A 57,011-nucleotide genomic window follows, 5' to 3' on the forward strand; every position below is an offset into this window, starting at 1 on the left:
GTGGCAGGCGCTTCGACGCGATCGTAGACCGGATCGCCAAAGCTGGCCGTCAGCTCACGGTAGTGCTCGGAGGGATCGCGGCCGGTGCGCGCGGTGATTTCCGCCGACAGCAGCGCCGGAACCATGCCGTCCTTGTCCGTCGTCCACGCGCCTCCATCGCGGCGCACGAAGCTGGCGCCCGCGCTCTCCTCACCGCCGAAAGCGAGCGAGCCGTCGAGCAGGCCCTCGACGAACCACTTGAACCCCACCGGCACCTCATGAACCTCGCGTCGGAGGCGCTGGCAGACGCGATCGATCATCGAGCTGCTGACCAGCGTCTTGCCCACGCGCGCATCCGCGCTCCACTGCGGCCGGTTGCGGAAGAGGTAGTCGATGGCCACGGCAAGATAATGGTTGGGCTGCATGAGGCCACCGCTGCGGGTGACGATGCCGTGGCGGTCGGCATCGGCATCGCAGGCGAAGGCAACGTCGTAGCGGTCGCTCAGTCCGATCAGACGCTGCATCGCATGGCTGGAGGAAGGGTCCATGCGAATGCGTCCGTCCCAGTCGAGCGACATGAAGCCGAAGGTGGCATCGACCTGTTCATTGACCACCGTGAGGTCCAGACCGTAGCGCTCGGCGATGGCGTGCCAGTAGGACACGCTTGCGCCGCCGAGAGGATCGGTGCCGATGCGCACGCGTGCGGCGGCGATGGCGTCCATGTCCACCACGGCGGCCAGGTCCTCGATGTATCGCGTGCGATAGTCGTAGCGGTGGGTCGTCGACGCCTCCAGTGCGCGCTCGTAGGGAATGCGCCGGATCTGCTGCACGCCGGAACGGAGCAGCTCGTTGGCTTCTTCCTGAATCGCCCTGGTGACGGCGACGTCGGCCGGACCGCCGTTCGGCGGATTGTACTTGAAGCCGCCATCGACCGGCGGGTTGTGCGACGGCGTGATCAGGATTCCGTCGGCCAGATGCGCGGCGCGGTCGCGGTTGTGCGTCAGGATCGCGTGCGAGACCACCGGCGTCGGCGTGAACCCGTCGTCGTGCGCGATGCGCACCTCCACCTCGTGCGCCGCCAGCACCTCCAGCGCCGAGGCGAACGCGGGTCGCGACAGCGCATGGGTATCGATGCCGAGGTGCAGCGGACCGTCGATTCCGTTGGAGCGGCGCCAGCGACAGATGGCTTCGGTGATGGCCAGGACGTGCGCCTCGTTGAACGTTCCGTCCAGAGCCGAGCCGCGATGGCCCGAGGTCCCGAACGCGACGGCGTGGCCGGCGTCGGCGGGATCGGGTCGGATCGTGTAGTAGGCCGTGAGGAGCGCAGGGATGTCGGCGAGCATGGATGCCGGGGGTTGCGTGCCCGCCAACGGATGCAGTTGCTTGCTCACCCGGCGATGGTGACGCGGCAACCGGCGCGTGCAAATGCGCCGTCGTCGGCAACGCGATCTCGGCACCCCCGGCTTCGACGTTCCTGCGATCGGCTACGTCGCCGATGGAGCTGCTGACCGGAGTCCAGTTCTCGGTTCTCCCATCAAGCCCGAGCTGATCTCGGGTGCCGTCGCCGCAGCGTCCGTCCAACGAGACTGCCGAGCTCGTGCTGCGCGCGCCGTTCGGCGAGGCCGTCACCTGCCGCCGCGCCATCGATGACGACTGCGCGTCCGAACCTGTCGCGCTGGTCTGACGCGCCGCATGAAATCGTTGGCGATCGGGTATTGCGCGATCAGGCTCTGGTCGACGAGCCCGCTTGATGACAACCTGAGAGGTCATGAATGTCTCTCTCGGACAGCGAGCCCGGCCCGAGCCGCCCGCGACGCGCATCCTGCGGCCGCGGATCGGTGCCGGCGCCCCCCACGACGGCGGGTTGCGAGATGCGCTCGCTGCGAATGCCCAGAGCCATGACGGCGCTGGAGCCGCCACCGCCGCAGCCTTGCCCGACGGCGTCCGCACGATGCTGGTCGAAGCCCTGGAGGCCGAACGCCATCACCTCGCCCGCGAGCTGCACGACGAGATCGGGCAGATCCTCATTGCCGCCAAGCTCGGCGTCGAAACGCTCAGGCATGCCGAAGGAACGCCCGAATTCCCGACCCGCGTCTCCGATGCGCTGGCGCTCATCGTCGATGCGGTCCACAGGGTCCGCGCGCTGTCGATCGGCCTGCGCCCGCCGCTGCTGGAGTCAGGTCTCGTATCCGCGCTCACCGCGGCCGTCGGCCGCCTCGCCGTGCTCAACTCCATCGAAATTCGGCTCGACGCCGATCCGAACATTCCGCGGCTGCCGCCGGCCGTCGAGCTGACCGTGTTCCGGGTGGTGCAGGAAGCGGTGATCAATGCCCAGCGGCATTCGCACGCGCGAACCGTGCAGGTCGCCGTGTGGATGGACGGCGTCTGCGTGCATGCCTGCGTGGATGACAACGGCTGCGGATTCGACGTCGACATGGCGCTCGAGCGCGCCAGTTACGGCCAGAGCATGGGCCTGCCCGCCATGCGCGACCGCGTGGAGGGGCTGGGCGGAACGTTCGCGATCGATTCGAACTACGAACGCGGGACGCGCATCGAGGCGTGGATCCCGATAGAGACCTGAATGCAGACGGAAGTCATCCTCGTCGACGATCACATGCTGGTGCGCCGCGGGCTGCGCGGACTGCTCGACCAGTCCGACCAGGTGCGTGTCATCGGAGAGGCGGCCGAGGGCTTCGAGGCGATCGAGCTGGTGCGGGCCAATCAGCCGCGCGTGGTTGTCATGGACATTTCCATGCCGCGCATGAACGGACTGGAGGCGACCAGCCGCGTCGTGCGCGAGAACCCGTCGACGCGCGTGCTGGTCCTGTCGATGCACGCCGACGACGACTACGTGCTGCAGGCCTTCCGCCACGGCGCCTCGGGCTACCTGCACAAGGATGCTCCCACCGCCGAGCTCATCGAGGCCATCGAGGCCATCGCTCGCGGCGAGTTCTACCTGGGGTCGGGAATCTCGCAGGAACTGCTCAAGCACTGCATCCGGGCACGCAACGAAGGGCCGGGCGAGGGCCCGACCGGAGAGATGTATCGCCTGCTCACGCCGCGCCAGCGCGAGGTTCTCCAGCTCATTGCGGAGGGCCAGTCCACGCGTCGAATGGCGGAGACGCTCGGCGTGGGCATCAAGACCATCGAGACGCACCGCGCCCAGCTCATGAAGCGGCTCGGCATCTACGAGATCGCCGGTCTGGTCCGTTTCGCCATCCGGTTGAAGCTGGTGACGTCCGAGCGCCAGAACTGAGCGCGCGCGGCGTAGGCGCGACTTCCGTCTCACACTCCAGCAGGACTTCGGCTGAGGTCCTCGATCAGCCGCACCACCAGTGCCGTCCAGCCCGTCTGATGGCTGGCACCGAGGCCGCGCCCCGTTTCCGCGTGGAAGTATTCATGGAAGAGGCACAGGTCGCGCCAGTGCGGGTCGCGAGCATGGCAGGGATCGTCACCGGAGAAGGGGCGACGGCCGCTTGCATCGCTTCGGAAGATGGCGCGCAGCCGCGAGGCGATTTCGCGCGCGACGTGCGAGAGCCGCTGGCCGCGTCCCGAGCCCGAGGGGCATTCGACGGTCAGATCGTCGCCGTAGAAGTGATCGTAGCGCTCCAGAGCTTCGACCAGCAGGTAGTTGATCGGAAACCAGATCGGCCCTCGCCAGTTCGAGTTGCCGCCGAAGAGACCGGTGGTCGATTCGCCCGGTGTGTAGACGACACGGTGCTGCTCGCCGCCCACCTCGAACACGTACGGTCGCTGCTCGTGAATGCGAGAGAGCGAGCGGATGCCGTAGGGTGAGAGGAACTCGGTCTCGTCGAGCATGTAGCGCAGCACCTTCTGCAGGCGGTCGGCGGAAGCCACGGCCAGAAGACGACGGCCGCGATCGCCGCCGCTGCTGCGGTGCTCGATGTGGCGCGCGAGGTCGGGGCGGTTGGCGAGAAACCACTGCATCCGCTTCCGGAACTGCGGAAGCTTCTCGAGCACCTCGTCGTCGAGGACCTCGACGGCCAGCAGCGGAATCAGGCCCACCAGCGAGCGGATGCGCAGCGGAATGCGCTCCTGGCCCAGGTGCAGCTCGTCGTAGTAGAAGCCGTCGTCCTCGTTCCACAGCCCGTCGCCGCCGAGCGTGTTGATGGCATCCACGATGGCCACGAAATGCTCGAAGAACTTGCTGGCCATGTCCTCGTAGACCGGGTCTTCCTGTGCCAGCTCCAGCGCCATCGCCAGCATGGTCGCGCAGTAGAACGCCATCCATGCGGTTCCGTCCGCCTGTTCGAGATGGCCGCCCGTCGGCAGCGGGCGCGAGCGGTCGAACACTCCGATGTTGTCGAGGCCGAGAAAGCCGCCCGAGAACAGATGGTGGCCCTCGGGATCCTTGCGGTTGACCCACCAGTTGAAGTTGAGCGTGAGCTTGTGGAAGACGCGGCGCAGGAAGTCGCGGTCGCGGTTGCCCGGCGCGCCGGCGATCTTGTACACCCGCCACGCCGCCCACGCGTGCACCGGCGGATTGACGTCGGAGAACGCGAACTCGTAGGCCGGGATCTGCCCGCTCGGATGCAGGTACCACTCGCGCAGGAACAGCTCGATCTGCTGCTTGGCGAAGGACGGGTCGACGCGCGCCATGGGCACCATGTGGAACGCGAGGTCCCAGGCGGCGTACCATGGATATTCCCACTTGTCGGGCATCGAGATGATGTCGCGGTTGTAGAGATGGCGCCAGTCGCTGTTGCGTCCGGCAAGGCGCTGCGGCGGCGGCGCCGGGTGGCCTGGATCGCCCTGCAGCCAATCGCGGACGCAGAAGTGGAAGAACTGCTTGGAGATCAGCAGCCCGGCGTACGCCTGGCGCGCGATGCGCCGATCCTCGGCATCCGCGCCGGCAGGGAGGACGGCGGCGTAGAATTCGTCCGCCTCGCGGCGGCGCCGGTCGAAGACGTCGTCGAAGCCTGCGCCCAATGGAGCGCCCGTGCATTCACGCTCGGCCGTCAGTCGCAGCTGCAGCGTCACCGTGGCCCCGGCCGGCACCAGGAGCCGGTAGTGCGCCCCGGCCTTGGTGCCGCTGCGACCGGGGTTCACCGCCGCCGCATCGTCGTCGACGAGGTAGCGATGAAATGCATCCTTGACGAATGGCGAGGCGTTGGCGCTGCCGAAGAGCCGCTCGTTGTTGGTCTCGTTCTCCGTGAACAGCAGCGCCGGCAGCTGTCCGTCCGGCGACGGTCCGGCGCTCCAGCAGAAACGGCCGAGCTCCTCGTGCTCGGCCGCCACGCAGGCGTCACCGCCGGCGGCGTACAGTCGCGGCCGCGCCGGATAGCCGTCGCCGCTGCGGCCCCACGACCACGTGTTGCGGAACCACAACGTGGGCAGCACGTGCAGCGGAGCCGCGTCATCGCCGCGGTTGGCGATGTGGATGCGGATCAGGATGTCGTCGGGGGAGGCCTTGGCGTACTCGGCGAAGACGTCGAAGTAGCGGCCGTCGTCGAAGACGCCGGTGTCGGTCAGCTCGAGCTCGGGTTGCTCGCGGCCGCGGCTGCGGTTCTCCTCGACCAGGCGAGCGTAGGGAAACTGCGCCTGCGGATACTTGTAGAGCGAGCGTACGTAGGAGTGCGTCGGCGTGGAGTCGAGATAGTAGTAGCACTCCTTGACGTCCTCGCCGTGGTTCCCCTCGGGGCCGGTGAGCCCGAACAGGCGCTCCTTCAGGATCGGATCGCGCTCGTTCCAGAGCGCCAGCGCAAAGCACAGGCGCGCACGGTGGTCGCAAAAGCCGAGCAGGCCGTCCTCGCCCCAGCGGTAGGCGCGGCTGCGTGCATGGTCATGCGGAAAGTAGCTCCAGCAGTCTCCGTGCGCCGAGTAGTCCTCGCGCACCGTCGCCCATTGCCGCTCGGCCAGGTACGGGCCGAAGCGCTTCCAGTGCCGCGCGCGGCGGGCATCGTCGTGGAGACGCGCATGCTCGGCCGTGGTCGCGGCGGCAGCGGCCGTTGCCGATGACGACTGCGTGGCGCCGCGGCCAGCGGCGCGGCGGCGCGAGCGGACGGTGGTGGTGGCGCGAGCGGAAGTCGGCATGCTGCTCTCCTCGATCAGTGTCGCGTGCGGCTGGCGTGTCCGGCCTTTCCGGAGATGGCTTCCGAGGTCGCCGAATCCCTCGTCTCGACGAAGCGCAGGCGGTGCCCGTCGGGATCGGCCGCCAGCGCGGCGCGCGTGAAGCCAAGCGCGCCGTCGGCGGCGACGATCCCCGGCGAGTCCATGGGCGCACGCGAACGGTTCAGCTCGATTGCCGCGGCGTCCAGATCGGTCGGCACCAGATCGACCTGCCAGTGCAGCAGGTCGTTGGCGGCGGCACCGGCCGGCCGCGGCCGGCCGGTGGACGGCGAGATGTACTCGAGCAGCTCGATGCCCGGCCCCTGCGCTGCACGCAGCGCAGTGATGCGCAGCCGTGCGCCGAAGACGCCGTTGAGATGCTCCTGCTCGGTGCCGAAGTTCTCGCTCTCGCCCGCGACGCGCAGACCCAGCACGTCGCGATAGAACGCGAGGCTGGCCGCGGTGTCGGAGATGACGATGGCAGTGTGGTCGATGCCGAGGAACAGCGGCTCCTGCCTCTGCCAGCGCTCGTCGCCCTTGCCGGCGGGAAACGCGAGGATCTCGAGAAAGTGGCCGTCGGGGTCGCGAAAGTAGAACGCCTCGATGCCGGCGGCAGCGGGAATGGTCTGCGGCAGGAGCTGCGGCCCCGAGGATGCGTGCTCGACGCGGTGCTTGCGCAGGTGCTCGTAGGCGCGGGCCATGTCGCTGACGACGATGGCGATGTGCTGGAACCACCGATCGTTGGCTCGCGTGTCGGGCGGCATGGGCAGCCCGCGCGGCGTCAGGTACTGCGTCAGCTCGATGGTCTCGCTGCCGAGCCGCAGCCGCACCACACGCATGCGCAGCGGGAACACGCCCTGCAGCCGCTCGTAGCTCTCGCCGGCAACCTCGACGTCGGAGATTTTTTCGAAGCCGAGCACGTCGGTGAAGAAGGCGGCGGAGCGGTCGGCGTCCGAGACCGTCATGCCGATGGCACCGACCGCAGCGATCGTGCCGGCCGCCAAGGCGGTGCAGGCGACGGCGAAGGTAAGGACGGCCGCAGCCGCGAAGGCGAGCAGGGAGAGGCGTCGCAGGTTGCGCGGAGCCATGGCCGCTTGGATGCCGCAGCGGTCGATGCGTTGCGTCTCCTCGTTCACGCCGCCGCGCGCGCAGCGCCGCTGGTGAAGCGGTAGAAGAAATACCCGTCGCGGAAGTCATGCTCGTCCAGGACGTGTCGCACCAGGCCGGCGGCGACCATGCGGCGGCCGGCGGTCACGGCTTCGCTGCGGGTCAAGCCGGCGTGCTCGGTCATCCACGTGACGGCCTCGGTGCCGACGAAGCTTTGCGGATAGACGCTCAGAAGATGGCGCCGGTCCTCCACGGCAACGCCTGCATCGCCGGCCATTCGAGCCGCCAGCGACGCGATCTCGGCGTCGTCCCATTCCTCGATCCCCGCTTCCGGCGGCGGCTCCGGCATCGGCACTGCGGCGTCGGCCTGCTCGGTATGCGGCTGCGCGCCTGCGAAGATCGCCGCCGCGCGCTCGAGCGTTCGCGCCGCCACGTCCAGGTCGCGCTGCGAGCTGGCGATGGCGATGGCGTAGCCGGCGAACGCGCGCTCGATGCGAAGGCCGAGCTCGCTCACCAGCGCCTGCTGCGTGCGCGGCTCCCGCGTCCACACGAGCAGGTCCAGCTCGATGCCGTCGCTGCCGAAGCGGCGCATCTGCACGCTCGGCCGCGGCTCGCGCAGCACCGAGGGCACGCCTCTCGCGACCTCCATCAACGCGCGCCGCGCGCGGGAGAGATCGGTGCCGTAGGGCACGGTCACCGGCAGGTGAAGGCGCGAGGTCGGGTCGCCGTGGCTCCAGTTGATCACCTCGCTCTCGAGGAAGCGCGAGTTGGGAACCAGGATGGCAACGCTGTCGTTGGTGCGGATCTCGGTGCTGCGCGCGCCCACCCGCACCACCGTGCCTTCCAGAGCGCCCACGGCCACGTAATCGCCGGGCCGGATCGGGCGCTCCATGTTGATGAGGAGACCGCTGACGAAGTTGTTGGCGATGTTCTGCAGCCCGAAGCCGATCCCGACGCCCAGCACGCTGGCCAGGATGGCAAAGGAGCGAAGGTCCACTCCCTGCTCGTTCAGGATCACGATCGCGCCGAGAAACGTCAGCACGTAGCGCAGCAGCACCGAGACCGTTTCCTGGAAGCCCGCCTCGATGCCGGCGGCGGCCAGCACGCGCGTCCGCAGCACGCGCGTCAGCGCGCTGACCGAAAGCCACAGCGCGGCCAGCATGGCCGGGAGCAGGAGCAGGTCGAGGGCGGAGTAGCTTCGAGCGTCGAGCGTGAACAGCGGCGCCGTCAGGCTCATCTGCAGGACGTCGGCGATCATCGCCCGCCACTGGTGCGCCGCCATGACGCGCTCGCTCAGCAGCCACGCCGCGGCGCTCCACACGCCTGCCTGCAGGAGCAGAGCCGAGACGACGGCGGCGTCGCCGAGGCGGCGGCGCAGGCCGCCGCCGCCGCTCGCCGCTGCCAGCCGCCGCTGCAGCCGGCGGCCAGCACGCTGGATGGCGAAGCTGGCAGCGATGCACGCGGCGAACGTTGCGGCGCAGACGAGCAGCGCGTGGATCGTCATCGTTGCCGTTGTGCCGCCGGCACGCGTTCGATCGGGCGCACCAGCTCGGCCCGCCACCACGACGGATGGGGCACGGCTTCGACGACAATGAGGCTCATGCCGCCATCTGCAGGACGTGCTTGATGCCGCCAGGGCGGCCGAGCAGCAGCTCGCGATGGGATTCGATGGAGTGCCGCCCGCTGATCAGCGACGACACCACGCCGGGCCAGCGCTGCGCGAATCCCGCCAGCTCGCGGATCGCAGCCTCGAACGCATCTCGGCCGGCATTGACGGTGCCGAAGACGACCTGGTTGCGCAGCACGAGGTTGCGCATCAGCCGGTCGGTGTCGACTTCCACCGGCTCGCGCCGGCCCGGCACGCCAGTGAAGATGAAGACACTGTTGGGACCCAGCGCCTGCATGACGTCGAAGGCCACGCGCGATGCGCCCGCCGCCTCGTAGACGACGTCAATGGTGCCGACCTGCTCGGCCAGCTCGGCTGCGGTGACGTCCTCCGAAGAGACGTAGGTGGCGCCGATGGCCTGCGTCAGCTCGGCCTTCGGATGCGGCGTGCGGTCTCGGGAGTAGACGATCGTCTCGAAGCCGGCCGCGCACAGCGCCATGGCACCGAGCAGACCGACGGGACCGGCGCCCAGGACCACGGCGCGGCGGCAATGGCCGTGGCTGCGGCCGGGCCGGTGCGGGCATCCCCAGGGAAGACGCTCCTGAATGTCCCAGAGCTGGATGAGCGCTTTCTGTGCGATCGTGAGCGGCTCGACCAGAACCGCGATGTCGCGGAGCGAGCGGGGCACGGGGTTCAAGTAGCGCTCCTCTTCGACGACCAGCTCGGTCATGAAGCCATGCGCGCCCTTGATGCCCCGCTCGCAGAAGTCGCCGGTGTAGCAGAAGTCCTGGCGGCCGGCGCGGCAGGCCGTGCAGTGCGCGTGCGCGCAAGGCCGGCGCACCATCGGAATGACCAGATCGCCGCGGCGCAGCGAAGTGACTGCGGCGCCGACCTCGACGACTTCCGCCACCGACTCGTGCCCGATCACCAGGTGCGAGGAGCCGGCCGGCGGCAGCCCGTATTCGAACGAGCATATCTCGCGGTCCGTGCCGCAGATGCCGACGTCCAGGATTCGCAGCAGCACCTGCGACGGCGAGGCGATGCGCGGCTCGGGCTCCTCGATGATGCGAAGCTCGCGGGTGCTCGGGAAGACGGCGATGGATTTCATGACGGCTCAGATGCCGGAGGACGCCGCGGGAAACGCCGCACCGACGCCGGCGGCAATCGCCGCAATCGCGTCCGCGGAGGCAGCGACGCGCAGCGTACGCGGGCGACGTCGCTTCGCGCCGGCAGCGCACCGAATGTTCCAAGCGACGTCATCTCGCGCCGGCAGCGCACCGCACGGTCCGCCAAGCGACGTCACCTCGCGCCGGCAGCGCACCGCACGGTCCGCCAAGCGACGTCACCTCGCACCGGCAGCGGCATCCGAGCACCCATCCATGAGAGCGGGCCAGGACAGCCGTGCCATCAAGGTGCTGATGCTGGGGTGGGAGCTTCCGCCGTTCTTCGCCGGCGGCGTCGGCGTGGTGTGCGACGCGCTGACGCGCGCGCTGGCGTCGCGCAACGTCGACGTCACCTACCTGATGCCGCGAGGGCCGCAGGAGAGCCGCCACGGCCGCGTGCGCGTCGTGGCGACGTCGCCGCTGGAGCAGCGCATCCGGCTCCAGGCCGTCGCGAGCGCGCTGCACTCGTACGCTGCCGGCGACGGACCCGCGCACGCGGTGGCGTGGTCCCAAGGCAGGCGCGTCGATCGGTTTCATCCGCTCTACGGGCCCGACCTGCTGGGCGAGGTCGTCGAGTTCGCGCGCCGCAGCGTCGAGCTGGTGCGCTCACACGACGTCGCCTTCGACGTCATCCACGCTCACGACTGGACCACCTTTGCCGCCGGCCTCGCGCTGCAGCGCGCCTTCGGGAAGCCGCTGGTGGCGCACGTGCACATCACCGAGTTCGACAAGAGCGGCGGCCACCATGCCGACGCCCTGGTCTACGCGCTGGAGCGCGAGGGCATGCACGGCGCCGACGTGCTGGTCGCGGTGAGCGAGCGCATCAAGCGGACCTGCGTGGAACGGTACGGCGTGACCGCCTCGCGCGTGCGCGTCATCTACAACGGCATCGATCCCGACGAAGAGGAGCGCGAGCCGATCGCGTTCGACGAGCCGGTCGTCCTGTTCCTCGGCCGCATGACGCTGCAGAAAGGGCCCGAATACTTCCTGGAAGCCGCTGCCAGGGTTCACCGTGTGCATCCGGGCGTGCGCTTCGTCATGGCCGGCAGCGGCGACCTGCTGCCGCGCATGATCGAGCGCGCGGCCGAGCTCGGGCTGGGCGCCCACGTCTCCTTTACCGGCTTCGTCGACCGCGAGCAGGCCGGCGTCCTTTATCGCAGCGCCGACGTCTTCGTCATGCCCAGCGTCAGCGAGCCGTTCGGCATCGTGCCGCTGGAGGCGATGGACCAGGCGGTCCCGACGATCGTCTCACGGCAGTCGGGCGTGGCGGAGGTGCTGTGCAACGCGCTCAAGGTCGATTTCTGGGACACCGAGGATCTTGCCGCCAAGATCCTCGCGGCGCTTCGATACCCTGGGCTGCGCTGCGAGCTGGCCCGGCACGGCAGGCGCGAAGTCGGTCGCATGGGCTGGAGCGCCGTCGCGCAGCAGGTCGAAAGCACGTATCGCGAGGTCACGCATGCCTGACGTGTGTTTCTACTTTCAGGTCCACCAGCCCTATCGCCTGCGGCGCTACAGCGTCTTCGAGGTCGGGCGATCGCAGGCCTACTTCGACGACGAGACCAACGAGGCGGTCCTGCGCAAGGTCGCCGAGAAGTGCTACCGGCCGATGAACGCGCTGCTGGCCGAGCTCATCGATCGGCACGAAGGGCGCTTCAAGGTCGCCTTCTCCCTGACCGGCACGGTGCTGGAGCAACTCGAGCGTTGGGCTCCCGACGTGCTGGCCAGCTTCCAGCGCCTGCACGCCAGCGGCTGCGTCGAGCTGCTGGCGGAAACCTACCACCACAGCCTGAGCTTCCTGACCGATGCCGAAGAGTTCGACTATCAGGTCGACCTGCACACGGATCGTATCCAGGACCTGTTCGGCGTGCGGCCGCGCATCTTCCGCAACACCGAGCTGATCTTCAGCAACGTGCTGGCGCTCCACCTGCAGCGCCGCGGCTTCGCCGGCGCCATCGCCGAAGGCGCCGATCACGTGCTCGGCTGGCGCTCTCCGCACTTTCTCTACCATGCCACCGGTGCCCGCGACCTGCCGCTCCTGCTCAAGAGCTACCGCCTCAGCGACGACATCGCGTTCCGCTTCGGCAATTCGGACTGGGACGCGCATCCGCTGTCGGCGCAGCGCTTCGCGAGCTGGCTGCGCGCGGCTGGCGGCGGAGGCGGGATCGTCAACCTGTTCATGGACTACGAGACCTTCGGCGAGCACCAGTGGAAGGAGACCGGCATCTTCGAGTTCATGCGCGAGCTGCCCGGCCACGTGCTCGCGCATCCGGAGGGCCGCTTGGTGACGCCGTCGGAGGCGATTGCCGCGCACCAGCCGGTTGCCGAGATCGATGTGCCAACGTTCATGTCGTGGGCGGACGCCGAGCGGGATCTGTCGGCGTGGACCGGCAACGCCATGCAGCGCTCGGCGCTGGAGGCGGTCTTCGCCCTGCGCGCGAGCGTTCTTTGGAGCGGCGACGCGCGCCTGGCCACGGCATGGCGCCGGCTGACCACCAGCGATCACTTCTACTACATGTGCACCAAGCACTTCGCCGATGGCGACGTGCACAAGTACTTCAGTCCCTACGAGTCGCCCTACGAAGCGTACATCGCGTTCATGAACGCGGTCAGCGATCTGCGAGGCAGGGTGCGGCCGCGGCAGCGGCCATGGTCGGGCGGCGTGGAGACGGACGAGGCAGGCCTGCACCTCCGATCGACCTCGCCAGCCTAGCGGGGCGAGGCGCGTGCGCGGCCGCTGTGCGCTTGGTAGATTCGCGCACCATGGCCGAAGCGCCCGCCGAAGCTGCCGCCCCGCGCCTGCATCGCGCCGCCATCCTGAGCGCCGATGCCGTCGGATACAGTGCGCGCATGGCCGCCGACCCGGCGGCGACGGTGGAGGCGCTGCGCTCGCGCCGCGACCTGTTCAGCGGCCGCATTCGCAAGCATCAGGGACGCTTGGTCGGCACTGCCGGCGACAACGTGCTTGCCGAGTTCGCGAGCGCGGTCGACGCCGTGGCGTGCGGTCTGGAGGTGCAGGCCGAGCTTGCCCGGCTGGAAGCCGCGATGCCGCCGGAGCGGCGGCTGCCGTTTCGCATCGGCGTGCACGTCGGCGACATCCTGCTGGCCGACGGCGAGATCTTCGGCGACGGCATCAACGTGGCCGCGCGCCTGGAAGGCCTTGCGCTGCCGGGGGGCGTTTGCGCGTCCGCCACGGTGGTCGAAGAGGTCCGGGGCAAGGTCGAAGCGGCATTCGAGGATCTCGGCGAGCAGCCGCTCAAGAACATTCCGGCGCCCATTCGCACCTACCGCATCCACTTCGCCGGCGCCGCCGGCGCGCATGCTCCCACCACCATCGCGGGTTTCAGCGGCCGCCCGGTGATCGCCGTGCTGCCATTCGAGGACCGCAGCACCGACGTGGCCTACGGCTATCTCGCTGACGGCATCGCCGAGGATCTGATAGCCCATCTGTCGGCGTTTCGCCTGTTCCCCGTCATCTCGCGAAGCTCCACGTTCACCTACAAGGGCCGGCGCGTGGATGCGCGCCAGGTCAGCCGCGAGCTGCGCGCGCGCTACGTCGTCGAAGGCAGCGTGCAGGCCGCTGCCGGGCGCGTGCGCGTCAAGGTCGATCTGATCGACGGCGTGCAGGGGCACCAGCTCTATTCGGAGCGTTTCGACCGCGACCTCGGCGACGTCTTCGCACTGCAGGACGAAATCGTGGTCGCCATCGTCACCTCGATCGAGCCGGCGGTGGCGCGGGCCGAGCGCCAGCGGATCCATTCCAAGCCGGCGCCGCAGCTCGATTCCTGGGAATGCTTCCAGCGTGCGGCGGCGCTGCTGTTCGGCCTGCGCGCGCGCGAGGACCTCGAGGAGGCGCTGGTGCTGTTCGGCCGCGCGCGCCAGCTCGATCCGTCGTTTTCGACTGCGGCTGCGCTCGAATGCGTCTGCCACGTCGCGCTCATCACGTCGCACTGGTCGCCCGACGTTGCGCGCTCGGTGGCCGAGGCGCGGCAGGCGGCCGAGGCCGCGCTGGCGCTGGACGACAACGATCCGTGGGCGCAGGCCGCCTTCGGCTACGCATGCTCGCTGATCGGAGAGCACGAGCGTGCCATCGCCGCGTTCGATCGCGCCATCGAGCTCAATCCGAGCCTGACGATGGCCTACCAGGGGCTCGCCGTCGCGCTGACCGTCGATCGTCCCGACGAGGCCATCGCGGTGATGGAGAAGGCCATCCGGCTGTCGCCTCGCGACTCGCAGATGCACCTGTTCCTTCACCAGCTCGGCGTGGCGCACATGATGGCGGGCCGCTACGACGATGCGATTCATTGCGAGACCGAAAGCCTGCGGCTGCGACCCGACCAGGGCCACGGCTATCGCATCCTGGCCGCCGCCTGCGGCCATGCCGGACGACACGGCGAAGCTCTGGAAGCGCTCGAGAAGATGGATCGGCTGGCGCCGGGTTTCTCGCTCGAGACGTTCCACACCGTCAACTCCCCCGCGCTGGTCGATGCGTGCATGAGCGGCTGGCGCAAAGCCGGCTGGCAAGGCTAGTCGCTTTCTGCGCGCCGTTTACGACTATCTGCGCGCGCTCGACCCGCGCCTGCCGCGCTCGGTGTGGCTGCTCGAGCTCGGCGGCCTGGTCAGCATGGCCGGAACCGGGCTGATCCTGCCGTTCCTCATCATCTATCTGCACGACGTTCGCGGGATGTCGCTGACGATGGCCGGCGTGGCCACGGCGGCCAACTATCTGGCCTCCCTCCCGGCCGGTGCCATCGGCGGCGCATGGGTGGACCGCCTGGGACCGAAGAAGATCATCGTGCTCTCGCTGCTCGTGCAGGCGGCCGTGATCTCGTGCTTCCCGCTGATCCGCGAGCCCTGGCATGCGATTGCGCTGCAGGTGGCGATGGGCCTCGGCAACGGGATCTTCTGGCCCGCGCAGGCCAGCATGCTCAGCCAGCTGGCGGCGCAGGAACGCCGGCCCGCGGCCTTTGCGCTGCAGCGCATGGGCATGAACCTCGGCATCGGCATCGGCGCGCTTGCAGGCGGTGCCATCGCGGACGTCTCGCAGGCTTCGACGTTCACCACGCTGTTCCTGCTCGACGGGCTTTCCTTCGTCGCGTTCGCTGCCGTGATGGCCGCGCTGCCGTCGCTGCCCGGAAACGCCGATGCCGTCGAAGGTGCATCGTATGGCGCGGTGCTGCGGGATCGTCCGTTCCTCGGCCTGATGGTGCTGAACACGATGTTGATCGCCGCCGGAATCGTGCCGCTGGTGGAGTTCCTGCCGGTCTATGCCAAGCACGGCGCGGCCGTGACCGAGGAGGCGATCGGATGGATCTTCTTCGCCAACACGATGGCGATCGTGGTGGCGCAGCTTCCCATCGCGCACTGGCTCGAGGGCAAGCGGCGCATGCCCGCTCTTGCCGGCATGGCAGCGATGTGGGCGGCGATGTGGCTGGTGGTGCCGCTTGCCGTCGAGAACCTGTCGGCGATGCCGGCAGCGCTCGTGCTGGCGGCGGTGGCGGCGCTGCTCGGCCTCGGCGAGTGCCTGCTCGGGCCCGTGCAGGCGCCGCTGGTCGCGGATCTGGCCGGCCCCTCGCGGCTCGGCCGCTACATGGCGGTCTCGAGCATGACCTGGCAGCTCGGCTTCGTCATCGGGCCGCCCATCGCCGGCTACGTTCTCGACGTGTGGCCGGTGGCGCTGTGGCTGGGCATGGCGGCCGCGTGCGCGCTGTCGGCCGCCGGCGCCATGTGGCTGGAGAGTGCGGTGCCCGAGAGCTACAGGCGATCGCCGGCGTGACATCGAAGCGATGTTCGGAGGAGCGAGATGAGCCAGTGGGACGCGAGGCAGTACCTGAAGTTCGGTGACGAGCGCACGCGTGCAGCCGCCGAGCTGCTCGCGCGCGTGCCTTTGAGCGACGCGGGCGAGGTCGTCGACCTGGGCTGCGGCCCCGGCAATTCGTCGGCGTTGCTGCGGGCGCGCTGGCCGCACGCCCGCATTCGCGGCATCGACAGCTCTCCGCAGATGCTCGAGCAGGCAAGGCGAGAGGTGCCTTCGGTCGAATGGATCCAGGCCGACGCCGCCAACTGGCAGCCGCAAGAGCCGGTCGACGTCCTCTACGCCAACGCGGTCTTCCACTGGCTGCCCGATCACGACCGGCTGCTGCCGCGCCTGATCTCGGCGCTCGCGCCGGGCGGCGTGCTGGCGGTGCAGATGCCGTGCAACTTCGAGGAGCCGAGCCATCGCCTCATGCGCCAGCTGCCCGGTCCCTGGGAGCAGGCGGTTGCGGAAGTGCGGGCGCTGCAGCCGGTGGCGAGGCCCGCGTTCTACTACGACGTGCTGGCGCCGCACTGCTCCTCCATCGACATCTGGCAGACGACCTACGAGCATGTGATGGCCGACGAGCACGCGATCGTGGAGTGGGTGCGCGGCACGGGCCTGCGTCCTTATCTGGACGCGGTAGCGGACGAGCAGCGCCGGTCCTACCTCGACGCCTATACACGTGCGATCGAACAGGCCTACCGGCCGCGCATCGACGGCAAGCGCCTCTTCTCCTTCCCGCGACTGTTCTTTGTCGCAGTTCGCTAGCGGCGGCGTCAGGTCCGAGCGGCCGGTCTGCGATATCCTCCGACCGCGAGCCATGGTGCCGTAACGCCGGTCGGTCCTGTGCATCGAAGGATTGCCGGGCGCGCTGCGCGTGCCCGAGATGTTCGTTCGCAGGAGCAACCCATGCAGTCCTCGTTTCGATGTCTGACCGCACTTGCGGTCGTCGCGCTCGCATCCGTGGCCGCCGAGGCGGCGCAGACCAAGCCCGTGCTCAACATCGCACAGGCCAAGGCGGTTGCGGCGGCTGCCGTGGCCGAGGCCAGGAGGCTAGGGGCGGGCGGAGCGATCTCGATCGTCGATGACGGCGGGCATCTGCTCTATCTGGAGCGGCTCGATGGCACCTTCCCGTCGGCAGCGATCGTGGCCACCGAGAAGGCGAGAAGCGCCGCGATCTTTCGAAAGCCGACTGCCGACTTCGAGAATGCCGTCAGGGGCGGCCGCAATGCGCTGCTGGGCGTGGACGTGCTGACGCCGCTCGAGGGCGGCATTCCCATCCGCATCGACGACCAGGTCGTGGGCGCGATCGGCATTAGCGGCGCCGCCAGCGCTGCGCAGGATGCCGAGATCGCGCGCATTGCCGCAGCCACGCTGCGCTGAGGCGCGCCGGTGGATGAGCCAGGCGGCATGGACGGCGCCGCGCATGGAGCAGGCGGCATGCACTGCGCCGCGCATGGGACGGGCGACATGCACGGCGCCGCATCGGTGGCCGGAACGAGCGCGATGCGTGCCGGCGCGGCAATCGCGAAAGCACCGTCCTTGCCGCGCGCGTGGCCCGAATACCTGATGGAAGCAGCGGGCCTCGGCACGTTCATGCTCAGTGCGTGCGTGTTCGGCGTGCTGCTGGAGCATCCCGACTGGCTCGTGCGTCCGCTCGTTTCGGACGCCGTCGTCCGCCGCGCGCTGATGGGCGTGGCGATGGGCGCGACGGCGATCGGCATCATCTACTCACCGTGGGGCCGCCGCTCGGGCGCGCACATCAATCCGTCGGTGACGCTGGCGTTCCTGCGCCTGGGCAGGATCGAACCGCGCGACGCGTTCTTCTACGTCGCGGCGCAGCTGCTGGGCGCGGTGGTCGGCGTTTGCGTCGCATCGAGCCTTCTCGGCGAAGCTCTCGCGCATCCCGCCGTCCGCTACGTCGCAACCGTTCCGGGAGCGGCAGGACCGCTCGTTGCGCTGGTCGCCGAGGGCGCGATCTCGGCGCTGCTCATGGCGGTGGTCCTTGCGGCATCCGACACCGCGCGCGTGGCGCCATACACGGGCCTGCTGTGCGGCGGCTTGGTGGCGTCCTACATCACGCTGGAGGCGCCGCTGTCGGGCATGAGCATGAACCCGGCGCGCACGCTCGCCTCGGCCGTGTTCGCCGGCGACTACACGGCGCTGTGGATCTATGTCTCGGCGCCGCCGGCGGCGATGATCTTGGCCGCGGATCTCTACGCTCGCATCGCCGGCCCCGTCGCTTGCGCCAAGCTGTGTCACGACCGGCGCGTGCGCTGCATCTTCTGCGAGCATCGACATCCCGAGCCGCGCGTGACGCCGCTCGCGTGGGTGGAGTGAGGCGAATGTCTGCAAGCAATCACTACGACGTCATCATCATCGGCAGCGGCGCCGGCGGCGGCACGCTGGCTCATCGCCTGGCGCCTTCCGGCAAGCGCATCCTGCTGCTGGAGCGCGGCGACTACGTTGCGCGCGAGAAGGAGAACTGGGACTCGGCAGCCGTGGTCGGCCAGGGACGGTATCACACGACCGAAAGCTGGCTCGATGCCGACGGCGAAGAGTTCCATCCCGGCACGCACTACTTCGTCGGCGGCAACACCAAGTTCTACGGGGCGGCGCTGGTGCGGCTGCGCGAGCGCGACTTCGGGGAGCTCCGTCACTTCGGCGGCATCTCCCCCGCGTGGCCGATCTCCTATGCCGAGCTCGAGCCGTACTACACCGAGGCCGAGCATCTCTATCAGGTGCACGGCGAGCGCGGCGTCGATCCGACCGAGCCGCCTGCCAGCGCGCCGTACAGATTTCGCGCTGTCAGCCACGAGCCGCGCATCCAGGAGCTGTCGGACGACCTCCAGCGGCTCGGATGCAGACCCTTCCACCTGCCGGTCGGCGTGATGATGGATGAACGGAACCCGCGGACGAGCGCCTGCATCCGATGCTCGACCTGCGACGGCTACCCGTGCCTGATCAATGCCAAGGCCGACGCGCAGGTGATCTGCGTCGATCCGGCGCTGCGCCATCCCAACGTCACGCTGATGACCGGCGCCTACGTGCCACGCCTGGAGACGGACGCATCGGGACGGCGCGTCCGGACCGTGCACGTCGAGCGCGGCGGCGAGGAGGAGACGTACACGGGAAGCATCGTGGTCGTCTCGTGCGGCGCGATAAACTCGGCGGCCCTGCTGCTGCGCTCGGCCAGCGACAGGCACCCGCGCGGCCTTGCCAACAGCTCCGACCAGGTCGGCCGCAACTACATGTCGCACCTGAACTCGATGATGCTGGCCATCTCGCGCCACCCCAACCCGACGCGCTTCCAGAAGACGCTCGCCGTCAACGACTTCTACTTCGGCGCGCCCGACTGGGATTTCCCGATGGGCCACATCTCGTTCGTCGGCAAGTCGGACGCCAACGTGCTGGCGGCTGGTGCGCCGCGCATCGTGCCGGGGATGACGCTGGATCTGATGGCGCGGCACTCGCTCGATTTCTGGATGACGTCGGAGGACCTTCCCGATCCGAACAACCGCGTCACCGTCGACGCCCGCGGTCGCATCCGGCTCAGCTACCAGGCCAACAACGTCGAGGGGCACGATCGCCTGCAGCGCAAGCTGAGGAGCATGCTCAGCGCCATCGGCTGCGAGGACCATCTGCTTCCGATGAACGTCTACATCGGCAAGCGCATCCCGCTGGCCGGCGTCGGCCACCAGAACGGCACGATCCGCTTCGGACGCGACCGCCGCACCTCGGTGCTCGACGAGAGCTGCAAGGCGCACGATCTCGACAACCTGTACGTCGTCGATGCCAGCTTCTTTCCGTCCTCGGGCGCGGTGAACCCGGCATTGACGATCATGGCCAACGCGTTGCGCGTCGGCGACCGCATTCTGGAGCGGCTCAGGTGAAACGGGGTCCGATCCGCGAGTCGCGGCCGGCGTCGTTGTTGCGCGCAGACGTCTCCGACGGCCGCCCCTGCGCCGTCATCCCGGACGCAGGCCGGCCGGATTTCGCATCCGATCAGACCTTGCGACGGTCTTTGGCCCGTTCCCGCGGCTTCACCGCCGTCAGCTCCTCGGCAAGGCGTGCGCCGCGCGCGCGCACGCGCTCGAGAAACGCAGCCAGCGGAAGGCTCAGCGGGTAGCTCGGGCGCAGCGCCAGCCGCACGGCGATGGGCGGAACGTCGGCGCGCTCGACGATGACACTTTCGGAGGCCGCGTCGTGCAGCGGCAACGCCGGCGCAAGGCCGATGCCTACGCCGGTAGCGGCGTAGGAGACCAGCAGCGAGACGCTCGGCACCTCGATGGTGGAGACGGGCGCGATGTTGTGTCGCTCCAGGTACGCGTCGAGCAGCGCACGGCCGAGGCTGCCCGCCGACAGACGCAGCACGGGCTCGCTGCCGAGCCGCTCGTGCACCGGCTTGTGCTCGGGAAGGCGCGACGCCACCCACAACATCGGCTGCTCGAACAGCAGATGCTCATCGAGCGCAGGATGCGGCGCAGCGGTGCTCACGATGGCGGCGTCCACTTCGCCGCGCTCGAGAAGCCGCACCGAATCCGCCGAATGCGAAGTGACGATCGCGAACCGCAGCGGCGCGCCGCTCTCGTGCATCTCGCGCAGCACCGGCGCGAGCAGCTCCTTTCCCAGATAGTCGCTGACTGCCAGCCGCACCGTCGTCACCGGCGAGCCGCCCATGGAGCCGAGCAGCGCGTAGACGGACTCGGCCTCGTCGAACAGACGCGTGGCCGGACCGAGGAACGCCTCGCCCGCCGCCGTCAGCCCGATGCCGCGACCGGCGCGGGCGAAGAGGGCAACGCCGAAGTGCTCCTCGATGCGGCGTAGTTGCTGACTGACGGCGGACGGAGTCTTGTGGAGGGTGTCGGCGGCGCGGGCGACCGAGCCGTGACGCGCCACGGTGAGGGCGTCGTAGAGGGCGGGAAGAAGGCTGGCGTCGAGCATGTAGCAGTGCTTAGCATACGGCTCAATAAGTTTCATTCGACTACATAGTCGACCTTTGCGATAAACGATCCATGGGAAAGAGCCTGTTTCAGAAGGTATGGGAGCGGCACACGGTCCGGGAGCTGCCCGGCGGACAGGTGCAGCTGTTCATTGGCGCCCACCTCATCCACGAGGTGACCAGCCCGCAAGCCTTCGGAATGCTTCGCGATCTCGGCCTGGGGGTGGCGCACCCCGAGCGCACCTTCGCCACCGTCGACCACATCGTTCCGACCGATACTCGCGCGCGTCCGTACCAGGACGCGCTGGCCGAAGGGATGATCGTGGCGCTGGAGGAGGCCTGCCGCGAGTTCGGCATCCGCTTCTTCGGCCCCGAGACCGGCCACCAGGGCATCGTGCACGTGATCGGCCCCGAGCTCGGCATCACGCAGCCTGGCATGACGATCGCGTGCGGCGACTCGCACACCTCCACGCACGGCGCGTTCGGTGCGATCGCCTTCGGCATCGGCACCACGCAGGTGCGCGACGTGCTGGCCACGCAGACGCTGGCGCTGGCGCCGCTGAAGGTCCGCCGCATCTACGTGCACGGCAAGCTCGGCCCCGGCGTCTACGCCAAGGACATCATCCTGCACGTCATCCGCACGCTCGGAGTCAACGGCGGCACCGGCTTCGCCTACGAGTACGCCGGCCCCACCATCGAAGCGCTGTCGATGGAAGAGCGGATGACCATCTGCAACATGTCGATCGAGGGCGGCGCGCGCGTCGGCTACGTCAATCCCGACGAGAAGACGTTCGAGTTCCTGAAGGGTCGCGAGTACGCGCCCAAGGGCGAGGCCTGGGACCGTGCGCTCGAGTACTGGAAGGAGATCGCCTCCGACGCCGACGCGTATTTCGACGACGTCGTCGAGATCGACGCCGCCGACATCGCGCCGACCGTGACGTGGGGCATCAACCCCGGTCAGGCGATCGCGGTCGACGAGCGTGTGCCGGCGGAGAGCGAGGCGAGCGACGACACCGAACGCGCCAGCATCCAGGAGGCGCTCGAGTACATGAAGCTGCAGGGCGGGGCGCCGATCAAGGGCACCAAGGTCGATGTGTGCTTCATCGGAAGCTGCACCAATGGACGCCTCAGCGATTTCCGCGAAGTCGCCAGCTACCTCAAGGGCAGGAAGGTGGCGCCCGGAGTGCGTGCGCTGGCCGTGCCGGGCTCGCAGGAAGTGGCGCGCGCGGCGATCGCCGAAGGCCTGGACAAGGTCTTCACGGAGGCGGGCTTCGAGTGGCGCGAGGCGGGCTGCTCGATGTGCCTGGCGATGAACCCCGACAAGCTGATCGGCGGCCAGCTCTGTGCGTCTTCGTCGAACCGCAACTTCAAGGGACGCCAGGGCAGCCCTACGGGCCGCACGATCCTGATGAGCCCGGTCATGGTCGCGGCCGCCGCAGTCGAAGGCGCAGTAGCGGATGCCCGCGAAACCTTCCGCATCTGAACGGGGTCAGGCCTTGCATTGAGCATTTCGCGGCAGGCACGGCGTCTGCTCGTCGAGCGATAGAAGACGACGCAGGCGTCGTTTCGTCCGAGCATGGCAACGGCTGCTGCCGCTGCGTGGAGAAGAGTCAATGGCTTTGGAAAACATCACGAAGGTCAGCGGGCGCGCCGTGCACGTCCCCGGCGACGACATCGACACCGACCGCATCATTCCCGCGCGCTTCATGAAGTGCGTGACCTTCGACGGGCTCGGCCGCTACTTCTTCTACGACGTGCGCTTCGACGAGAACGAGCAGCCGCGCCCGCACAACCTCAACGATCCGCGCTTTGCCGGCGCGAGCATTCTCGTCTCCGGCCGCAACTTCGGCTGCGGCTCCTCGCGCGAGCACGCGCCGCAGGCGATCGCCAAGGCGGGATTCCGCGCGGTGATTGCCGAGGGCTTTGCCGAGATCTTCTTCGGCAACTCGACCACTCTCGGCCTGCCGTGCGTGACGCTGTCGTCGCAGGACATCCGCAAGCTGAGCGACCTGATCGAGCGCGAGCCGCAGATGCAGGTGACGATCGACCTGGAGACGCAGGCGGTCACGGCCGGCGACCTGGTGCTCCCGCTGTCGATCAAGCCCGCCGCGCGCGAGGCGCTGATGACGGGGCAGTGGGACCCCATCGGCAGGCTGCTCGAAGGGAAGCAGGACGTCGAGCGCACGGCAGCGTCGCTGCCGTACCTGCAGTTCTAGGCCGGCAGCTCGTCGCCGCCGGCGCCGTCAGCGGCGTTTGTGCGTACGCGCCGTGGCGCCACCTCCACCTTCGCCGGCGGCCGCGTACGCGGCGGCCATGCTCGCCGCCAGCGTGCGCATCTCCTCGCCGCGCGACGATCCCGCTCGCCATACCAGGCCGATGCGTCTGCTCGGCGGCGGCGCCCGAAACTGACGCACGATCACGCCCGAGCTCTCGGCCACCGGCACCGCAATCGACGGCAGCAGCGTGACGCCGTCGCCGCCGGCGACCATCTGGACGAGCGTGGCCAGGCTGGTGGCGCGGAAGTCCGCGTCTTCGTCGGCGCCGGCGCGCGCGCACACGGCCAGCGCCTGATCGCGCAGGCAGTGGCCGTCCTCGAGCAGCAGCACCCGCTCGCCGTCGAGGTCGCTCTCCTCCACCTGCTTCTTCCTTGCCAGAGCATGCCCCTTCGGAACCGCCAGCAGGAAGGCATCGTCGAACATGGGCGCCGACTCGATGCCGGCCATCGGCACGTCCAGCGCGATCAGCGCGCAGTCGATGCGACCCTTGCCGATGAGGCCGAGCAGCACCTCGGTCTTCTCTTCGCGCAGCATGAGCCTGAGCTCGGGAAACTCCGCGCGCACGTGCGGCAGCACCGCCGGCAGCAGGTACGGCGCGATGGTCGGAATGACGCCGAGGCGCAGCGGGCCGCACAGCGGCCGCGCGCGGCGTCGCGCCAGCTCCACCATCTCCCGCGCGGTCGCGACCAGCGCACGTGCGCGCTCGACGATCTCGACGCCGGCGGGGGTGACGATCACGCCGCGGCGGTCGCGCTCGAAGATGCGCACGCCGAGGAGCCGCTCCACCTCGCGGACCTGCGCGCTCAGGCCCGGTTGCGAGACGTGACAGTGCGCGGCCGCCGCGCCGAACGAAGCCTCGTCGGCAATGGCCACGACGTACTCGAGCTGGCGCAAGGTGGGCAGCGGCACGGGCGTGGGCTTTCTGGCGGCCATAACGGCAGGTTATCGTCGTGAGAGAAAAGTTCAATTTGAGCTATGGCACCTCAGGCCTCAAATTGGGTCGCAAGGAGAAACACTCATGACCCAAGCAACCAAGGAAGGAACCCGCATCCCCGAAGTCACGTTCCGGACCCGCGACGGCGGCTCCTGGAAGGACGTCAGCACCCGCGAGCTCTTCGCCGGCAAGAACGTCGTCGTCTTCGCCCTGCCCGGCGCATTCACGCCGACCTGCTCGGCCACGCACCTGCCGCGCTACGAAGAGCTGGCGCCGGCGCTGCGATCGGCGGGCATCGACGAGATCGTCTGCCTCTCCGTCAACGACGGCTTCGTCATGGAGGCGTGGGGCCGCGACCAGAACGTGCGGAACGTGCGCCTGATTCCCGACGGCAACGGCGAGTTCACGCGCGCGATGGGCATGCTCGTCGACAAGGCCGATCTCGGCTTCGGCCCGCGCTCGTGGCGCTACTCCATGCTGGTCGAGGACGGCGTGATCCGGAAGATGTTCGTCGAGCCGCACAAGGACGGCGATCCCTTCGAAGTGTCGGACGCCGACACGATGCTCGCGTACGTTTCCCCGCAGACCGCCGACAGGGCCAACGTCGTGGTATTCACGAAGAGCGGCTGCCCGCACTGCACACGCGCCAAGAACGCGCTGGCGGCGGCGGGAATGCCCTACCGCGAGATCGAGATCAGCGGCGTCGGCGGCATCGAGGCGCTGCGCGCGGTGAGCGGAGCCTCGACGGTTCCGCAGGTATTCATCGACGGCGTGCGCATCGGCGGCGCCGACGATCTGGAACGGCACCTGGCGGCGGCGTGCGCGACCACGGCAGCCGCCTGAGGAGAGAAGACATGAGCGAGAGAAACACCGAAGTGGCCGAAGCCGCCGCAAGGCTGCTGGCGGACACCTACACGCTGTATCTGAAGACGCACAACTTCCACTGGAACGTGACGGGGCCGATGTTCACGACCCTGCACACGCTCTTCGAGACGCAGTACACGGAGCTGGCGTTGGCGGTGGACGAGATCGCCGAGCGGATTCGCGCTCTCGGTCACGTGGCACCGGGCTCGTACACGCAGTTCGCCCGCCTGGCCGCGGTCGAGGAGGCGGTGGAGGTGCCGAAGGCGGAGGAGATGATCCGCACGCTGGTCGCGGACCACGCAACCGTTGCCGCAACGGCTCGCGCGCTGGTGGCGGCGGCTGAAAAGGCCGGCGACGACGCCAGCGCCGATCTTGGCGTGCGTCGCATCGACGTTGCGGAGAAGTCGGCATGGATGCTGCGAAGTCACCTGGAATGACTTCGCGGCACCGCCGCGCAGCGGCCTCGTCACCCCGCGACGATGGCTGCTGCGCGGGCCCGTGCAGCAGGCGGACAAGGGTTTCAAAGGGGGAACCGGCTACATCGCGCGTCCGATAATGGGCCAATCCGACGACTTCGTCCCGAGCATCCGGTCTTTCGTGCGCTCGACGAGCTGGCGCTGTGCATGCTGCTGATCCGCTGAACCGCGCCCTCTTCCCATTGTCGCTTGCGGGCGCGGCTGCTATCCCCGTGGCATGAAAGTCCCACGCGCAGCTCTCCTTGCCCTGTCGCTCCTCACGATCGCAACGGCGGCATCTGCCGCCGACACCTGCGGCCAGCCGGTCACGAGCGGGCCGGCGCCTGCCGCATCCGATGCGCTGGCGGTGCTTCGAAGCGCGGTCGGCTCCTTTGAATGCCAGGTCTGCGTCTGCGACGTGGACGAAAGCGGCGCGGTGACGGCCTCCGACGCGCTGCGCGTCCTGCGAGTGGCGGTTGGGCAGAATTTCGTGCTCGACTGCACGGGCTGCTTCGTCGAACAGGTCATCGGCGCTGCCGGCGGCTCCATCACCTCGCTCGACAACGTGATGACGCTGGTGGTGCCGCCCGGCGCCCTCGGCGAGGACACGGCCATTCGCATTCAGGACATGGACATCGAGGATCTGCCCGAGCCGCTTGCCTCCTCCGATGAAGATGCCCGCGTCTATCTGCTGGGACCGGAGGGCCTGGAGCTGGACGAGGACGTCCAGATTCGCGTGCGCCAGACCGAGGATCCCACGGCCACGCCGGGCATGCTGGTGGGTGACGTCGGCATCGTCTTTACCGGCGACGGAGAGGACGGCATCGCCATGGCCGGCAACCAGGGACTCGAGGTGGATCGCGTCCTCGACACGGTGACCACCACGGCAACGATATCGCGTCTGGCGTTCGTGGCCGCGCTGGTTCTTGATGTGCGCATGAGCATCGCCGACCTGCCGACGGCGGCGCCGCTGAACGTGCCGCTGCAGATCGGCATCGAGATCGAGAACGACGACGAGGCCGTCACCTTCGACACCGCCACCTATACCGACGACGACTTCGGCGCGTGGGGACCAAGCAGCGGCGTGGCCATCGAGCAGGATCCGATCACGCCCGTGGGCGACTCGTTCTCCGAGTCCTACGGCTACCAGTGCAGCGGCAGTGCCCTTGTCAGCTATTCGCCGCGAATCGACATGCAGTACGACCTGGACGTGGAAGCCGAGACGCCGCTGGCATTCGAGAACATCACGCACCGCACCGACGTGCTGGCCAACGTGAACTGCCAACCGTAAACGACACGGTCCTCGCTGCCGAGGCTTCTCGTTTCGTCACGCTCGAGAACGTCTCATCCGGCTGTACGCGAAAAGAATCAGGATCGCTCCCACGATCGAAGCGATGAATCCCGCCGCTTCGTCGGCGTGATAGAGGCCGAGCGCCCGGCCGAGCAGCGTAGCAACGGCGGCTCCGGCGATTCCGATCAGAGCCGTGACGAAGAAGCCTCCTGGATCGTCGCCCGGCATGAGCATCTTCGCCAAAGCGCCCACGACTGCGCCGATGATGACGATCCAGATGAGTTCGAGCATTTCGTCCTCCGTTTGCGCCCCGCGCTGGCGGGCTACCGTCGTTGCGCGAGCTCGCTGTACCCTCAATCCCTAGCACGCCGCCGCAGGCAGTCGAGACGAAATACGACTCGGACGCTGCATTGGCGCAGTTGCCGACCTCGAGCGGAACAGGCGCAGGATGATCGGGCGCAAGAGGATGGGAAGGATTCGACAAGCCGGTACGCTGATCGCCAAGTAGGGCGGCTGCGTCACGCCGAACGACAGCGCCCTCCGTCGAGCCCGCACGATCCGCGACGGCAAGCAGCCCCGCCGTAGAGACGAACTCAACGTTCGTCCCGACGGGCCCGTGACGACCAACTCGAACGAAGCGGCGGCCGGGTTGTGCAACGGCCTGGACGACAACTGCAATGGTGTGGTGGACGAGGGCTGTTGACGCTCGAGCGTGGAACGCTACCGAGCGACGGTTTCATGACGCCTGCCTGAGGTTAGCGGCACGTCACCAGCGTCTGGTAGGTGCAGATGTCGTCGCCTACGTGATCGCCGCCTTCGAGTGCCGCGTCCTGTCCGGCATCGCACGACCCGACGGTGAACGGGCGTTCGAAGCGCGCTACGTCACCGCCGCCGAGCTGGGCGAGCTCGAGCTCGCCGACTGGGCCAATTTCGTGCTGCCGCGCCTGATGCAGGAGCGCGGCGAGGCGTGAATCCTGCCCGCGAGTTGGAAGCCGTAGCCGCTCGCGCTGCGCCCGGTTTCTCTGTAGCGTGCGCTGGTGGCCGTGCACGACACCGACAGCGCCAGGGACCTGACCAACCAGCTCAACCGCAGCTGTCATTGCATCGCCGTCGATACGCACGCGCTGCAGCGGTCGCTCGAAAGCGGCGCCGGCGAGGTCGGCATCTATGCCACGATCCTGCGCGACCAGCCGCATCTCTTCTCGGGGACGCCGGTGTTCCTCTCGCGCGATCACCTGGCGCGCATGCAGCGCGTGGTGTCCGCCATCGAGTCGGTCGTCCGCACGCCGGCGTACGCGTCGCGGGCGCTGGAAACCGCGCCGGACGTCGCCCGATTCGACCCCGGCACCCGCGGCGTCTTCCTCGGCTACGACTTCCATCTTGCCGACACCGGCCCGCAGCTGATCGAGATCAACACCAACGCCGGAGGCGCGCTTCTCAACACCGCGCTGGCGCGTGCCCAGCGGGCTTGCTGCGAGGAGGTCGAAGCGGTGGTGGCGGCGCCTGGCGCCGGCGAAGCGGTGGATGCCGAGTTCCTGGCGATGTTCCGCAACGAGTGGCGCCTCCAGCGCGGCGAGCGGCCGTGGAACAGCGTCGCCATCGTCGACGAGAACCCCGAAGCGCAATACCTGTATCCGGAGTTCCGGATGTTCCGCGAGCTGTTCGAGCGCTCCGGTCTTCGCGCGAGCATTCTCGACCCCGTCCAGCTCGAGTACCGTGACGGCAGCCTCCACGCGCCCGACGGCCACGTCGTCGATCTGGTCTACAATCGCCTGACCGATTTCTACCTGGAGACGCGCGCGTCGGCCTCGCTGCGGGCGGCGTACCTCTCCGGCCACGTCGTGGTCACGCCGGGGCCGCGCGACCACGCGCTCTACGCGGACAAGCGCCATCTGATCGCGCTGTCGGACGCTGCGCTGCTGCAGTCGTGGAACGTGCCTCCGGCGACCATTGCGCTCCTGGAGGCGAGTGTGCCGCGGACGATCCTTCTGGACGACGGCAACCGCGACCGGCTCTGGAGCGAGCGCAAGCGATACTTCTTCAAGCCGGCGTGCGGCTACGGCAGCAAGGCTGCCTATCGCGGCGACAAGCTCACGCGGGGTGTGTGGGAAGCCATCGCCGCCTCCGACACGCCGTACGTCGCGCAGCGCCTGGTGCCGCCGAGCGAGCGGACGATCAAGCAGGACGGCAACGATGTGCCGCTCAAGCTCGACGTCCGCTGCTACGTCTACGATGCTCGGGTCCAGCTCGTGGCTGCGCGGCTCTATCAGGGACAGACGACGAACTTCCGCACGGCCGGCGGCGGTTTCGCGCCCGTTTTCACCGAAGCCGAGTTCGCGGCCTGAGCCTCCTGCCGCGTTCGCGAAGGTCCCGCGAGCTTCAGCCGGCTTGCGACAACGTCGGTGCCTTGCGAGGCAGCGTCAGCTGCCGCGACGGTGGCTCACCAAGACATTGGCGGTACGGCCGCGGCCATGCACCCGCCTGCTCGATTAGCCCGATCAGCCAATCGTATTAGCGTCGCGTATCTTCAAGCCGCAGCATAACTTCTGGACATTTCTCCGCGATGTCCTAGAACGACGGCCGGAGCCCGCCGCATGAAGCGAATCCTGACGCTGCTCGGTTCGACGATCGGTCAGAAGGTGCTGATGGGAGCAACCGGTCTGCTGATGATCGCGTTCCTGATCGCGCACATGGCCGCCAACCTCCTGGTCCTGTTCGATGCGCAGGGCTACAACGAATACAGCCACAAGCTCATCACCAACCCTCTCATCTATCTCGCCGAGTTCGGCCTCGTCGTCCTGTTCGTCGCGCATTTCGTCACCGGCTTTCGTCTGACCAAGGAGAACCGCGACGCGCGGCCGGATGGTTATCACCTCAAGCAGCCGGTGGGGCCGCCGAGCCGCAAGAGCCTGGCTTCCTCCACGATGATCCTGACGGGCGTGGTGCTGCTGGTGTTCGTTCCGCTTCATCTGAAGACGTTCAAGTTCGGCCACTGGTACGAGACGGCCGACGGCGCCATGCGCGATCTCCACAAGCTCGTCATCGAGGTCTTCCAGAGCCCCGGCTACACCGCCTGGTACTTGATCGCGCTTCCGCTGCTCGGCTTTCACGCCTGGCACGGCTTCGGCAGCGCTTTCGAGTCCATGGGCGTCTCCTACAAGCGCCAGCTTCGCATGGCGGGACAGGCGCTTGCGGTGATTCTGACGGCCGGCTTCATGGCAGTGCCGGTGTGGGTGTTCTTCTACGGAGGTGGGCAGTGAGCCAGGGCACCATCCTCGACGGCAAGGTCCCTGGCGGTCCGATCGAGACCATGTGGGAGACGCACAAGGCCCACATGAACCTGGTCAACCCGGCCAATCGCCGCAAGTACAACATCATCGTCGTCGGGACGGGGCTGGCGGGCGCGTCGGCGGCGGCCAGCCTGGGCGAGCTCGGCTACAACGTCCTGGCTTTCACGATCCTGGACAGCCCGCGCCGCAGCCACAGCATCGCGGCACAAGGCGGCATCAACGCCGCCAAGAACTACAAGAACGACGGCGACTCCATCTACCGCCTCTTCTACGACACGGTGAAGGGCGGCGACTATCGCGCCCGCGAGGGCAACGTCTACCGGCTCGCCGAGAGCAGCGTGCGCATCATCGACCAGTGCGTGGCGCAGGGCGTGCCGTTCGCGCGCGAATACGGCGGCCTTCTCGACAACCGCTCCTTCGGCGGCGCGCAGGTCTCGCGCACGTTCTACGCCCGCGGTCAGACTGGACAGCAGCTCCTCCTGGGCGCCTACCAGGCCCTGCTGCGTCAGGTCGATGCCGGCACCGTCACCGTTCTGCCGCGCCGCGAGATGCTCGATCTCGTCATCGTCGGCGGCCGCGCCCGAGGCATCGTCTGCCGCAACCTCGTCAACGGGACGTACGAGCGGTATGTCGGGCATGCGGTTCTGCTGGCCACCGGCGGCTACGGCAACGCCTACTACCTGTCCACCAACGCCGGCAACAGCAACGTGACCGCCGCCTGGCGTTGCGCGCGGCGCGGCGCGCTGTTCGCCAATCCGAGCTTCGCGCAGATCCACCCGACCTGCATTCCGGAGACCGGGACGCATCAGAGCAAGCTGACCCTCATGTCGGAGAGCCTGCGCAACGACGGCCGCGTGTGGGTGCCCGTGGAAGCGGGCGACAAGCGCAGCCCCAAGCAGATTCCCGAGCACGAGCGCGACTACTATCTGGAGCGCCGCTACCCGGCATTCGGCAACCTGGTGCCGCGTGATGTCGCCTCGCGCGCCGCCAAGGCCGTCTGCGACGAAGGTCGCGGCGTGGGTCCCACCGGCCGCGCCGTCTATCTCGACTTCACCGACGCCATCCAGCGCCTGGGCGCCGACGTCATCCGCGACCGTTACGGCAACCTGTTCGACATGTACGAGCACATCGCCGGCGAGAATCCGTACGAAGTGCCGATGAAGATCTACCCGGCCATCCACTACACGATGGGCGGCCTGTGGGTCGACTATCATCTGATGAGCAACATCGAGGGATTGTTCGTGCTCGGCGAGGCCAACTTCTCCGACCATGGCGCCAACCGCCTCGGCGCCAGTGCGCTGATGCAGGGGCTGGGCGACGGCTATTTCGTCGTCCCGTACACGCTGGCGAACTACCTCGGCGGCACCAGGCTCGAGCCGGTCGGCAAGGACCACGATGCTTTCGCCGAAGCCGAAGCCGCGGTGGAGGCGCGCATCCAGAAGCTGCTGCAGGCCAAGGGCGACGTCTCGGTGAAGGAGTACCACCGCCGCCTAGGCCGCGTGCTGTGGGACAAGGTCGGCATGGCGCGCAACCGCAAGGGGCTGCAGGAGGCGCTGGCGGAGGTGCATGCGCTGCGCGACGAATACCAGCACAAGGTCGCCGTCACCGGCACCAGCGAGGACTTCAACAAGCAGCTCGAGTACGCGCTGCGCGTCGACGACTACATGGAGTTCGCCGACATGATGGTGCGCGATGCGCTCGACCGCGAGGAGTCATGCGGCTGCCACTTCCGCGAGGAGTATCAGACCGAAGACGGCGAGTGCATGCGAAACGACGCGCAATACGCGTACGTGGCGGCGTGGGAGTTCACGGGCCGCGGCAAGACGCCGGTGCTGCACAAGGAGCCGCTCGAGTTCAAGCACGTCGAGCTCAAGCAGCGCAGCTACAAGTGACGGGAAGACGCCGCGAGCAGGGAACGCCATGGAGACGACGAACAGCAGACAGGCCACGATGACCGTCAAGGTCCGCGTCTGGCGACAGGCCAACGCCGAGGCCGCGGGTCGCTTCGTCGAATACGTGGTCAGGAACGTCGTGCCCGACATGTCGTTCCTCGAGATGCTCGACGTGCTCAACGAGCAGCTCGTGTCCGAAGGTCAGGACGTCATCGCGTTCGACTCCGACTGCCGTGAAGGAATCTGCGGCTCGTGCGGCTGCATGGTCAACGGCATCGCGCACGGCCCGGGCACCGGCAAGACCGTCTGCCAGCTGTTCATGCGGGTGTTCAGGGACGGCGAGCAGATCACGGTGGAGCCGTTTCGCGCGAAGGCGTTTCCGGTCGTCAAGGATCTCGTCGTCAACCGCAGTGCGCTCGACCGCATCGTTTCGGCCGGCGGCTACGTCTCCGTCAACACCGGCGCGCCGCGCGACGCCAACGAGATCCTCATTGGCAAGGAGACCGCCGACAAGGCCTTCGATGCCGCAGCCTGCATCGGCTGCGGCGCCTGCGTGGCCGCGTGCAAGAACGCCTCTGCCGTTCTCTTCACCGGCGCCAAGGTCGCGCACCTCGCGTATCTGCCGCAGGGGCATCCCGAGCGTTACCGCCGTGCGGTGCGCATGGTCGAGCAGATGGAGAGCGAGGGCTTCGGCGCCTGCTCCAACGAAGGGGAATGCGAGGCCGTCTGCCCCAAGCGCATCTCCACCCGGCACATCCAGATTCTGCAGCGCGAGTACCTGAAGGGAATGCTGCGCGGCGCGTAGGCGTGCAGCCTCGAGCGCATGCTCGCCCCGATCGCAACGCCTTTCCTCACGCCGGATTGCGCAGAACCGTGTCCATCCGGCCGAGGATCTCGCGCAGGATCGGGCGGGAGGTCGCGAAGTTCAGCCGCACGCACCCGCGGCCGCCCTCGCCGAAGGCTTCGCCGTCGGCGAGCATGACGCGGCATTTCTCGAGCAGCAGGTCGCGCGGCGACCCTTCGAGCTGCAGGGCGCCGAGGTCCAGCCACGAAAGGTACGTCGCCTGCGGCGCCACGTGCGCGACGGCCGGCCAGCTGCGCGCGACGTGGTCGGCGACGAGATCGCGGTTGCCCTGCAGATAGCGCATCACCTCGTCCTGCCAGTCCTGGCACTGCGTCCACGCGGCCACCGTCGCGGCCATGCCGAGCGATCCGATGCCGCCTCGTGCGTGATGATGGTGCAGGCGGCGAAACTGCCGGTGCGGCTCCTCGCTGCCGAAGGCGGCGAACGAGCAGCGCAGCCCCGCCATGTTGAACGCCTTGGTCGCCGACGTCAGCGTGATCGTGCGGGCGGCGATCTCCGGTCCCAGCATCGCCAGCGGGATGTGCTGGTGGCCGGTGTAGGTCAGCTCGGCGTGGATCTCGTCGGACAGGACCAGGAGGTCGCGCTCCACCGCCAGCTCGGCCAGCTTCATCAGCTCGTCGCGCGTCAGCACGCGGCCGGTGGGATTGTGCGGGTTGCACAGCAGAAGCAGGCGCGTCTCGGGCACCATCTCGGCTCGCAGGCGCTCGAAATCGATCTCGTAACCGCTGCCGCCGCGGACGTAGCGCTTCCACACCGGCCGGCGACCGGTGACGTGCACGGCCTCGAGGAACGGTGGATAGATCGGAACCGGAGTGACGATCGCATCGGTAGCCGCAGTGAACGCCTGGATCGCCAGGTGCATGCCCTGCACCACGTCGGTCAGCACCTCGACGCGCGCCGGGTCGACGTGCCAGCCGAAGCGCTCGTGCATCCGTCGCGCGAACGCCGTCTGCACGCCGTCGACGTCGGGCCCGGTCGCATAGCCCAGGTCGGAATCGGCGATCATCGTCTGGAGGACGCGGCGGATCGGCTCGGCCACCGGGTAGTCCATGTCAGCGACCCACGCCGGCAGAACGTCATCCTCGCAGCGCGCCCACTTGGCGCCGGTACGACGGCGCAGCGCCTGGATGTCGAGGTCGTCGAAGCTCACGCCGCCGCCCGAGGGCTCACGCGACCTCGATGCCCGCCAGCTTTCCGTCGGCGCGCCACTGCTCGAGCAGCGCGATGAACTCGGGCGAGCCGGTGCCGCCGCCATAGAAGCCGTTCTGCACGCTGCGCTCGGACAGCTTGCCCTCGTTGTTGTAGTAGCCGGGCGTGCAGTTCTCGAGGAACATCATCCCCGCGCCCGCCTTCTCGATGCAGCGGTCGATCCACTGGCGCACGGCCTCGTTGCTCGCTTCGACGCGCCGCAGCCCCTCGCGGCGGGCCTTGTCGATGATGTAGGTCAGGTGCTTGGCCTGCTCGTTCAGCATGTGCGGGTAGTTGGCGGTGAAGCCGGCCTGCGAGTTGCTCATCAGGAAGCAGTTGGGGAAGCCGTGCACGTGCATGCCGTGCAGCGTGCGGACGCCCTCGGACCACCACTCGGTCAGGCTCATGCCGTCGCGGCCGTAGATCTGCATTCCGGCGCGGCGGCAGTAGTCGGTGCCGACCTCGAAGCCGGTGGCGAAGATCAGGCAGTCCAGTTCGTACTCGCGCGGGCCCACGACCACGCCGCGCTCGGTGATGCGATCCACGCCGCGCCCTTCGGTGTCGACGAGGGTGACGTTGTCGCGGTTGAACGTCTCCAGATACTCGTTGTGGAAGCAGGGACGCTTGCAGAACTGGCGGTACCAGGGCTTGAGCGCCGCGGCCGTCGCCGGATCCTTGACCGTCGCGTCGATGCGCGCGCGGATCGACTCCATCTTCTCGAAATCGGCCATCTCCACGGCTCGCGCGATGCCTTCGGGCGTGAAGTCGATCGTCTGGCCCGCCTGAATCCCGAGCAGCAGCCTGGTGATGATGTCGGTCCAGCCGTCATGGACGAGGTCCTCTCCCTGCGGCACGCCCGAGACCAGGTTGTTGAAGTTGTCCATCCGATGCTGATGCCAGCCCGCCTGCAGGGAGGCCGCCCACTGCGGATCGGTGGGCGGATTGATCTTGACGTCGACCGAGGAGGGCGTGCGCTGGAAGACGTACAGGTGCTGCGCCCACTCGCCGAGATGCGGCACGATCTGCACCGCCGTCGCGCCGGTGCCGATGACGCCCACGCGCTTGCCGGTCAGACCTGTCAGGCCGCCCTCGGAACTGCCGCCCGTGTAGCGGTAGTCCCAGCGGCTGGCGTGAAAGGAGTGGCCGCGGAAGCTGTCGATGCCGCCAATGCCCGGCAGCTTCGGACGATTGAGCGGCCCGGTCGCGAGCACGACGAAGCGCGCGCGCATGCGGTCGCCGTGATTCGTCGAGACGATCCAGCGCGAGGCTGCCTCGTCCCAGCGCAGCTCCTCGACGCGCGTCTGGAAGCAGGCATCGCGGTAGAGATCGAACCTGCGGCCGATCGCCTGCGCGTGCGCGAGAATCTCGGCGCCGCCCGCGTACTTCTCCCTGGGCACGTAGCCCACTTCCTCGAGCAGCGGCAGATACGTGTACGACTCGATGTCGCAGGCTATTCCCGGATAGCGGTTCCAGTACCAGGTGCCGCCGAAATCGCCGGCTGGATCGATCATGCGGATGTCTTCGACGCCCGCCTGCCGAAGCCTCGCCCCCGCCAGCAATCCGCCGAAGCCGCCGCCGATCACCACCACCTCGACCTCGTCCGTCCGAGGCTCGCGCCGGAAACCGGGCTCGACGTACGGATCGTCGAGGTAGTGGGCGAAGCGGCCGGCCACTTCGACGTACTGCTCGTTGCCGTCGGCGCGAACACGCTTGTCGCGCTCGCGGCGGTACTTCTCGCGCAGTGCATCGAGATCGACGGGCCTGGGAGCCTCCGTGTCTGGATGATCGGTGTCGGAAAGATCACTCATGGGCGGTCCTCGTCGCCGCTGGTGCCGGCGGTGTGCACTGCGCTGCGCGAAATTCGCATTGGCCCGGGCGGGAGTCCAGCCGCGTGGCGGGCGCGCTCGGAGCCGTCCGCCGACGAGGACGGCGCGCGCGGCGGCGCTTGAGTCGGCTTCGAGCGGAATGCACAAGGCCGCATGAGCGACAGCGAGGCGATTCTCGACCCCGAGCTTCCCATCATCGATCCGCACCACCATCTGTGGGATCGTCCCACGGAGATCCTCAAGAACCTCCCGCCGCTGCAGCACCCGTTCATGGACATCATCCATGAGGTCCCCCGGTATCTGCTCGATGAATTGCTCGCGGACCTGCGCTGCGGGCACGACGTGCGCGCGACCGTCTACCTGGAGTGCGGCGCCATGTACCGCGCCGACGGGCCGCCCGAGCTGAGCTGCGTCGGCGAGACCGAATTCGTCAACGGCATCGCGGCGATGACGGCGAGCGGGCTCTACGGCAACGTGCGGGCCTGCGCCGCCATCGTCGGTCATGTGGATCTGACGATGGGTGCACGGGTCGAGGAGGTCCTGCGCGCGCACATTGCAGCGGCGCCGGCGCGTTTCCGCGGAATTCGCCAGAGCGCATCGTACGACGAGGACTTCAACGTGCTGGGGCCTCTGGCGGGCAGAGCGCCGCAGGGGCTGTATCTGGACTCCCGTTTTCGTGAAGGGTTCGCGTGCCTGGAGCGCCTCGGCCTGTCTTTCGATGCGTGGATGCTCGAGCCGCAGCTTCCCGACCTGATCGACCTGGCCCGCGCGTTCCCGCAGACGACGATCGTGCTCGACCACGTCGGCACGCCTTTGGGCATAGGCGCCTACCAGGGCCGCCGCGAGGAGCGCTTCGACGTCTGGCGCAGAAGCATCCGCGAGCTGGCGAGCTGCCCGAACGTGGTCGTCAAGCTGGGCGGGCTGGCGATGCCGTTTGCCGCGTTCCCGTGGTCGTACGCGAAGCCGGCACAATCGTCGGAGCAGCTCGCGCAGGCATGGAAGCCGTACATCGAGACCTGCATCGAAGCGTTCGGTCCGACCCGCGCCATGTTCGAGAGCAACTATCCCGTCGACAGCTACACGGGCAGCTACCGGCTGTTGTGGAATGCGTTCAAACGCATCGCCGCCGGCTGTTCCGTCGCCGAAAAGCGGGAGCTCTTCAGCGGCACCGCGTCGCGCGTGTACCGCGTGCAGATCTAGCGGCTCGCGCTGTCGCCGAGCCGTCCTTGGAGCTGCCCCGTTCGTGCTGCTGCGGCGCGAGCCTGGCGCCGCGCGCGCACGTCGCGCGATCAGTTTTCACAGAACCCGGTGCCGCAGAAGTCGGGACCGTACTCGGAGCAGACGGCGGTCTCGCCGTTGCTCGGCTGCTGCGGCTGCGAGGACTCCAGACAGTAGAACGGATTCTCGACGCCGTCCCAGAAAGCGCAGCAACAGAAGCATCCGACGCCGGAGCCCATCGTCGTCGTCGACGATGACGTCACCGTGGTCGTCGTCGGCGGCGGCGGCGGATCGGTGATGTTCGGCGCCAGTTCGTAGACCGCCATCGCCAACTCGCGGATGACGCCATCGAGATCGGGCAGCACGATGTCGTCGAGCATCGCGCGCATCGACAGGTCGACGGTGCGGATGCCCTGCTTGACCAGCTCGAGAGAGCCCTCGGCTGCCGCGCCGAGCGCGCCACCGACCGCAATCAGCCCGTTGCCGCCGACGATCGTGACGTACCCGATGGCGGCCGCCGGCAGCGACAGAGCGATGGCGGGCGCTCCCGCAGCCGCGAGCACGCCCACGCCCAGCGCCGCCGAGCCCTGGGCAACGGCAAAGCCGGTGCCGAATGCGTCGGCCGCGCACGGAGCCGAGAAATATCCCGGCCGCGATGCGGTCGTCGGCTGCCCGTTCTTCAGGTCGTTGTAATAGGTATCGGCGAAATTCTGCCCGCAGTCGCCCGCGGCGCGTGGAGTCGAAACGTGCGCACGCGATTGTGCCGCGCCTCGAGCGAGCGGAGCCCTGGCGCCGTCGCCCGCGGCGCGCGCAGCCAGCGCGGGCGACGCGTCGACGTGCTCGGCGCGCGCCTTCAGCATCGCCAGCAGCAGCGCGTCCACCTGAACGACATCGGCCTGCGTAAGCGCGAAAGGCTGACCGTCGAAGAACCCCAGCGACGGCATGCCGCCGGCTGCGGCCGATTGGACGAGGCTGTCGAGCGTCTGCAGCGCCGCCATCGAATCGGCCAGGGCGTCGGCGGCGACATCGAACTCGGCGTCATCACGCATCTCGATCTCATCGATGAGCTGCTGGCTGCGCGCGATGGCGCCGGCGAGGAAGTCGCGTGTCACCTGGCCGGGCGGGTTGGGCGGAACCGGCAGCGGCGCGATGGTCGGTCCGGCAAGGACGTTGGAGGCTCTGGTGGAAGAGCCTTTGCCTTCCAGGACCTGGACCTTGACGGCCAGGGCCGAGGTCAGTGGCGGCATCGCAGCCGCGGCAGCGCCTTCCTGCGCGATCACGGTCGGGATCTCGATCGAGAGCGTGGTGCCGGAGAAGACGCGCATCACGTGCGATTTCTCCTGGTCGAATCCGCCAGCCTCGATGGCCAGGAGCGCGCCGGCATCCACGCTGTCGTCGATCAGCTCGGAGAGCAGCGGCTGCGGCGTCGTGCACTCCTGACCGGCGAAGCAGGCCAGGAAGCGAGTCAGCCCGACGGCCCGCCGTAGCACCGCAAGCGCGTCGGTGGCGCTGACGCCGCCATCCGCATTGACGTCGCACGCGCAGGGAGGACAGCTCTGATTGCCTCCCACCGCCTTTCGCAGAACCACCAGCGCGTCGGTGGCGTTGGTGCCGTTGGTGCCGTTCGCATCGCCGCAGGATGCGCCGATGGCCCGAGCGGGAAACAGGAGGGCGAGAGCGCCCAGCCCGGCAGCGAGCGCCAGGTTCGCAGTGAAAGGGGGCATCGCCACGTGCTCACGATATGGCGCGCGGCAGCGCCAAGGCCAGCGCGCGCGAGGCAGGTGGTGTGCGGACATTGACCTGTCCGCTCGGTCCGGCCAATTCAGCAGCCCGAGGGAAGATTCCGATGCCGCAAACCGACATGACCCGGCCCGACCCGCTCGACGACTTCGAATGCCGCTCGGTCGAGCTGCTGGGAAGGCCCAAGCCGGTGTTCGTGGCGGGAGGCGGGCCGGCCGTCATCGTCATCAGCGAGATGCCCGGAATCACGCCCTACGTCGCAAGGTTCGCACGCTGGATCCGCGACGCCGGCTTCACCGTCTGGATGCCGGTGCTGTTCGGCAATCCCGGTCAACCCTTTTCGCTGCCCTACGTCATAAAATCGGTTGCCCGGGCATGCATCAGCTCGGAGTTTCGCGCCTTCGCCGCCAACGCCTCCAGTCCCGTCACGCAATGGCTGCGTGCGCTGGCCGCTCATGCCTATCCGTTGTGCGGCGGCAAGGGCGTGGGTGCCATCGGCATGTGCTTCACCGGCAACTTCGCCCTGTCGATGATGCTGGAGCCGGCCATGCTGGCGCCCGTGCTGGCGCAGCCGTCGCTGCCCGTCACCGATCACGCGGGAATGCACATCGCGCCCGAGGAGCTGGCGAAGGTGAAGGAACGCCTCGAGCGTGAAGACCTGACGGTGCTCGCCTACCGCTTCGCCGGCGACAGCATGTGCCGCGCCGAGCGCTTCGCGGCTTACGAGCGCGCGCTCGGCGACCGCTTCGTCGGCCGCGTGCTCCCCGACAGCGCCGCCAACCCCGCCGCCCCCATGAAGAACCCGCACAGCGTGGTCACGCTCCATCTCATCGACGAGCACAACCAGCCCACGAGGAAGGCGGTCGAGGAGATCATCGAGTTCTTCGGCATGCGGTTGCGGTAGGAAGATGCAGATCCTCGTCATCGAAGACGATGCCAAGATCGCCCAGGCCGTGCGGCAGGGCCTGTCCGCCGAGGGCTTCGAGATCAGCGTGGCGCGCACCGGCGACGAGGGCCTCGCACGGCTGGACGAGCAGGGCTTCGACCTGGTCGTGCTCGACTGGATGCTGCCGGGGCAGGACGGCATCTCGGTGCTGCGCAACATGCGCGAGCGCGGGGTGGCGACCCCGGTCCTGCTGGTGACGGCGCGCGACGCGGTCGAAGATCGCGTGCTCGGCCTGGACAGCGGCGCCGACGATTACCTGGTCAAGCCGTTCGCGTTCGCGGAGCTGCTGGCGCGCATCCGGGCGCTCCTGCGCCGCCGCGCGCACGAAGAGCCGAGCACGCACAAGATCGCCGACCTGACCGTGGACGTGCAGGCTCGCCGCGTCACGCGCGGGGAGCAGGAGATCCTGCTGACGCCGCGCGAGTACGACCTGCTCGTCTATCTGCTGCGCCATCAGCCGCAGGTGGTCACGCGCCGCATGCTGGCCGCCGAGGTGTGGCGCGAGCCGAACCGTGCCACGCCGCTCGACAACGTCATCGACGTGCACGTCGCGCATCTGCGAAAGAAGATCGACGACGGGCATTCGCGAAAGCTCATCCACACGGTGCGCGGCGTCGGCTTCGTCGTGCGCGCGGGCGACGAGTGATGCGCCGTGCCGTCGGGCCCAGGGTCGTGCGGAGGCGAGGGTTGATGCGCGGCGCGTGCGTGTTCGCGCGCGCGGGAAGCGAATGAAGCCGGCCTGGTGGCGGCGGCTGCCGCGACCGGCGTGGTGGCGCCGCAGCTCGATCCTGGTACGGCTGACGCTGGTCTATTCGATCGTCAGCGGCGCAATCACACTTGCTCTCGGTCTCTTCGTCTACGGGATCATCGAGCACCGGCTGCATGCGGTGCTCGACCGCGAGCTGGACGTGGATCTGGATTTCATCGAAGCGCGCCTCGAGCCCGGCGGCCGCTCGCTGCGCCATGCCGGCCGCGACGACCCGCGCCTTTCGAGCGGCACGGTGCGGCCGACGGCATGGTTCGAGGTGTGGACCGGCAACGAGGAGCTGCTGCTTCGCCAGTGGCCGGCCAAGCGGCGCGATCAGCCTGCGTTCCTGCGGCCACCGCGTCGCGGCCGCGTCCGCGCCTATTCGGCCATCATGCCCGACGGCACGCCGCTTCGCGTGCTCGAGCGCAAGGCCGTCGGCAGCGATCTTCTGCTGCGGGTCTATCGCAACGAGGCTGCGCTCGTGCGCACGCTGCGCCAGATCCTGTTCGGCTTCGTGCTGGCAAGCCCCATTGCGGCGCTGCTGGCGGCCGTCGGTGGCTATTCGATGGCGCGCCAGTCGCTGGCGCCGGTCGGTGCGATGGCCGAGCGCGCGCGTCGCATCACGTCCGAGTCGCTCAGCCAGCGCCTGCCCGCGCCCAACCCGCACGACGAGCTCGGCCAGCTCGCCGAGGTCTTCAACGATACGCTGCAGCGCCTGGAGAACTCGTTCACGGCGCTGCGGCGCTTCACTGCCGATGCGTCGCACGAGCTGCGCACGCCGCTGACGGCGCTGCGCACGGTGGGTGAGGTGGCGGTGCAGGAGGCCAGGGATGCGGACGAGCTGCGCGAGGCCGTCGGCAGCATGCTCGAGGAGGCTGCGCGGCTGGACGACATCCTGGAGGCGCTGCTGACGCTGGCGCGGGCCGAGGGCGGCGACGTGGCGGCGCGCGCCGAGGCCATCGACGTCGCCTCGCTGCTGTCCGAGATCCGCGCAAGCCTTTCGGTGCTTGCGGCCGAGCGCGGGCAGAACGTTCAGGTGTCGTGCAGCGGCGACGTGGTCGCGAAGGCCAATCGTTCGCTGCTGCGACAGGCGGTCATGAACCTGCTGCACAACGCCATTCGCCACGGTCTCGACGATTCCGTGATCCGCCTCGCCGGCCGCCGCGCCGACGGCGAAGTCGTCATCGAGGTCACCGATCAGGGGCCGGGCATCGCCGCCGAGCATCAGCAGCGCATCTTCGAGCGCTTCTTCCGACTCGACAAGGCGCGCTCGCGAGCCGAGGGGGGCGTCGGTCTGGGCCTGGCCATCACCAAGCTGTTCGTCGAGCAGCAGGGCGGCGAGATCCAGCTCGAGAGCGCCCCCGGCGCCGGCAGCACGTTTCGCGTCCTGCTGCCGGCGGCGTGACTGCCGGATCAAGGCGGTGGCCGGAACGCGATCGGGTGCGACTCTCCGTATGGACGATCGCGTCGCCGTTGCGGGACGGGCGTTGACGCAGGACCGACACGCCAGTACATGCCCTCGTCCATGGCTCCGCGCGCCGCCAACGCTCCCGTCAGCCGGTGGATCGTCGGCCCGCGCTACGACCAGCTCTTCCTGCTCGCCGCCTGGTGCGTCCCGCTGCTGCTGTGGGCGATCGCGGTCAGCGTGCCCTACGGCCTGCTGATCGCGCTGGCGATCTTCGTCGTCCTCGACAATTCGCATCAGGTAGCCACGCTGCCGCTGACGGTCTTCGACGCCGGCAGCCGCCGGATGTACGGCCGCATCTACCTTGCCGGTGCGCTGGCGATCGGCTCGACCGCCATCGTGCTCGCGTTCTTTCCCGGCACGCCGCCGGCGCGCTTGTGGGCGAGCCTGGTCGTGTACTGGGGCGCCTACCACATCATCCGCCAGCACTACGGTTTCCTGCGCCTGTATCAGGCGCGCGAGAAGCCGGTCAGCTCGCGCCTGGCGCAAGCCGAAACCATCGCGCTCTACAGCGGCTCGACGTTTCCGTATCTGATGAACCTGTCGCACGGCTGGGCGGCGCAGGGTCCCATCGGCGAGCAGCTCTTTCGCTTCCCGATCCCGGTCTGGAGCGCGTGGATCGTGCTGGCGATCTTTGCCGCCTCGTTCAGCTACGTGCTGTTCGATGCGGCGGCGCGCGCCTTGCGCGGCAAGGCGGCGGTGTCGCTGCGACTGCTGCACATCGCGCTGGTCGTCAGCAACTTCTGGATGGCGCTGCTGTGGGTGGGACGCGAGGACGTCATCCTGGTCATCCTCTTCATCACGAGCTACCACGACCTCCAGTACCACGCGATCGTCTGGCTGGTAGGCAAGGCGCGAGCGCGCAACCAGGAAGCGCGCGTGCTTCCGATGGTGCGGACGATGTTCGGCTCGGCGGCCTTGTTCGCAGCCGCCATCATCGCCGGCGGGCTGCTGCAGGGCTTCCTGCGCAACGACTTCCAGCTCGCCAGCGCGATCCTGCCCGATTCCGGGCAGGTCAACGCAGCGCTGTTCGCGCTGGTGACAAGCTACTCCTACATGCACTACTTCTTTGACGGCAAGATGTGGAAGCTGCGCCAGGACCCGCGCCTGCGCGTGGAGCTCGGGCTGGCTTCGAAGTAGTCTCGGCCATGGCGATCACTTCCATGCGTGCCTTCCTCGCGGGCGCCGTGCTCATGGCATGCGCCGGCATTGCGATCGCCGGCCAAGGAAGGGGAACCGGCGATGACGGGACGCCCGCGGCAATTGCGGCTCGTGGCGCCGACCGCGGCGGCAAGCACGGCGACGGTGCCACCAGCCATCGGCGTTTCGACGACGTCGAGCATTGGAAGTCGGTGTTCGATGACCCGGCGCGCGACGAGTGGCAGAAGCCCGACGAGCTGGTGGGGGCGCTCGGGCTGCAGCCGGGCATGAACGTCGCCGACATCGGCGCCGGCACCGGTTACCTGTCGCGGCGCCTGTCGGCCGCCGTCGGCGAGCAAGGAACCGTGTTCGTCGTGGAGGTGGAGCCGAACCTCGTCGAGCACATGCGCGACCGCGCGGAGGCCGAGAAGACCGCCAACGTGGTCCCCGTGCTGGGCTCGAAGGACAATCCGCGTCTGCCGGCTTCGTCCATCGACGTCGCCCTCTTTGTCGACGCCTACCATCACATCGATGCGCGCCGCCAGTACCTGGCGGTGCTGAAGCGCAGCCTGCGCCCCGGCGCCCGCGTCGCCATCGTCGAATGGAAGGCGGGCAAGCAGCCGGTTGGACCGCAGGACGAGGATCACAAGCTGGCGCGCGAGAAGGTCCTCGAAGAGATGCGCGCCGCAGGCTTCGAGCAGGTACCCACCGACGATTTCCTGCCGCACCAGTATTTCCTGATGTTTCGCTGAGGAAAGGCGGCATGGATGCGGTCGCCCAGGTCGGACTCTGCCGCGACGTGGATCAACGCTGCCGCACCCCTTGACCACCGCAGGGAGGCCACATAGAAGCCCGCGCATGTGTAGTACTCGGCAAGCCCATGGCCTGACGACGCGCGGCCAACTCGACGCGGCGATGCGCCGCCTGCTCTTGACTGCTGCGGCCATCATGCTGATGGCGGTGCCCGCGGCCGCCGCAGCGCCGGCCGCGGACATCTGCGAGGCGGCCAAGAATCAGCTCGCCGGCAAGTACGCCAAGTGCATCGCCGCCGCCGAGAAGGCGCACATCCGGTCGGGCAACGGCAAGAAATACGCAAAAGATCTCGAAAAGTGCGCCTCCGACCTGGCGGTCGAATGGGAAGGCCGCGAGCAGGCGGCGGGCGGCCAGTGCCCGACGTCCGGCGATGACGGACAGATCCAGAATTTCCTGGACGCGTGCATGCAGAGTGTGGCCGAGGAAGTAGGCGGGGGCGACCTCGGTCTCGATCCCGTCACCTGCAACGCCGCGCTGGCAGGCGCGGCAAGCTGCGACGCAGGGGCGCTTCCGCCAGGCATTCCGTCGCCAGTCTGCCCCGACGCGGTCTGCGACCAGCAGTGCGATCCCCTCGACACGGGCACCTGCGTGCTGCGAGGCAACCGCTGGCACTGCGATCCTCCGTCGTGCACCTGCGGCACCACCAACGCCAGCACCACGTGCACGCTGCCGCCTCCGGTCTGCGATCCGATCTGCGAGCCGCCGAACTGCGGGATCAGCTGCGGTGACGACCAGTGCGGCGACCAGGCCTGTCCCACCTGCCAAGGCATCTGCGGCGAGGCGCGGTGCTATACCAAGTGCAACAATTGGCCTTCGATTCATCCCTGCGGCTCGACGTTCGGCTGCTTCGTCGACACGCCCACCTGCACCACCACCTGCAGGCCACCGCTGTGTTACTGGTTGGACCGCGAGAGCTCGGGCACGCCACCAGTCTGCGAGGCTGCCGTCCCGGGCGACTTCCGCGAGATTGCCGGCAAGAACGGAATCGACTGCTCGGCGGTCGCCGGCTCGCAGGAGCGTGACTGGGCGATCCTTTGCGAGGCACCCGAGTGCGAGATCAGCTGCGAGGACATGGTTTCGGACGGCTGCTCGAGCACCGCCGAGTGCGAGGTCGACTGCACCGATCCGATCTGTGAAGTCACGTGCGACACACCGCAGTGCACGCAGGATGGGGTCACGGGAGCCACAGTCTGCAATCCGCCGCAGAACTGCACCACCGCCTGCAGTTGCCGGCTCGGCGTCTGCACGCGCTCGCAATAGCTATCGGAAGCCGCACGAGGTCGGCGCCGCAAGCGGATTCGTCCGCTCGTGTCCCGAGACGGTGCGGCGGCAGCTACTCACGCGCCCAGAGAAGCTGGAACTCGAGCTCTTCGCTCGATCCGGACCGCTCGTGCTCGATGTTGAACGTGACATCCGCCGGGACGCGAAGCCTCTCGCCGGCTACCTGGATGGTAAAAGCGTCGCCCGATTCGATGGAATCGGCGAGCCGGCGAAGCTTGGCAGCGAACTGCGCGCGCGTGTAGGTGCGGGTCAGGTCTCGATTCTTCATACAACTCCTTCCGAGCACTGCGTGAGCAGTCGCACCGTCACGCCGTGATCATCGGGCGCGCAGGCGGTCGGCCTCGTCACTGGCTCGGACATGAATACTCTACGAAGTGCCCGACCGAATGGCGAAGGACACGAAGAGCATCGGAAACCGCGATGCTTCCGCTGCCGTCGGTGTCACACGCCTGCAGAGCGCAATGATGGATGCCCAGGCCGGCGAGAAGGATGAACAGGGCATCGGTAGTCGAAGGACGGCCGTCGCCGTAGGTGGGCTTGCCACATCGTGTGAGCGCGCAGTACGGATCGCAGTAGTCGCCGCGCGAAGCCGTATCGCCATCGTCACAAGCCTCCATGATGTTCGAGCCAACGATTCCATCACCGCATACGGACGATTCGCATTGACTAGGAGAGGGCCGCGAGCGTCCCGAGCTGGGCCTTCCCCAGCACAGTACGGTGCCGTCGGCTCGAAGCCCGCAGATTTCGTCGAGGGTGGTCGCAAGCTGGGTGAACTTCTCGTTCGGCATTTCGTTGGTGGGCACCGAACCCCAGCAGCGAGCGCTGCCATCCGCGCGAAGGCCGCATCCATACATGTAGCTCATGGCCAGTTGCTCGAACGAATCTTCCGGAGGGGATGCTTGACCGTAGTCATTGGCTCCCCAGCACTCAGGCTGGCCGTTCGGACGCAGGCCGCAGGTAGTATTGTATCGCGTTTCGATGGCAACGAACGCGCCTGACGGCGCCAGCGTGCGCCCGAGCTCACCGTTCCCCCAGCACTGGACCGTTCCGTCGGGCCGACGACCACACGAAAAACGCGAGCCAGCCGACAACTCCACGAAATGGCCTGGCGGCAAATCGTCAGAGGCATCCGACCATCTGCCCCAGCACCGGACGGTTCCGTCCTGACGCAGGCCACAGCCGTGAATGTATCCGAGAACGATCCCGGTGACGTCTTTCGGCAAGGGCTCGGCATTGGGCGCGCTTTGCCAACACGCAAAGCTTCCGTCGATCCGGCGTCCGCAAAATCGCAAATCTCGGACGAAGAGATCCACGTAGCGACCCGGGATAGGGCGTTCATCACCGTGCAAGTGGAAATCTATCCCCCAACAGTCGAGAGCTCCGTCCTCGCGAATGGCACACGTCCAGGTAACGCCGCCGACCAGTTGAACGTAGGGACAGTCGGGCGCTGCCGGCAATGTGGTCGTCGTCGATGTCGTCGTGGTGGTTCTCTGGAGTGTCGTGGCCGGTGCAGCAGCCGTCGTGGTCGTCATGGTGGGGGCGGGAGCAGTCGACGTCGTCGATGCCGCTACGGCCGCATGGGCAGTGAGCACCGACGCGTGGAGCGCGGCCATGAGCGTGGTCACTGCGATCGCGTTCAGCGGCATGTGTTTCGTCCGCGGGGCAGCTTGCGTGCTTGCCGGAGGCGCTGCAACTGCGCGGCGAGCGGACGATGTCGTCCACCAGGTGGAGCCGGGGGTTTCAGACAAGCGCCGCCGCACGCTCGAGCAGCCAGAAAGCGGCGCACGAGCCGATGAGGTAGATCGGCACCGGGCGCAGCGCCGGAAGCTCGACGCGTGCCAGCAGCGCCTGCACCGCCAGCACCACTGCGACCAGCGCGATCTGACCGAGCTCGATGCCTGCGTTGAAGCTCGCCAGCGCCAGCGGAATTTCGCCGCCGGGCAGCCCCGCCTCCGACAGCGCGCCGGCAAAGCCGAGCCCGTGCAGCAAGCCGAACGAGGCCGCCACCGGCCAGGGATGCCGCCGCAGCACGGTGTCTTGCGCCTCGCTGTCTCGCGCGCTTCCGCCTCGCGCCAGCTCGCAGGCGAGGACGAGCAGACTTGCCGCGATCGCGACCTCGGCCAGCGCCTGCGGCACGTGCACGATGCCCAGCGCGGCCAGCGACAAGGTCACGCTGTGCCCGAGCGTGAACGCGGTGATGGTCTTGAGGAGCAGCATCCCCGCCGGCACCAGCATCATCAGCGCGAGCACGAACAGCAGATGGTCCCGGCCGCCCGCGATGTGCGACAGGCCGAGCTGCAGATGGTGCGCAGCAGTCTGCCATCGCGTCTGCCGCGCGGGAATGTCCATGGACGGAGCATCGGCGGTCAGGATCGCCTGCACGGTGCGCCCATCGTCCATCTGGACACGCAGGAGGACATCGGCCCCGCTGCCTGCAATGCCTCGCGCGCCGACGCGCCCGCCGCGGATGCCAGCCTCGCCGCACTGCAGCGTCCAGGCAGCTTCCGTCATCGAGCCGTCGATCGAGACTCCGCCGTGGTCCGCCACCGCGCACCGCGCCGGCAGCAGCGGCGCCAGCTCGCTGCCCGGCGCGCGCTGGGTCGGCGTTCGCCAGCGAGCGTCGACGAGGCCGTCGGCGCGTTCGCGCAGCTCCAGCAGCGAAGGCGCCAGCGGATGCGCCGACGCCACGGCACCCGACATCAGCAGGGCCGACAGCAGCGCGGCGGATGCGATGTTCTGCACGGACGCAGCCATGATGTTTTCGCGCGACGTCTCCATCCTCAGTCCCCGACGATCGCTGCCGCCGCCGGCACGTCGAGCCGCTGCACCGGCAGCGCGGCAAGGCGAGTCGACTCTTCCCGGCGCGGCTCCTCGATAACCACGGCGTAGTGGTCGCGCTTCCGGCGAAGCCACGCGCGCAGCCGCTCCTGCGATCGCTCGTGCTGAAGCCGCGCCGTCAGGCTCTCGCGCACCGCCGAGAGCGACGGCACCTCGCTGGCGATGCGCGCATCGACGCGCACCAGGTGCAGTCCGTAGGCGGATCGTACCGGCCCAATCCAGGTACCGACGGGAGCGGCGGCGACGGCGGCGGCAAAGCCGGCACCGAAGGTCGCATCCAGGTCGACATCGGTGCGCTCGCGCATGCCCGAGCCCAGCATGAACGGATCGCCTGCGTCGGCGTCGGTCGCCGCATCCTTGCCGCCGCCGTCCCGCTCGACCATTCGCTCATCGGCCGTGTTCCTGCGACCGCGCATCGGCCCCGAGTCCCTCGCCGCAGCCTCGCCGCCGCGCAGCCGCTCGAGCATGCGCTCGGCAGCGGCCTGCGCCTGCTGGGCGCCGCGCCGGGAGCTGACGAAGACGTGCGTCAGCGACGTGCGCGCCGGCAGCCGCATCCGCGCAGAATCGCGTTCGAGAAGCGCCGCCAGATCGGTGTCCCGCACCGGCTCCATGCGCGCCGGCGCCGTCACGAGCAGCCGCATCGTTGCCGCCAGGTGCCGGCGGATGACGAGGTCGCTGCGATCGATCCCGAGCGCCACCCCCTGCTGGAAGAGCGCCTCCTCATCGACGATTTTGCTGCCGGTAAGCGCGCGCATGCTCTCCACGACACGCTCGCGCACGATGGTGTTGTCGCGGTCCACGCCGCGCGCCAGGGCCTCGCGGTAGAGAATTTCCTCATCGACGAGCCGCTCGATCTCCTCGCGCTCCTGCGTCTCGGCAACTTCTCGACCCGCGACGCCGGCCAGTTGCACGCGCAGAGCCTCGCGCCGCTCCGCACCGATGACGATGCGTTCCCTCCCACCGGCCGCGCGCGCCGCCACCTCCGCAGCCCACGGCCGCGCAGCCAGCGCGACGGCGCCGAGGACGAGAAAGTGCACCAGCGGTCTTCGCAGCAACGCGCGCATGATCACCGCGACTTCGCGCGCAGCCCGGTCGGATCGTTCGTGCGCGCCGACGGATACTCGGCCTCCCAGCACGCGCCGTCGCTGCTGCGCAGCTGCACCGTTGCGGGCAGCGTCATCGGGAGTGCGGGCATGCCGAGATTGCCGCCGCGCGCCTTGAGCAGGATCTTTCCGCGGCCGTTCCTGGCCTTGAGCACGATTCGATCGATGCCGTAGGGCGTGTGGTTGGGATCGGCGTAGGTGTAGCCGGAGCCGGCCGCCTTCCAGCACGGCTTGCCATCGCACACTCCGGCGGCTTCGGCGCACGCGCTGGCAACGAGCTCGGCGTCGCCGTCGTATACGCACAGCGCGAGCGACGTGGCATCGGTCGGGTCGCCGAAGCCGCCGTCAGCCAACTCGCCCGACCAGCGCCACTGCAGGCGGTCTCTGCGATCGTTGTCGGCATCGTCGTCGATCGTGAGCTGCGCGGCCTGCGAAGGCTGCGGCATCTCGCACGCGGCTGCCGGCGACGTCAGGCACGACTCGGCGCATGGCTGCAGCGGGGCCTGGCGCGGCTCGTACCAGATCGGCGAAGTCCACGCCCGTTCCTGCACCGTCGGCCGAAGCCGGCAGCAATCGGAGAGGTTGCTGCCGGGTACCGCACTGAGCGCCTTGCTCGCGCAGTCGCTGGCAAAAGGGTCGACGCCGAGGCTCTTGCAGTCGAAGGTGTGCCAGCGGCACGTCGGCTCCTCGAGGACGCGCGCGTAGTAGAAGGCCGGCCGCTGCGGATCGAACTCGGGATCGTTCCACATCACGCACCGCGAGGTCAGTCCCTCGCCGCCGGTGCGCTGACACGTGGCAGGGTCGACGCCCGCATCGCTCGGCCCACCGTCGACGCCGTAGACGCGCTCGTGCACCGCGCCGCGTTCATCGACCCAGCCCTTGACGATCTGGATCTGCTGCAGCGGCGTGGCGGTCATACTGTCGGAGAGCGCGGCTGCGAAGAAGCGCGGTGCAGCCGACGTGGCCGGCGGCAGGTCGCCGCCCATCGGCACGCCATCGGCATAGGCAATGTCGATCTGGTCCGCACGCTCGCACAGATCGGCCGGATAGCCCCAGCCGCCGAAGAAGCGCACGATCGGGCGCGTTCCGCTGGTGCCGTAGGCCTCGCGGCGCTGCATCGCTTCGAACAGCGAATCGCGGCTGTTCTCCTCGGCCCACACCACGGCCAGGCCGCCGGGACCGAACCGCACGCCGTTGCCGTCGCTGACGCGCTTGGTGGCCGTGTCGTCCTGCGTGCCGACGTGGCCGCGAAAGCTGGCCTCGCCCGTGTTGCCCGGCGCGGCCGCGTGACCGTCGGTGCTGCCGATCATGCCGAGCTTGAAGGGGTTGACGCCGAGGCCTTCGCCGAGCGCGAGGCCGTCCTTGAGCACGTTGCGGATGTACGCGCGGCGCGCGAACGATTCGGGCGGCTTGGGCGTGGAGGGGCCGGGCAAGGGAAAGAGCGTCAGCATGTCGAGCAGCTCGAAGGCGCACTGTTCGTCGGTGGTGTCGGTGCCGTACCCGTAGAACGGATCGAAGCGGCACTCCGAGGATCCCTTGTGCTGGATGACCTCGACGAGCGGCTCGAAGAGCTGGCGCTCGCGCGCGATGTCGGTGTCGGCGGGGTCGGGAAACATCAGGCCTTCGCTCAGATTGGAGTTGTGCGGAATGGTCAGGACGTCGCAGCCGCTGCCCACGCCGAGCACGCCGCCGTCGCGCTCCAGGCAGCGCTCGCGCAGCAGCTCCCACAGCCGCGTCGCTTCCCACGTCTCGGTCTCGAAGTAGTCGATCGGTTTCTCGGGCACGCGCTCGTTGCGGAAGATGACGTTGCGGTGGAGGTTGGCCGCGCCCGGCATGGGCGTCCACTCGTAGCCGACGAAGCTGGTGAAGCGGCACGCCTGCGTCCGATCGTACGCTTCCTCGGCTGCCGCCTGCGTGTCGAGCCAGACCGAGGCGGCGGCGCCGTCGCAGTCCACGCCCGGCTCGCTGCACATCGGCAGATTGATCGGCCGCGCGCCGCCGACGGTGGCGATCAATGCCAGCAGCGTGAAGCGCGGCGGCACCGGCGTCTCGTTGCGGAAGGCGACGCATTCGGCGGCTTCGTAGCCCGTCGTTCCCGGCGTCGCGCAGATGTAGGAGGGCCCGAAGCCTTCGGCGTGATCGGTGACGGCGGCGAAGTCGAGCGGACGATCCAGCTGCAGCGTGTGGATGCCGTTGGTCAGCGGCATCCCCCGTGCGAAGTCGTAGGATGCGCGCGGATCGTTGCGGACGTTGAAGACGAACGCGTCGAGCGAGTAGCTCGTATGGATGTGCAGCTCGCCGAAGAATGGCCGGCGTTCGCTCGGCGAGTAGCTGGAAGGATCGCGGCCGCCGCATGGCTCGCGCACTTCGGTGCGCTGGAACGCCGCGGCGTGTCCGCCGGCGAGCAGCAGCACGATCGCAGACGCAGCCGCGGCGGCGAGCGGCGGCGGCGCCGGGAACGCAGCGGCCGAAGCCGACCGCCAAAGCAGCATCGAGAGGGCAGCGGCGAGCGACGATCGCTTCGATGGCTCCGACACGGGCGTACCTCCAGGCCTTGCGGCCGCGCGTGGTCCGCCCTCCCCGCAACGAGTGTGGCACATGCGCCATGGCCGCCAAGGTGCTTTGGCCGCCGCGCGCGCGGAGGCCGGAAATTGGCACGCCATTGCCAATTCCTGCGGCCGCAAAAGCGGCCGTGGCGATGCGTCTCGTCACGACGCTGCGGGCTGCGCCTCCAGCCCCGCAAGCAGCAGATCCAGGCCGCCCAGAAACTCTTCCTCGGCGCTGCTGTCGCGCGCGGCCGCGGCGATCTCGATCAGATGCGCGAAGCGGTCGGGCGGCAGCGACAGCACCCTGGCAAGGACCTCGGCGGCGTTCTCGGAGGCGGCAGCCGCCAGCGGTCCGGCAAGATCGCCTTGGGCGAATCCCATGATGCATGCCATGACCGCACGGAAGGCGACGAGAAGGCGCCGGCCGCGGCAGCCGCTGCGCGCGAGCGCCGCCAGCAGCGCCTCGGCCATCTCGAGCGCCGCCGTCGAGCGCGTGCGACGCGTCAGGATCAGCGGGATGGCGCGCGGGTGCTCGCGTACCGCGCGCCATCCGGCAAGCGCGATCTCGCGCACTTCCGCGCGCCAGTCCGCGTCTGGTTGCCGTGACCAGCGCGCCCGCGAGAGCACCGCATCGACCACCAGCACGTCGAGATCCTCGCGGCCGGCGACGTGGTTGTAGAGCGTCATCGGACCGGTGCCGAGAGCGGCGGCGAGCACGCGCATCGAGAGCGCGCCGGAGCCTTTCTCGTCGACGATGGCCAGGGCGGCGTCCTGGAGGCGCTGGCGAGAGAACTTTGGCGGTCGGCCCACGGCGGCTTGCTCCGGATACGATTTAGGTACAGCGTACGTAAATATGACGGCCAGTGCGATCCTCGCCTGTTTTTCCCTGGCGGCAGCCGTTGCAGCCGGGCTCTGGTGGTGGCGGCTGATCGACCAGGTCCGGGTGGGCGAGGGCCGGCCGAAGGTGCTCGCGCTCGTTGCGGTTTCCGTCGCTCTGGCCGCACTGGCGCTGCGCGGCGATCCAGGCACGGCCGCGGCCATCGCCGCGTGGATCGCCATGGCCGCCGGCGCGATGTTCCTGCTCCTGCTGGCGCTGGGCCGGCAGTCGCGCCGCGAGATCGCCGTACGCCTGGGGCGCCCGATCCTGCGCTTCGTCGCACCGGACGAACACGGGCAGCCTTTCGACATCGACGCGCTCGCGGGCCGGCCCTACCTGCTCAAGTTCTTCCGAGGTCATTGGTGACCGTTCTGTGTCGCCGAGTTGCGGCGATGGGAAGATCTGAGGCCGGAGCTGGACCGGCGCGGCATCGCGCTCGTCGCCATCTGCATGGACACGCCCGAGCAGCTCCGCGCCGGACGGCACAAGCACGGCGCGCGCATCAAGCTGCTGGCCGACCCGAAGCTGTCGGTGACGGCCAGGTACAACCTGGTCAACCATCGCGGCATCACGCCGAGCGGCATCCGCAAGCTTCCGATCCCCACCACGATCCTGGTCGATGCGCACGGAACGGTGCGCTGGATTGACCAGGCCACCGACTACGCCGTACGCTCGCATCCCGAGCGCGTGCTGGACGCCATTCGCCGGGCGCTCGACTGACGCGTCACAGGTCGGTCACGAAAACTTCGCATTGGCGAGCCGCAAGCGGCTCGTGACACGGGAGGTCGGGAATGCACGATTGGATCGCGCCGTACGCAGCGACGGTCTGGGCGATGGGAATGACGGGCGCGCTGATCCTGCTTCAGCTCGTCGTGCTGGACGTGGCCGGCATTCGTACGGGGCACGTTCCAGGCTCCACCGTCACCGCCGACCACGGCAACTTCCTGTTTCGCGCCACGCGCGCGCACGCGAACATCAACGAGAGCATTGCCGCCTTCATTCTCCTGGCGCTGTTCGGCGTGCTGTCGGGTGCCTCGCCGTGGTGGATGAACACTCTGGCGTGGGTGTATCTGGTGGCGCGCGTCGCGCACATGCTGTGCTACTACGCCGGCGCGCAGATCCCGCGCTCGATCAGCTTCGGCATCAGCATGACGGCGCTGGTGGGCATGCTGATCGTGGGGGTGGTGGAAGCGTAGCGCGCAATGCATCGATGACCGGGCGGCGCGGCTTGCGGCATGCGTGCCGCCAGCCGTCACACTCGCGCGCCACCGTCGGGCATCGCGCGAGTCGCGGCCTCCACCTGCATCACTGCCGGTGCCGGCGGTACTGCTCGTGCACCCACGCCGCCGCCGGATGGGAGTCGAAACGCGCGACGATCTCGCACAGGCGTCGCGGCATCGGCTCGGGCTTGGCGACATCCGGATGCGTGATGCGCAGGACCGGGCTCATCAGCGCGGCTGCTGCAAGGTCGGCGATCGTGAACGTCCCGCCGACGAGGTAGCCGGTGCGCGCACTCTTGCCGCCGATGAAGTCCAGGAACTCGCCGACCGTCTTCTCCGCCTGCGCGACCGACTCGGCAGTGACGCCGTTTCCGGAGCGCATCAGCTCCTTGATCAGCGGCATCGCGCCGAGGTAGAGCGCCCGCTGCAGCGCGGGTCTGCCTTGCGAGAACATGGTGGCGATGTACTGCGGCGTCGACAGCATGCCGTCGTAGACCATGCGGCGGCTGGCCGGGCCGAGCTCTTCGTCGAACCGGCGCTCCAGCGCGAGCGCCTCGGCCCGTGCCGCCGCATCGGCCGGATACAGCGGCCGCTCCGGAAAGCGCCGCTCGAGCTCGGCCACGATCGCCGCCGAGCCCGCAAGGGTCTTGCCGCCGACTTTGAGCACGGGCGTCGCGCGCTGCCCGCTCAGGCGCGGCAGGAAGAACGCGTGCGGCCCCGGCAGATAGTCGATGCGCCGATGCGCGATGCGCTTGTAGTCGAGCGCCCAGCGCGCCTTCTCGTTGTAGTGCGAATAACGGAACTGATGCAGCTCGACGGCGCCGGCCGCGACCTTCGTCTCCGGCACCGCGCGCTTACGCGACCACCGTGCCGCAGGAGGGCGGCCGGTGCTTCCGATACTGCTCGTGCACCCACAGGACGGCCGGATGTCGCTCGTAGCGCTGCAGCAGAACGCGTGCGGCCTTCGGCAGCGGCTCCGGCTTGGCCATGTCGGGATGAGTGACGGCGACCATCGGCGCCAGCAGCGCGGCGCCGGTCAGATCGGCGATGGTGAAACCGTCGCCGACCATCTGGCCCGTGCGGGAGGTCTTCCCGGCAATGAAATCGAGCAGGCTCTCGACGGTCTTCTCGGCGACCGCAACCTGCTCGGACGTCACGCCGTTGGCCTTGCGCAGCAGGCCCTGCACGAGCGGGAACATCCCGCGGTACAGGGCGCGCTTCCACTCGGGCTTCCCCACGGAGAACATGCGCGGGATGTAGTCGGGCTCGTCGTCGAGCAGCGCCTTGAACACCAGGCGGCGAACGGCCGGGCCGAGCTCGTCATCGAAGCGCTGCTGGATGGCCAGGGCCTCCTCGCGGTCGGCCGCGTCGGCTGGGTACAGCGGCGGAGAGGGATGGCTGCGCTCGATCATGTCGATGATGCGCGCCGATCCCGCCACCACTTTGCCGTCGGTGCGCACGACCGGCACCGCAGTCTGCCCGGTCAGCTTCTTGATCTGCGGCGCATGCGGGCCCGGCAGATAGTTGATGCGAACGTGCGCGATGCGCTTGTAGTCCAGCGTCCAGCGCACCTTCTCGTTGTAGTGCGAGAAGGGAAACTGCAGCAGCTCGATCGTCTCGCTCATGCCGTCGTTGTATTCCGCGGCCGGAGGCGGCGCCAGCGCCGGCAGCGGCGGGCGCTACCTGCGACGCGTTGGCGACGGCCAGCGGCCGCGCGCGTGCCGCCGCCATGGATGCTGCGCAATCGCACGCTTTTCCTGCCCGCAAACTCGTGTATTGTTCGCCTCGACTTCACCCGTCATCGGGACCGTTCGGCTGCCCGCAACAGGCACCGGGCCAAATCGCAGGAGGCAGCTTTCCTATGAACGCCAGCGAGATCCGCCGCGGCTACGTCATCATGTACAACGGTGCACCGCATCGCGTGCTCGACTTCCAGCATCGCACCCCGGGCAACCTGCGGGCGTTCGTGCAGGCCAGGCTGCGCAACGTCAAGACCGGCCTCTCCACCGAAGCCCGCTTCAGCTCCACCGAGACCATCGAGCGCGTCACCCTCGAGCAGCACGACATGCAGTTCCTGTACAGAGAGGGCGACGATTTCCACTTCATGAACACCGAGACGTACGAGCAGATCTCCCTGTCGGCCGAGGAGCTCGGCGACAACGTCTACTACCTCGTCGACGGCACTTCGATCGAGGTGGAGACGTTCGAAGGGCGTCCGATCGGCATCAAGCCGCCGCCCATCATCGAGCTGACCGTGGTCGAGACTTCGCCGGAAATGCGCGGCGCCACCGCCTCCAACAGCCCCAAGCCGGCCAAGCTGGAGACGGGCCTGATGGTCAGCGTGCCGCCGTTCGTCAAGGAGGGAGAGAGGGTGCGCGTCGATACGGCTACCGGGCAGTATCTGGAGCGCGTGCGCTGAGCGCGCATCCGCGCCCGCCGTGCGACGTCGAGGCGGAATGCGGTCGGTTGGATGCGCGCGGGCATGGAACCCGCCGCGTCAAACGGGACGTCGATCGTACGACGTGATCAGCCGCGCGCTTCGACGTCGCCAGACGTAGTACCAGGCCCACTGGAACAGGACCAGGACACGGTTCTCGAAGCCGACCAGAAACATCAGGTGGACGAACAGCCACGCCAGCCACGCCGTGAAGCCGGCCAGGTGCAGCCGACCGATCTGCGCGATCGCCTTGGCGCGGCCGATCGTGGCCATCGCTCCGCGATCTTCGTAGCGGAACGGCGGCAGCGAGCGTCCGGCAAGCCGTGCCAGCACCATGCGTGCTGCGTAACGCCCCTGCTGGATCGCCACCTGTGCCACGCCGGGCAGCGGCCGGTCGTCCTGGACGAGGTAGGCGAGATCGCCGGCGACGAACACCTCGGGATGGCCGGGCAACGTCAGGTCCGGCTCCACGGCGACGGTGCCCTGGCGCGACAACGTGGCACCGGTCTGCTCGGCCAGGCGGGCGGCCAACGGATGACCGCGAACGCCGGCGGCCCACACGATCGCTCGCGACGCGATGCGCTCCTGCGCGCCGCCGTGCTCGACCGTCACGCCGGTCTCGTCGATGGCCTTGACCAGCGTGTGCATGCGCAGCTCCACGCCCATGCGCACGAGCATCTGCTCGGCGCTGGCGGAGAGGCGCTCGGGAAATGCGGTCAGCACGCGGCCGGCCCCTTCGACCAGGAGGACGCGCACCGACTCGCGGGCGATGTTGCGAAACTCGCTTCGCAGCGTGTCCGCCGCGATCTCGGCGATGGCGCCGGCCATTTCCACTCCGGTGGCTCCGCCGCCCACGACGACGAACGTCAGCAGCGCCTGGCGCTCGACCAGGTCGCGCGTGCGTTCGGCGAGCTCGAAGGCCAGCAGCATGCGCGACCGGATCTCGGTCGCGTCCTCGATCGACTTGAGACCCGGCGCCAGGTCTTCCCATTCGGCGTGGCCGAAGTAGTTGTTGACCATGCCGGTGGCTACGATCAACGAGTCGTAGGCAACGGTGTCCTCGGCCGTGCGCACGACACGCTCGTCCAGATCGATGTC

Annotated in this window: 51 protein-coding genes and 1 pseudogene (2 of these 52 cut by a window edge); 32 read left to right on the forward strand and 20 right to left on the reverse strand. The window is 68.6% G+C overall.

The genetic code is table 11. The features are described from left to right. Positions 1 to 1,370, reverse strand: the 5' portion of a protein-coding gene (gene pgm / locus VEC57_17020) for a phosphoglucomutase (alpha-D-glucose-1,6-bisphosphate-dependent) (protein HYC00838.1). Its footprint begins 277 nt before the window's first position; 1,370 of the gene's 1,647 nt are visible here — the first part of the coding sequence; the start codon lies at positions 1,368 to 1,370; the stop codon falls past the left edge of the window. Positions 1,371 to 1,534: 164 nt separating this feature from the next. On the opposite strand from pgm, the gene VEC57_17025 reads away from it, so the two are divergent. The 3 genes from VEC57_17025 (at position 1,535) to VEC57_17035 (ending at position 3,235) form a co-directional block, all read left to right on the forward strand. After that, on the forward strand, positions 1,535 to 1,663 hold the full coding sequence (locus VEC57_17025) for a hypothetical protein (protein ID HYC00839.1): 129 nt from the start codon (positions 1,535 to 1,537) through the stop codon (positions 1,661 to 1,663). Between the two features lie 84 nt (positions 1,664 to 1,747). Continuing rightward, entirely contained in the window at positions 1,748 to 2,560 is an 813-nt protein-coding gene (locus VEC57_17030; protein HYC00840.1) for a sensor histidine kinase, read from the forward strand. Continuing rightward, the gene (locus tag VEC57_17035; protein ID HYC00841.1) at positions 2,561 to 3,235 is read left to right on the forward strand and encodes a response regulator transcription factor; all 675 of its coding nucleotides are present in this window, start codon (positions 2,561 to 2,563) and stop codon (positions 3,233 to 3,235) included. Between the two features lie 29 nt (positions 3,236 to 3,264). Here the strand turns inward: VEC57_17035 and VEC57_17040 are convergent, their stop codons facing one another. The 4 genes from VEC57_17040 to VEC57_17055 all read right to left on the reverse strand — a co-directional run bounded on the left by VEC57_17040 (position 3,265) and on the right by VEC57_17055 (position 9,869). Continuing rightward, positions 3,265 to 6,033 carry a hypothetical protein gene (locus VEC57_17040; GenBank protein HYC00842.1) on the reverse strand — a complete coding sequence of 923 codons (2,769 nt, stop codon included), beginning with the start codon at positions 6,031 to 6,033 and terminating at the stop codon, positions 3,265 to 3,267. A 14-nt stretch (positions 6,034 to 6,047) separates the two neighbouring features. Beyond that, on the reverse strand, positions 6,048 to 7,136 hold the full coding sequence (locus tag VEC57_17045) for a VOC family protein (protein ID HYC00843.1): 1,089 nt from the start codon (positions 7,134 to 7,136) through the stop codon (positions 6,048 to 6,050). A 44-nt stretch (positions 7,137 to 7,180) separates the two neighbouring features. Then, positions 7,181 to 8,659, reverse strand: a complete 1,479-nt coding sequence (locus VEC57_17050; GenBank protein HYC00844.1) for a mechanosensitive ion channel domain-containing protein — start codon at positions 8,657 to 8,659, stop codon at positions 7,181 to 7,183. Positions 8,660 to 8,753: 94 nt separating this feature from the next. Next, positions 8,754 to 9,869, reverse strand: coding sequence for a glucose 1-dehydrogenase (locus tag VEC57_17055; protein ID HYC00845.1), 1,116 nt, complete (start codon positions 9,867 to 9,869; stop codon positions 8,754 to 8,756). Between the two features lie 271 nt (positions 9,870 to 10,140). On the opposite strand from VEC57_17055, the gene VEC57_17060 reads away from it, so the two are divergent. The 8 genes from VEC57_17060 (at position 10,141) to VEC57_17095 (ending at position 19,611) form a co-directional block, all read left to right on the forward strand. After that, a complete protein-coding gene (locus VEC57_17060) occupies positions 10,141 to 11,388 on the forward strand; it encodes a glycosyltransferase family 4 protein (protein HYC00846.1) in 1,248 nt (415 codons plus the stop codon). Next, complete coding sequence (locus tag VEC57_17065) at positions 11,381 to 12,634, forward strand: glycoside hydrolase family 57 protein (GenBank protein HYC00847.1); 1,254 nt, start codon at positions 11,381 to 11,383, stop codon at positions 12,632 to 12,634. Before VEC57_17060 ends, VEC57_17065 begins: the two co-directional genes overlap by 8 nt. 50 nt (positions 12,635 to 12,684) lie before the next feature. Beyond that, positions 12,685 to 14,451: a tetratricopeptide repeat protein gene (locus VEC57_17070; GenBank protein HYC00848.1), complete on the forward strand. Its 1,767-nt coding sequence runs from the start codon at positions 12,685 to 12,687 to the stop codon at positions 14,449 to 14,451. 61 nt (positions 14,452 to 14,512) lie between these two features. Further along, positions 14,513 to 15,697: an MFS transporter gene (locus VEC57_17075; protein HYC00849.1), complete on the forward strand. Its 1,185-nt coding sequence runs from the start codon at positions 14,513 to 14,515 to the stop codon at positions 15,695 to 15,697. A 27-nt stretch (positions 15,698 to 15,724) separates the two neighbouring features. Beyond that, entirely contained in the window at positions 15,725 to 16,486 is a 762-nt protein-coding gene (gene tam / locus VEC57_17080; protein HYC00850.1) for a trans-aconitate 2-methyltransferase, read from the forward strand. A gap of 141 nt (positions 16,487 to 16,627) precedes the next feature. Next, entirely contained in the window at positions 16,628 to 17,101 is a 474-nt protein-coding gene (locus tag VEC57_17085; protein HYC00851.1) for a heme-binding protein, read from the forward strand. A 9-nt stretch (positions 17,102 to 17,110) separates the two neighbouring features. After that, positions 17,111 to 18,058: an aquaporin gene (locus VEC57_17090; protein HYC00852.1), complete on the forward strand. Its 948-nt coding sequence runs from the start codon at positions 17,111 to 17,113 to the stop codon at positions 18,056 to 18,058. A 5-nt stretch (positions 18,059 to 18,063) separates the two neighbouring features. Then, positions 18,064 to 19,611 (forward strand): GMC family oxidoreductase, encoded by a 1,548-nt coding sequence (locus tag VEC57_17095; GenBank protein HYC00853.1) that lies wholly within the window; start codon positions 18,064 to 18,066, stop codon positions 19,609 to 19,611. Between the two features lie 112 nt (positions 19,612 to 19,723). Here VEC57_17095 and VEC57_17100 read toward each other — a convergent pair whose 3' ends face one another. Next, positions 19,724 to 20,662: a LysR family transcriptional regulator gene (locus tag VEC57_17100; GenBank protein HYC00854.1), complete on the reverse strand. Its 939-nt coding sequence runs from the start codon at positions 20,660 to 20,662 to the stop codon at positions 19,724 to 19,726. A gap of 71 nt (positions 20,663 to 20,733) precedes the next feature. On the opposite strand from VEC57_17100, the gene leuC reads away from it, so the two are divergent. Both leuC and leuD read left to right on the forward strand, forming a co-directional pair. Next, positions 20,734 to 22,143 carry a 3-isopropylmalate dehydratase large subunit gene (gene leuC, locus VEC57_17105; GenBank protein ID HYC00855.1) on the forward strand — a complete coding sequence of 470 codons (1,410 nt, stop codon included), beginning with the start codon at positions 20,734 to 20,736 and terminating at the stop codon, positions 22,141 to 22,143. Positions 22,144 to 22,273: 130 nt separating this feature from the next. After that, a complete protein-coding gene (gene leuD / locus VEC57_17110) occupies positions 22,274 to 22,876 on the forward strand; it encodes a 3-isopropylmalate dehydratase small subunit (GenBank protein ID HYC00856.1) in 603 nt (200 codons plus the stop codon). A 27-nt stretch (positions 22,877 to 22,903) separates the two neighbouring features. On the opposite strand, the gene VEC57_17115 is transcribed toward leuD, so the two are convergent. Then, positions 22,904 to 23,869 (reverse strand): LysR substrate-binding domain-containing protein, encoded by a 966-nt coding sequence (locus VEC57_17115; protein HYC00857.1) that lies wholly within the window; start codon positions 23,867 to 23,869, stop codon positions 22,904 to 22,906. A gap of 85 nt (positions 23,870 to 23,954) precedes the next feature. On the opposite strand from VEC57_17115, the gene VEC57_17120 reads away from it, so the two are divergent. The 3 genes from VEC57_17120 (at position 23,955) to VEC57_17130 (ending at position 26,480) form a co-directional block, all read left to right on the forward strand. After that, a complete protein-coding gene (locus VEC57_17120; protein ID HYC00858.1) occupies positions 23,955 to 24,713 on the forward strand; it encodes a glutathione peroxidase in 759 nt (252 codons plus the stop codon). An 11-nt stretch (positions 24,714 to 24,724) separates the two neighbouring features. Then, positions 24,725 to 25,171 (forward strand): Dps family protein, encoded by a 447-nt coding sequence (locus tag VEC57_17125; GenBank protein ID HYC00859.1) that lies wholly within the window; start codon positions 24,725 to 24,727, stop codon positions 25,169 to 25,171. Between the two features lie 256 nt (positions 25,172 to 25,427). After that, the gene (locus VEC57_17130; protein ID HYC00860.1) at positions 25,428 to 26,480 is read left to right on the forward strand and encodes a hypothetical protein; all 1,053 of its coding nucleotides are present in this window, start codon (positions 25,428 to 25,430) and stop codon (positions 26,478 to 26,480) included. Between the two features lie 36 nt (positions 26,481 to 26,516). Here the strand turns inward: VEC57_17130 and VEC57_17135 are convergent, their stop codons facing one another. Beyond that, positions 26,517 to 26,771, reverse strand: coding sequence for a GlsB/YeaQ/YmgE family stress response membrane protein (locus VEC57_17135; protein HYC00861.1), 255 nt, complete (start codon positions 26,769 to 26,771; stop codon positions 26,517 to 26,519). 512 nt (positions 26,772 to 27,283) lie between these two features. On the opposite strand from VEC57_17135, the gene VEC57_17140 reads away from it, so the two are divergent. From VEC57_17140 to VEC57_17160, 5 genes are all read left to right on the forward strand, one after another. After that, positions 27,284 to 27,451, forward strand: coding sequence for a hypothetical protein (locus VEC57_17140; protein ID HYC00862.1), 168 nt, complete (start codon positions 27,284 to 27,286; stop codon positions 27,449 to 27,451). A 66-nt stretch (positions 27,452 to 27,517) separates the two neighbouring features. Next, complete coding sequence (locus VEC57_17145) at positions 27,518 to 28,825, forward strand: hypothetical protein (protein ID HYC00863.1); 1,308 nt, start codon at positions 27,518 to 27,520, stop codon at positions 28,823 to 28,825. Between the two features lie 249 nt (positions 28,826 to 29,074). Beyond that, on the forward strand, positions 29,075 to 29,740 hold the full coding sequence (locus VEC57_17150; protein HYC00864.1) for a succinate dehydrogenase cytochrome b subunit: 666 nt from the start codon (positions 29,075 to 29,077) through the stop codon (positions 29,738 to 29,740). After that, a complete protein-coding gene (locus tag VEC57_17155; protein ID HYC00865.1) occupies positions 29,737 to 31,662 on the forward strand; it encodes a fumarate reductase/succinate dehydrogenase flavoprotein subunit in 1,926 nt (641 codons plus the stop codon). Before VEC57_17150 ends, VEC57_17155 begins: the two co-directional genes overlap by 4 nt. Before the next feature lie 28 nt (positions 31,663 to 31,690). Then, on the forward strand, positions 31,691 to 32,467 hold the full coding sequence (locus VEC57_17160; GenBank protein HYC00866.1) for a succinate dehydrogenase/fumarate reductase iron-sulfur subunit: 777 nt from the start codon (positions 31,691 to 31,693) through the stop codon (positions 32,465 to 32,467). 46 nt (positions 32,468 to 32,513) lie between these two features. Here the strand turns inward: VEC57_17160 and VEC57_17165 are convergent, their stop codons facing one another. Next, positions 32,514 to 33,677 carry a PatB family C-S lyase gene (locus VEC57_17165; GenBank protein HYC00867.1) on the reverse strand — a complete coding sequence of 388 codons (1,164 nt, stop codon included), beginning with the start codon at positions 33,675 to 33,677 and terminating at the stop codon, positions 32,514 to 32,516. Between the two features lie 16 nt (positions 33,678 to 33,693). Then, positions 33,694 to 35,523 carry an NAD(P)/FAD-dependent oxidoreductase gene (locus VEC57_17170; GenBank protein ID HYC00868.1) on the reverse strand — a complete coding sequence of 610 codons (1,830 nt, stop codon included), beginning with the start codon at positions 35,521 to 35,523 and terminating at the stop codon, positions 33,694 to 33,696. A 171-nt stretch (positions 35,524 to 35,694) separates the two neighbouring features. On the opposite strand from VEC57_17170, the gene VEC57_17175 reads away from it, so the two are divergent. Beyond that, on the forward strand, positions 35,695 to 36,741 hold the full coding sequence (locus VEC57_17175) for an amidohydrolase family protein (GenBank protein ID HYC00869.1): 1,047 nt from the start codon (positions 35,695 to 35,697) through the stop codon (positions 36,739 to 36,741). Positions 36,742 to 36,830: 89 nt separating this feature from the next. Here VEC57_17175 and VEC57_17180 read toward each other — a convergent pair whose 3' ends face one another. Continuing rightward, on the reverse strand, positions 36,831 to 38,483 hold the full coding sequence (locus VEC57_17180) for a dockerin type I domain-containing protein (protein HYC00870.1): 1,653 nt from the start codon (positions 38,481 to 38,483) through the stop codon (positions 36,831 to 36,833). Positions 38,484 to 38,605: 122 nt separating this feature from the next. Between VEC57_17180 and VEC57_17185 the strand changes: the two genes are divergently transcribed. The 6 genes from VEC57_17185 (at position 38,606) to VEC57_17210 (ending at position 44,871) form a co-directional block, all read left to right on the forward strand. Then, positions 38,606 to 39,403: a dienelactone hydrolase family protein gene (locus VEC57_17185; GenBank protein ID HYC00871.1), complete on the forward strand. Its 798-nt coding sequence runs from the start codon at positions 38,606 to 38,608 to the stop codon at positions 39,401 to 39,403. A gap of 4 nt (positions 39,404 to 39,407) precedes the next feature. Next, positions 39,408 to 40,091, forward strand: a complete 684-nt coding sequence (locus VEC57_17190) for a response regulator transcription factor (protein HYC00872.1) — start codon at positions 39,408 to 39,410, stop codon at positions 40,089 to 40,091. Positions 40,092 to 40,173: 82 nt separating this feature from the next. Beyond that, on the forward strand, positions 40,174 to 41,598 hold the full coding sequence (locus VEC57_17195; GenBank protein HYC00873.1) for an ATP-binding protein: 1,425 nt from the start codon (positions 40,174 to 40,176) through the stop codon (positions 41,596 to 41,598). A gap of 120 nt (positions 41,599 to 41,718) precedes the next feature. Continuing rightward, a complete protein-coding gene (locus VEC57_17200) occupies positions 41,719 to 42,798 on the forward strand; it encodes a hypothetical protein (protein HYC00874.1) in 1,080 nt (359 codons plus the stop codon). An 8-nt stretch (positions 42,799 to 42,806) separates the two neighbouring features. Beyond that, on the forward strand, positions 42,807 to 43,550 hold the full coding sequence (locus tag VEC57_17205; protein HYC00875.1) for a methyltransferase domain-containing protein: 744 nt from the start codon (positions 42,807 to 42,809) through the stop codon (positions 43,548 to 43,550). A 163-nt stretch (positions 43,551 to 43,713) separates the two neighbouring features. Continuing rightward, entirely contained in the window at positions 43,714 to 44,871 is a 1,158-nt protein-coding gene (locus VEC57_17210; protein ID HYC00876.1) for a hypothetical protein, read from the forward strand. Positions 44,872 to 44,944: 73 nt separating this feature from the next. Here VEC57_17210 and VEC57_17215 read toward each other — a convergent pair whose 3' ends face one another. The 6 genes from VEC57_17215 to VEC57_17240 form a co-directional block, all read right to left on the reverse strand. Then, a complete protein-coding gene (locus VEC57_17215) occupies positions 44,945 to 45,160 on the reverse strand; it encodes an amphi-Trp domain-containing protein (GenBank protein ID HYC00877.1) in 216 nt (71 codons plus the stop codon). A gap of 76 nt (positions 45,161 to 45,236) precedes the next feature. Continuing rightward, complete coding sequence (locus tag VEC57_17220; GenBank protein ID HYC00878.1) at positions 45,237 to 45,755, reverse strand: hypothetical protein; 519 nt, start codon at positions 45,753 to 45,755, stop codon at positions 45,237 to 45,239. A gap of 877 nt (positions 45,756 to 46,632) precedes the next feature. After that, positions 46,633 to 47,646 (reverse strand): HupE/UreJ family protein, encoded by a 1,014-nt coding sequence (locus tag VEC57_17225; protein HYC00879.1) that lies wholly within the window; start codon positions 47,644 to 47,646, stop codon positions 46,633 to 46,635. 26 nt (positions 47,647 to 47,672) lie between these two features. Next, positions 47,673 to 48,794: a peptidyl-prolyl cis-trans isomerase gene (locus tag VEC57_17230; GenBank protein HYC00880.1), complete on the reverse strand. Its 1,122-nt coding sequence runs from the start codon at positions 48,792 to 48,794 to the stop codon at positions 47,673 to 47,675. 2 nt (positions 48,795 to 48,796) lie between these two features. Beyond that, a complete protein-coding gene (locus VEC57_17235) occupies positions 48,797 to 51,370 on the reverse strand; it encodes a DUF3604 domain-containing protein (GenBank protein ID HYC00881.1) in 2,574 nt (857 codons plus the stop codon). A gap of 171 nt (positions 51,371 to 51,541) precedes the next feature. Then, positions 51,542 to 52,189: a TetR/AcrR family transcriptional regulator gene (locus tag VEC57_17240; protein HYC00882.1), complete on the reverse strand. Its 648-nt coding sequence runs from the start codon at positions 52,187 to 52,189 to the stop codon at positions 51,542 to 51,544. Positions 52,190 to 52,232: 43 nt separating this feature from the next. Here VEC57_17240 and VEC57_17245 point away from each other — a divergent pair, with 43 nt between their 5' ends. The 3 genes and pseudogenes from VEC57_17245 to VEC57_17255 all read left to right on the forward strand — a co-directional run bounded on the left by VEC57_17245 (position 52,233) and on the right by VEC57_17255 (position 53,452). Further along, complete coding sequence (locus VEC57_17245) at positions 52,233 to 52,622, forward strand: hypothetical protein (GenBank protein HYC00883.1); 390 nt, start codon at positions 52,233 to 52,235, stop codon at positions 52,620 to 52,622. A gap of 12 nt (positions 52,623 to 52,634) precedes the next feature. After that, positions 52,635 to 52,976, forward strand: a pseudogene (locus VEC57_17250) (redoxin domain-containing protein). A 71-nt stretch (positions 52,977 to 53,047) separates the two neighbouring features. Next, positions 53,048 to 53,452, forward strand: coding sequence for an MAPEG family protein (locus VEC57_17255; protein HYC00884.1), 405 nt, complete (start codon positions 53,048 to 53,050; stop codon positions 53,450 to 53,452). Positions 53,453 to 53,561: 109 nt separating this feature from the next. On the opposite strand, the gene VEC57_17260 is transcribed toward VEC57_17255, so the two are convergent. Both VEC57_17260 and VEC57_17265 read right to left on the reverse strand, forming a co-directional pair. After that, entirely contained in the window at positions 53,562 to 54,323 is a 762-nt protein-coding gene (locus tag VEC57_17260; protein HYC00885.1) for a glutathione S-transferase family protein, read from the reverse strand. Between the two features lie 7 nt (positions 54,324 to 54,330). Continuing rightward, entirely contained in the window at positions 54,331 to 55,101 is a 771-nt protein-coding gene (locus VEC57_17265; protein HYC00886.1) for a glutathione S-transferase, read from the reverse strand. Positions 55,102 to 55,337: 236 nt separating this feature from the next. Between VEC57_17265 and efp the strand changes: the two genes are divergently transcribed. Further along, positions 55,338 to 55,895 carry an elongation factor P gene (efp, locus tag VEC57_17270; protein ID HYC00887.1) on the forward strand — a complete coding sequence of 186 codons (558 nt, stop codon included), beginning with the start codon at positions 55,338 to 55,340 and terminating at the stop codon, positions 55,893 to 55,895. A 78-nt stretch (positions 55,896 to 55,973) separates the two neighbouring features. On the opposite strand, the gene VEC57_17275 is transcribed toward efp, so the two are convergent. Further along, positions 55,974 to 57,011, reverse strand: partial view of an NAD(P)/FAD-dependent oxidoreductase gene (locus VEC57_17275; GenBank protein HYC00888.1) — the 3' portion only. The gene runs 351 nt beyond the window's last position; 1,038 of the gene's 1,389 nt are visible here — the last part of the coding sequence; the start codon falls outside the window, past its right edge; the stop codon is at positions 55,974 to 55,976.

The organism is Candidatus Limnocylindrales bacterium (genome assembly GCA_035626395.1).
Lineage (GTDB): Bacteria > Desulfobacterota > Binatia > UBA1149 > CAITLU01 > DASPNH01.

What these genes read in the sequence shown, in the direction of transcription:
- VEC57_17030 (HYC00840.1), top strand. Translation starts at nt 1,748, where the DNA reads ATGAATGTCTCTCTCGGACAGCGAGCCCGGCCCGAGCCGCCCGCGACG.
- VEC57_17035 (HYC00841.1), top strand. Translation starts at nt 2,561, where the DNA reads ATGCAGACGGAAGTCATCCTCGTCGACGATCACATGCTGGTGCGCCGC.
- VEC57_17040 (HYC00842.1), bottom strand. Translation starts at nt 6,033, where the DNA reads ATGCCGACTTCCGCTCGCGCCACCACCACCGTCCGCTCGCGCCGCCGC.
- VEC57_17045 (HYC00843.1), bottom strand. Translation starts at nt 7,136, where the DNA reads ATGGCTCCGCGCAACCTGCGACGCCTCTCCCTGCTCGCCTTCGCGGCT.
- VEC57_17050 (HYC00844.1), bottom strand. Translation starts at nt 8,659, where the DNA reads ATGACGATCCACGCGCTGCTCGTCTGCGCCGCAACGTTCGCCGCGTGC.
- VEC57_17055 (HYC00845.1), bottom strand. Translation starts at nt 9,869, where the DNA reads ATGAAATCCATCGCCGTCTTCCCGAGCACCCGCGAGCTTCGCATCATC.
- VEC57_17060 (HYC00846.1), top strand. Translation starts at nt 10,141, where the DNA reads ATGAGAGCGGGCCAGGACAGCCGTGCCATCAAGGTGCTGATGCTGGGG.
- VEC57_17065 (HYC00847.1), top strand. Translation starts at nt 11,381, where the DNA reads ATGCCTGACGTGTGTTTCTACTTTCAGGTCCACCAGCCCTATCGCCTG.
- VEC57_17070 (HYC00848.1), top strand. Translation starts at nt 12,685, where the DNA reads ATGGCCGAAGCGCCCGCCGAAGCTGCCGCCCCGCGCCTGCATCGCGCC.
- tam (HYC00850.1), top strand. Translation starts at nt 15,725, where the DNA reads ATGAGCCAGTGGGACGCGAGGCAGTACCTGAAGTTCGGTGACGAGCGC.
- VEC57_17085 (HYC00851.1), top strand. Translation starts at nt 16,628, where the DNA reads ATGCAGTCCTCGTTTCGATGTCTGACCGCACTTGCGGTCGTCGCGCTC.
- VEC57_17095 (HYC00853.1), top strand. Translation starts at nt 18,064, where the DNA reads ATGTCTGCAAGCAATCACTACGACGTCATCATCATCGGCAGCGGCGCC.
- VEC57_17100 (HYC00854.1), bottom strand. Translation starts at nt 20,662, where the DNA reads ATGCTCGACGCCAGCCTTCTTCCCGCCCTCTACGACGCCCTCACCGTG.
- leuC (HYC00855.1), top strand. Translation starts at nt 20,734, where the DNA reads ATGGGAAAGAGCCTGTTTCAGAAGGTATGGGAGCGGCACACGGTCCGG.
- leuD (HYC00856.1), top strand. Translation starts at nt 22,274, where the DNA reads ATGGCTTTGGAAAACATCACGAAGGTCAGCGGGCGCGCCGTGCACGTC.
- VEC57_17115 (HYC00857.1), bottom strand. Translation starts at nt 23,869, where the DNA reads ATGGCCGCCAGAAAGCCCACGCCCGTGCCGCTGCCCACCTTGCGCCAG.
- VEC57_17120 (HYC00858.1), top strand. Translation starts at nt 23,955, where the DNA reads ATGACCCAAGCAACCAAGGAAGGAACCCGCATCCCCGAAGTCACGTTC.
- VEC57_17125 (HYC00859.1), top strand. Translation starts at nt 24,725, where the DNA reads ATGAGCGAGAGAAACACCGAAGTGGCCGAAGCCGCCGCAAGGCTGCTG.
- VEC57_17130 (HYC00860.1), top strand. Translation starts at nt 25,428, where the DNA reads ATGAAAGTCCCACGCGCAGCTCTCCTTGCCCTGTCGCTCCTCACGATC.
- VEC57_17135 (HYC00861.1), bottom strand. Translation starts at nt 26,771, where the DNA reads ATGCTCGAACTCATCTGGATCGTCATCATCGGCGCAGTCGTGGGCGCT.
- VEC57_17150 (HYC00864.1), top strand. Translation starts at nt 29,075, where the DNA reads ATGAAGCGAATCCTGACGCTGCTCGGTTCGACGATCGGTCAGAAGGTG.
- VEC57_17160 (HYC00866.1), top strand. Translation starts at nt 31,691, where the DNA reads ATGGAGACGACGAACAGCAGACAGGCCACGATGACCGTCAAGGTCCGC.
- VEC57_17170 (HYC00868.1), bottom strand. Translation starts at nt 35,523, where the DNA reads ATGAGTGATCTTTCCGACACCGATCATCCAGACACGGAGGCTCCCAGG.
- VEC57_17175 (HYC00869.1), top strand. Translation starts at nt 35,695, where the DNA reads ATGAGCGACAGCGAGGCGATTCTCGACCCCGAGCTTCCCATCATCGAT.
- VEC57_17180 (HYC00870.1), bottom strand. Translation starts at nt 38,483, where the DNA reads ATGCCCCCTTTCACTGCGAACCTGGCGCTCGCTGCCGGGCTGGGCGCT.
- VEC57_17185 (HYC00871.1), top strand. Translation starts at nt 38,606, where the DNA reads ATGCCGCAAACCGACATGACCCGGCCCGACCCGCTCGACGACTTCGAA.
- VEC57_17190 (HYC00872.1), top strand. Translation starts at nt 39,408, where the DNA reads ATGCAGATCCTCGTCATCGAAGACGATGCCAAGATCGCCCAGGCCGTG.
- VEC57_17195 (HYC00873.1), top strand. Translation starts at nt 40,174, where the DNA reads ATGAAGCCGGCCTGGTGGCGGCGGCTGCCGCGACCGGCGTGGTGGCGC.
- VEC57_17200 (HYC00874.1), top strand. Translation starts at nt 41,719, where the DNA reads ATGGCTCCGCGCGCCGCCAACGCTCCCGTCAGCCGGTGGATCGTCGGC.
- VEC57_17205 (HYC00875.1), top strand. Translation starts at nt 42,807, where the DNA reads ATGGCGATCACTTCCATGCGTGCCTTCCTCGCGGGCGCCGTGCTCATG.
- VEC57_17210 (HYC00876.1), top strand. Translation starts at nt 43,714, where the DNA reads ATGCGCCGCCTGCTCTTGACTGCTGCGGCCATCATGCTGATGGCGGTG.
- VEC57_17215 (HYC00877.1), bottom strand. Translation starts at nt 45,160, where the DNA reads ATGAAGAATCGAGACCTGACCCGCACCTACACGCGCGCGCAGTTCGCT.
- VEC57_17220 (HYC00878.1), bottom strand. Translation starts at nt 45,755, where the DNA reads ATGAGCTACATGTATGGATGCGGCCTTCGCGCGGATGGCAGCGCTCGC.
- VEC57_17225 (HYC00879.1), bottom strand. Translation starts at nt 47,646, where the DNA reads ATGGCTGCGTCCGTGCAGAACATCGCATCCGCCGCGCTGCTGTCGGCC.
- VEC57_17230 (HYC00880.1), bottom strand. Translation starts at nt 48,794, where the DNA reads ATGCGCGCGTTGCTGCGAAGACCGCTGGTGCACTTTCTCGTCCTCGGC.
- VEC57_17245 (HYC00883.1), top strand. Translation starts at nt 52,233, where the DNA reads ATGACGGCCAGTGCGATCCTCGCCTGTTTTTCCCTGGCGGCAGCCGTT.
- VEC57_17255 (HYC00884.1), top strand. Translation starts at nt 53,048, where the DNA reads ATGCACGATTGGATCGCGCCGTACGCAGCGACGGTCTGGGCGATGGGA.
- VEC57_17265 (HYC00886.1), bottom strand. Translation starts at nt 55,101, where the DNA reads ATGAGCGAGACGATCGAGCTGCTGCAGTTTCCCTTCTCGCACTACAAC.
- efp (HYC00887.1), top strand. Translation starts at nt 55,338, where the DNA reads ATGAACGCCAGCGAGATCCGCCGCGGCTACGTCATCATGTACAACGGT.